63 protein-coding genes (2 of these 63 running past the window's edge) are annotated in these 56749 nt (G+C 44.3%); 39 read left to right on the top strand and 24 right to left on the bottom strand.

Annotated elements, in window-relative coordinates; translation table 11 throughout:
• The 6 genes from ACZ5R2_RS24280 to traN form a co-directional block, all read left to right on the top strand.
• Positions 1-3810 carry the 3' portion of a hypothetical protein gene (locus ACZ5R2_RS24280; RefSeq protein ID WP_464900779.1) on the top strand. The gene continues 525 nt to the left of window position 1, outside the view, so 3810 of the gene's 4335 nt are visible here — the last part of the coding sequence; its start codon lies off the left edge, out of view; the stop codon is at positions 3808-3810.
• Between the two features lie 65 nt (positions 3811-3875).
• Positions 3876-4388, top strand: a complete 513-nt coding sequence (locus ACZ5R2_RS24275) for a S26 family signal peptidase (protein WP_464900778.1) — start codon at positions 3876-3878, stop codon at positions 4386-4388.
• Positions 4375-5796, top strand: a complete 1422-nt coding sequence (locus ACZ5R2_RS24270; protein WP_464900777.1) for a TrbC family F-type conjugative pilus assembly protein — start codon at positions 4375-4377, stop codon at positions 5794-5796. The genes ACZ5R2_RS24275 and ACZ5R2_RS24270 overlap by 14 nt, the downstream gene beginning before the upstream one ends.
• A gap of 4 nt (positions 5797-5800) precedes the next feature.
• On the top strand, positions 5801-5935 hold the full coding sequence (locus ACZ5R2_RS24265) for a hypothetical protein (protein WP_464900776.1): 135 nt from the start codon (positions 5801-5803) through the stop codon (positions 5933-5935).
• Positions 5932-6981 carry a TraU family protein gene (locus tag ACZ5R2_RS24260; protein WP_464900775.1) on the top strand — a complete coding sequence of 350 codons (1050 nt, stop codon included), beginning with the start codon at positions 5932-5934 and terminating at the stop codon, positions 6979-6981. The genes ACZ5R2_RS24265 and ACZ5R2_RS24260 overlap by 4 nt, the downstream gene beginning before the upstream one ends.
• Before the next feature lie 25 nt (positions 6982-7006).
• Positions 7007-11767, top strand: a complete 4761-nt coding sequence (traN, locus tag ACZ5R2_RS24255) for a conjugal transfer protein TraN (protein WP_464900774.1) — start codon at positions 7007-7009, stop codon at positions 11765-11767.
• A 63-nt stretch (positions 11768-11830) separates the two neighbouring features.
• Here the strand turns inward: traN and ACZ5R2_RS24250 are convergent, their stop codons facing one another.
• Positions 11831-12799: a hypothetical protein gene (locus ACZ5R2_RS24250; protein ID WP_464900773.1), complete on the bottom strand. Its 969-nt coding sequence runs from the start codon at positions 12797-12799 to the stop codon at positions 11831-11833.
• A gap of 275 nt (positions 12800-13074) precedes the next feature.
• On the opposite strand from ACZ5R2_RS24250, the gene ACZ5R2_RS24245 reads away from it, so the two are divergent.
• From ACZ5R2_RS24245 to ACZ5R2_RS24160, 18 genes are all read left to right on the top strand, one after another.
• Entirely contained in the window at positions 13075-14928 is a 1854-nt protein-coding gene (locus ACZ5R2_RS24245) for an ATP-dependent helicase (protein WP_464900772.1), read from the top strand.
• A 461-nt stretch (positions 14929-15389) separates the two neighbouring features.
• A complete protein-coding gene (locus ACZ5R2_RS24240; RefSeq protein ID WP_464900771.1) occupies positions 15390-15776 on the top strand; it encodes a hypothetical protein in 387 nt (128 codons plus the stop codon).
• Between the two features lie 78 nt (positions 15777-15854).
• Positions 15855-16295, top strand: coding sequence for a hypothetical protein (locus tag ACZ5R2_RS24235; RefSeq protein ID WP_464900770.1), 441 nt, complete (start codon positions 15855-15857; stop codon positions 16293-16295).
• Positions 16296-16385: 90 nt separating this feature from the next.
• Positions 16386-16727, top strand: coding sequence for a hypothetical protein (locus ACZ5R2_RS24230; protein WP_464900769.1), 342 nt, complete (start codon positions 16386-16388; stop codon positions 16725-16727).
• Between the two features lie 338 nt (positions 16728-17065).
• Positions 17066-17401, top strand: a complete 336-nt coding sequence (locus ACZ5R2_RS24225) for a hypothetical protein (protein ID WP_464900768.1) — start codon at positions 17066-17068, stop codon at positions 17399-17401.
• Positions 17402-17575: 174 nt separating this feature from the next.
• On the top strand, positions 17576-18004 hold the full coding sequence (locus tag ACZ5R2_RS24220; RefSeq protein WP_464900767.1) for a hypothetical protein: 429 nt from the start codon (positions 17576-17578) through the stop codon (positions 18002-18004).
• Positions 18005-18096: 92 nt separating this feature from the next.
• Positions 18097-18270 carry a hypothetical protein gene (locus ACZ5R2_RS24215; RefSeq protein WP_464900766.1) on the top strand — a complete coding sequence of 58 codons (174 nt, stop codon included), beginning with the start codon at positions 18097-18099 and terminating at the stop codon, positions 18268-18270.
• 302 nt (positions 18271-18572) lie between these two features.
• Positions 18573-20579, top strand: coding sequence for an adenine nucleotide alpha hydrolase family protein (locus ACZ5R2_RS24210; protein ID WP_464900765.1), 2007 nt, complete (start codon positions 18573-18575; stop codon positions 20577-20579).
• A 232-nt stretch (positions 20580-20811) separates the two neighbouring features.
• Positions 20812-21150 carry a hypothetical protein gene (locus tag ACZ5R2_RS24205; protein ID WP_464900764.1) on the top strand — a complete coding sequence of 113 codons (339 nt, stop codon included), beginning with the start codon at positions 20812-20814 and terminating at the stop codon, positions 21148-21150.
• Between the two features lie 76 nt (positions 21151-21226).
• Entirely contained in the window at positions 21227-21748 is a 522-nt protein-coding gene (locus ACZ5R2_RS24200) for a hypothetical protein (RefSeq protein ID WP_464900763.1), read from the top strand.
• A 419-nt stretch (positions 21749-22167) separates the two neighbouring features.
• Positions 22168-22593, top strand: a complete 426-nt coding sequence (locus tag ACZ5R2_RS24195; protein ID WP_464900762.1) for a hypothetical protein — start codon at positions 22168-22170, stop codon at positions 22591-22593.
• Between the two features lie 30 nt (positions 22594-22623).
• Positions 22624-23226, top strand: a complete 603-nt coding sequence (locus ACZ5R2_RS24190; RefSeq protein WP_464900761.1) for a hypothetical protein — start codon at positions 22624-22626, stop codon at positions 23224-23226.
• 70 nt (positions 23227-23296) lie between these two features.
• A complete protein-coding gene (locus tag ACZ5R2_RS24185; protein ID WP_464900760.1) occupies positions 23297-23764 on the top strand; it encodes a hypothetical protein in 468 nt (155 codons plus the stop codon).
• A 353-nt stretch (positions 23765-24117) separates the two neighbouring features.
• Positions 24118-24522: a hypothetical protein gene (locus ACZ5R2_RS24180; protein WP_464900759.1), complete on the top strand. Its 405-nt coding sequence runs from the start codon at positions 24118-24120 to the stop codon at positions 24520-24522.
• Between the two features lie 439 nt (positions 24523-24961).
• Entirely contained in the window at positions 24962-25273 is a 312-nt protein-coding gene (locus tag ACZ5R2_RS24175; RefSeq protein WP_464900758.1) for a hypothetical protein, read from the top strand.
• Positions 25264-25887 carry a hypothetical protein gene (locus ACZ5R2_RS24170; protein WP_464900757.1) on the top strand — a complete coding sequence of 208 codons (624 nt, stop codon included), beginning with the start codon at positions 25264-25266 and terminating at the stop codon, positions 25885-25887. Before ACZ5R2_RS24175 ends, ACZ5R2_RS24170 begins: the two co-directional genes overlap by 10 nt.
• A gap of 400 nt (positions 25888-26287) precedes the next feature.
• On the top strand, positions 26288-26650 hold the full coding sequence (locus tag ACZ5R2_RS24165; RefSeq protein WP_464900756.1) for a hypothetical protein: 363 nt from the start codon (positions 26288-26290) through the stop codon (positions 26648-26650).
• Between the two features lie 96 nt (positions 26651-26746).
• On the top strand, positions 26747-27079 hold the full coding sequence (locus ACZ5R2_RS24160; RefSeq protein ID WP_464900755.1) for a hypothetical protein: 333 nt from the start codon (positions 26747-26749) through the stop codon (positions 27077-27079).
• Between the two features lie 747 nt (positions 27080-27826).
• Here ACZ5R2_RS24160 and ACZ5R2_RS24155 read toward each other — a convergent pair.
• Entirely contained in the window at positions 27827-28285 is a 459-nt protein-coding gene (locus ACZ5R2_RS24155) for a hypothetical protein (RefSeq protein ID WP_464919482.1), read from the bottom strand.
• 282 nt (positions 28286-28567) lie between these two features.
• Here ACZ5R2_RS24155 and ACZ5R2_RS24150 point away from each other — a divergent pair, with 282 nt between their 5' ends.
• The 7 genes from ACZ5R2_RS24150 to ACZ5R2_RS24120 all read left to right on the top strand — a co-directional run bounded on the left by ACZ5R2_RS24150 (position 28568) and on the right by ACZ5R2_RS24120 (position 36896).
• Entirely contained in the window at positions 28568-28804 is a 237-nt protein-coding gene (locus ACZ5R2_RS24150) for a hypothetical protein (protein WP_464900753.1), read from the top strand.
• A 251-nt stretch (positions 28805-29055) separates the two neighbouring features.
• A complete protein-coding gene (locus tag ACZ5R2_RS24145; RefSeq protein WP_464900752.1) occupies positions 29056-29631 on the top strand; it encodes a hypothetical protein in 576 nt (191 codons plus the stop codon).
• Between the two features lie 77 nt (positions 29632-29708).
• The gene (locus ACZ5R2_RS24140; protein ID WP_464900751.1) at positions 29709-31220 is read left to right on the top strand and encodes an AAA family ATPase; all 1512 of its coding nucleotides are present in this window, start codon (positions 29709-29711) and stop codon (positions 31218-31220) included.
• 75 nt (positions 31221-31295) lie between these two features.
• The gene (locus ACZ5R2_RS24135; protein WP_464900750.1) at positions 31296-32852 is read left to right on the top strand and encodes a DUF3150 domain-containing protein; all 1557 of its coding nucleotides are present in this window, start codon (positions 31296-31298) and stop codon (positions 32850-32852) included.
• 103 nt (positions 32853-32955) lie between these two features.
• Positions 32956-33474, top strand: coding sequence for a RadC family protein (gene radC / locus ACZ5R2_RS24130; protein ID WP_464900749.1), 519 nt, complete (start codon positions 32956-32958; stop codon positions 33472-33474).
• Positions 33475-33533: 59 nt separating this feature from the next.
• Positions 33534-35597 (top strand): vWA domain-containing protein, encoded by a 2064-nt coding sequence (locus tag ACZ5R2_RS24125; protein ID WP_464900748.1) that lies wholly within the window; start codon positions 33534-33536, stop codon positions 35595-35597.
• A 99-nt stretch (positions 35598-35696) separates the two neighbouring features.
• The gene (locus ACZ5R2_RS24120; protein WP_464900747.1) at positions 35697-36896 is read left to right on the top strand and encodes a DUF7146 domain-containing protein; all 1200 of its coding nucleotides are present in this window, start codon (positions 35697-35699) and stop codon (positions 36894-36896) included.
• A 199-nt stretch (positions 36897-37095) separates the two neighbouring features.
• On the opposite strand, the gene ACZ5R2_RS24115 is transcribed toward ACZ5R2_RS24120, so the two are convergent.
• From ACZ5R2_RS24115 to ACZ5R2_RS24105, 3 genes are all read right to left on the bottom strand, one after another.
• A complete protein-coding gene (locus ACZ5R2_RS24115) occupies positions 37096-38394 on the bottom strand; it encodes a recombinase RecT (RefSeq protein WP_464900746.1) in 1299 nt (432 codons plus the stop codon).
• A gap of 64 nt (positions 38395-38458) precedes the next feature.
• A complete protein-coding gene (locus tag ACZ5R2_RS24110; protein ID WP_464900745.1) occupies positions 38459-39070 on the bottom strand; it encodes a hypothetical protein in 612 nt (203 codons plus the stop codon).
• Between the two features lie 87 nt (positions 39071-39157).
• Positions 39158-39664, bottom strand: coding sequence for a metal-dependent hydrolase (locus tag ACZ5R2_RS24105; RefSeq protein ID WP_464900744.1), 507 nt, complete (start codon positions 39662-39664; stop codon positions 39158-39160).
• Positions 39665-39841: 177 nt separating this feature from the next.
• Between ACZ5R2_RS24105 and ACZ5R2_RS24100 the strand changes: the two genes are divergently transcribed.
• Entirely contained in the window at positions 39842-40318 is a 477-nt protein-coding gene (locus tag ACZ5R2_RS24100) for a hypothetical protein (RefSeq protein ID WP_464900743.1), read from the top strand.
• A gap of 143 nt (positions 40319-40461) precedes the next feature.
• Here the strand turns inward: ACZ5R2_RS24100 and ACZ5R2_RS24095 are convergent, their stop codons facing one another.
• The 19 genes from ACZ5R2_RS24095 to ACZ5R2_RS24005 form a co-directional block, all read right to left on the bottom strand.
• Positions 40462-40971, bottom strand: a complete 510-nt coding sequence (locus tag ACZ5R2_RS24095) for a hypothetical protein (RefSeq protein WP_464900742.1) — start codon at positions 40969-40971, stop codon at positions 40462-40464.
• Positions 40972-42183: 1212 nt separating this feature from the next.
• Positions 42184-42519: a hypothetical protein gene (locus tag ACZ5R2_RS24090; protein ID WP_464900741.1), complete on the bottom strand. Its 336-nt coding sequence runs from the start codon at positions 42517-42519 to the stop codon at positions 42184-42186.
• Positions 42516-43019 carry a hypothetical protein gene (locus ACZ5R2_RS24085; RefSeq protein WP_464900740.1) on the bottom strand — a complete coding sequence of 168 codons (504 nt, stop codon included), beginning with the start codon at positions 43017-43019 and terminating at the stop codon, positions 42516-42518. The genes ACZ5R2_RS24090 and ACZ5R2_RS24085 overlap by 4 nt, the downstream gene beginning before the upstream one ends.
• Before the next feature lie 83 nt (positions 43020-43102).
• Positions 43103-43813, bottom strand: coding sequence for a transposase family protein (locus ACZ5R2_RS24080; protein ID WP_464900739.1), 711 nt, complete (start codon positions 43811-43813; stop codon positions 43103-43105).
• Positions 43814-43893: 80 nt separating this feature from the next.
• Complete coding sequence (locus tag ACZ5R2_RS24075) at positions 43894-44340, bottom strand: hypothetical protein (protein WP_464900738.1); 447 nt, start codon at positions 44338-44340, stop codon at positions 43894-43896.
• A gap of 295 nt (positions 44341-44635) precedes the next feature.
• Positions 44636-45034 carry a hypothetical protein gene (locus tag ACZ5R2_RS24070; protein ID WP_464900737.1) on the bottom strand — a complete coding sequence of 133 codons (399 nt, stop codon included), beginning with the start codon at positions 45032-45034 and terminating at the stop codon, positions 44636-44638.
• A 214-nt stretch (positions 45035-45248) separates the two neighbouring features.
• The gene (locus tag ACZ5R2_RS24065; RefSeq protein ID WP_464919486.1) at positions 45249-45650 is read right to left on the bottom strand and encodes a type II toxin-antitoxin system VapC family toxin; all 402 of its coding nucleotides are present in this window, start codon (positions 45648-45650) and stop codon (positions 45249-45251) included.
• Positions 45651-45663: 13 nt separating this feature from the next.
• On the bottom strand, positions 45664-45897 hold the full coding sequence (vapB, locus tag ACZ5R2_RS24060; RefSeq protein ID WP_464900735.1) for a type II toxin-antitoxin system VapB family antitoxin: 234 nt from the start codon (positions 45895-45897) through the stop codon (positions 45664-45666).
• 220 nt (positions 45898-46117) lie between these two features.
• Positions 46118-46303 (bottom strand): hypothetical protein, encoded by a 186-nt coding sequence (locus tag ACZ5R2_RS24055; protein WP_464900734.1) that lies wholly within the window; start codon positions 46301-46303, stop codon positions 46118-46120.
• A 16-nt stretch (positions 46304-46319) separates the two neighbouring features.
• Positions 46320-46598 (bottom strand): hypothetical protein, encoded by a 279-nt coding sequence (locus ACZ5R2_RS24050; protein ID WP_464900733.1) that lies wholly within the window; start codon positions 46596-46598, stop codon positions 46320-46322.
• Positions 46599-46816: 218 nt separating this feature from the next.
• The gene (locus ACZ5R2_RS24045) at positions 46817-47089 is read right to left on the bottom strand and encodes a hypothetical protein (protein WP_464900731.1); all 273 of its coding nucleotides are present in this window, start codon (positions 47087-47089) and stop codon (positions 46817-46819) included.
• 207 nt (positions 47090-47296) lie between these two features.
• On the bottom strand, positions 47297-47527 hold the full coding sequence (locus ACZ5R2_RS24040; protein ID WP_464900730.1) for a hypothetical protein: 231 nt from the start codon (positions 47525-47527) through the stop codon (positions 47297-47299).
• Positions 47528-48123: 596 nt separating this feature from the next.
• Entirely contained in the window at positions 48124-48459 is a 336-nt protein-coding gene (locus ACZ5R2_RS24035) for a hypothetical protein (RefSeq protein ID WP_464900729.1), read from the bottom strand.
• 45 nt (positions 48460-48504) lie between these two features.
• Positions 48505-48744, bottom strand: coding sequence for a hypothetical protein (locus tag ACZ5R2_RS24030; RefSeq protein WP_464900728.1), 240 nt, complete (start codon positions 48742-48744; stop codon positions 48505-48507).
• A gap of 44 nt (positions 48745-48788) precedes the next feature.
• Positions 48789-49082: a hypothetical protein gene (locus ACZ5R2_RS24025; RefSeq protein WP_464900727.1), complete on the bottom strand. Its 294-nt coding sequence runs from the start codon at positions 49080-49082 to the stop codon at positions 48789-48791.
• Positions 49083-49318: 236 nt separating this feature from the next.
• Positions 49319-49648 carry a hypothetical protein gene (locus ACZ5R2_RS24020; RefSeq protein ID WP_464900726.1) on the bottom strand — a complete coding sequence of 110 codons (330 nt, stop codon included), beginning with the start codon at positions 49646-49648 and terminating at the stop codon, positions 49319-49321.
• 70 nt (positions 49649-49718) lie between these two features.
• Positions 49719-49928: a hypothetical protein gene (locus tag ACZ5R2_RS24015; protein ID WP_464900725.1), complete on the bottom strand. Its 210-nt coding sequence runs from the start codon at positions 49926-49928 to the stop codon at positions 49719-49721.
• On the bottom strand, positions 49925-50503 hold the full coding sequence (locus tag ACZ5R2_RS24010) for a site-specific integrase (RefSeq protein WP_464900724.1): 579 nt from the start codon (positions 50501-50503) through the stop codon (positions 49925-49927). The genes ACZ5R2_RS24015 and ACZ5R2_RS24010 overlap by 4 nt, the downstream gene beginning before the upstream one ends.
• A gap of 815 nt (positions 50504-51318) precedes the next feature.
• A complete protein-coding gene (locus ACZ5R2_RS24005; RefSeq protein WP_464900723.1) occupies positions 51319-51474 on the bottom strand; it encodes a hypothetical protein in 156 nt (51 codons plus the stop codon).
• 434 nt (positions 51475-51908) lie between these two features.
• Here ACZ5R2_RS24005 and ACZ5R2_RS24000 point away from each other — a divergent pair, with 434 nt between their 5' ends.
• The 7 genes from ACZ5R2_RS24000 to ACZ5R2_RS23970 form a co-directional block, all read left to right on the top strand.
• A complete protein-coding gene (locus tag ACZ5R2_RS24000) occupies positions 51909-52121 on the top strand; it encodes a hypothetical protein (protein ID WP_464900722.1) in 213 nt (70 codons plus the stop codon).
• Positions 52114-52362, top strand: a complete 249-nt coding sequence (locus ACZ5R2_RS23995) for a hypothetical protein (RefSeq protein ID WP_464900721.1) — start codon at positions 52114-52116, stop codon at positions 52360-52362. The genes ACZ5R2_RS24000 and ACZ5R2_RS23995 overlap by 8 nt, the downstream gene beginning before the upstream one ends.
• 190 nt (positions 52363-52552) lie before the next feature.
• A complete protein-coding gene (locus ACZ5R2_RS23990) occupies positions 52553-53320 on the top strand; it encodes a hypothetical protein (RefSeq protein WP_464900720.1) in 768 nt (255 codons plus the stop codon).
• 72 nt (positions 53321-53392) lie between these two features.
• Positions 53393-53839, top strand: a complete 447-nt coding sequence (locus tag ACZ5R2_RS23985) for a hypothetical protein (protein WP_464900719.1) — start codon at positions 53393-53395, stop codon at positions 53837-53839.
• Positions 53840-53849: 10 nt separating this feature from the next.
• A complete protein-coding gene (locus ACZ5R2_RS23980; protein ID WP_464919481.1) occupies positions 53850-54662 on the top strand; it encodes a hypothetical protein in 813 nt (270 codons plus the stop codon).
• 14 nt (positions 54663-54676) lie between these two features.
• Positions 54677-55900, top strand: coding sequence for a hypothetical protein (locus tag ACZ5R2_RS23975; RefSeq protein ID WP_464900717.1), 1224 nt, complete (start codon positions 54677-54679; stop codon positions 55898-55900).
• A gap of 264 nt (positions 55901-56164) precedes the next feature.
• Positions 56165-56749, top strand: the 5' end (the start) of a protein-coding gene (locus ACZ5R2_RS23970; protein WP_464900716.1) for a recombinase RecT. It continues 738 nt past the right edge of the window; the window shows 585 of its 1323 coding nt (coding positions 1-585); the start codon lies at positions 56165-56167; the stop codon falls past the right edge of the window.

Below are 56749 nucleotides of genomic sequence, written 5' to 3'. Positions count from 1 at the left end.
GGAGATGTATACGAAATAAATACCCCTCTCGATGCCAGTCTTATCAAAGTTAAAGTTTCAACGGAAGATAAGTCATACAGCCGCTTTATTTCTCTCGATGAGTATGATCGCTGTGATATCGAGGGCGAAAGTAGCACAAGTTGCTCAATTGCATTGAATCAGTTTGAATTTGGTTCAGCTGATGATCGCTACGGAGAAGTGGAAATTGCTGTTCGTGCCGATGCGACAAATGAATACTTTACTTTCTTTGATTTGGTTCCAGAACATAACGTCACTATCAAATGGGACTCTCGGCTAGCAGAGCACGTCACCTTCCTCAAGGGAGGGAATAGAGATGAAAACTCATTTACCTTACCAGATGGCCAGGTACTTACGGCTGAACCTGGGGAATGGATTCAGGTCCTGAAGACACCACACTGGTCAAGAACAGATGACTGGTGGCATCCAAGCACCAATATTTTGATGACGCCACTGATGGACAATCATGAGACTCCACCATCTGTTATCATCAAAGGTATGGACTATAGCTATCTGTGGCAAGCGCGAAACAACCCTCGCGAACTCACCCTTAGAAGCCGCAATACTAGCTTTCACGGCGAGTATGTAGCACTCAAGTTCGACACAAGTCCATTAGTTGGTGCTGAGTACACATATGATTCAGGCACAGAAGACCAGTATGGCAACGGCTTTAATACGGTCGGTGAATCCGTCGTTGACAACCTCCCTATAGAGTTTCTAACCTTTGTTTCTAGCCGTCCTATCGCCGATGGCACACTTCAAGCTGCGTATTTCCCTAAAGACATTGAGTTTGCGATGTACTCGCGCTTTAGAGACCTGTCTGTTAAATCAGCTGAAATCAACGGTGAATCAGTCACCCTTGAAGATGTGACTGGGGATGGCCATCACTGGCGTCTAGCCAGCTTTCCTACCAATATGGTTTCAGGTGAAGATACTGAATTAGACATTGTCATTGAAGACTCAAATGGAGATGAGCACGAGTATACGATTGAGTTTATAGCACAGCCGTTCGAAGCCAATGTGCGATATGATGAAGCGTACACGAACGTCCAAAGATACTCAGTCGATCTTCGTCAAGCCTCAACCAGACGGATGCGAGAGTGTAAATTCTATACAAGTCTTGAAGATGCTAAACGCTATATTTTCCAAACAGCATCGGAGTTACATTGCTACATCGAGTGGCTAGATCTAGATCCATCAATGGAAACAGAGGCCAGCACGTTTAGATACAACATTTATGGTATTCCAGATACGCCAAACCCAACCTATCAGTACCGAGTCCACTTTGTCGACATCGAGCATGATGTTGCTATCTCTGAAGTCAAAGAGTTGACTCTGACAGGCCTAGAAGTACCACCGATAGGAATGGAAATATCAAATGCAGATATTATCGAAGAAGATAATGGTTTGCAGGCATTTGCTGTTCCTGTCGAGGGCGGTATTGTAGCAACTGTTCGAGCAACTGCGGTTAATGCTGACGCGTTTGTCATCGGCGCCAACCCATTCGGTGAAGACGTACTTGTGGAAGTACGACAAAGTGGCCCTTCAACCACCTTAACGCCAAGATCCTTCATTCGCGTTACAACGGAGCCAGGAAAACTCTGGCAACAAGATTTCTTGAACATGAGCTCTGGCTATGTCCATGATAGCTCACACAATGTCCAAGAAAATATCAAGATGGTCTACGTGCCAAATGAGAAAGTCGAAGTCTACGCAAGTGTTGAAGATTCGGAGGTGATTAACACGATACCGCACGAAATTTCAGTTGGCATAGGTGAATACATTCGTGCCACAAAAACATACACTTATGATCCATCGATTCACGGTGAATGGATAGCTCGACTTGAACTATACGATAGCGACACTAGAGAGTGGTTGCCGACTGATTACGAGGCAAAAGTTGACCAAGAAGGGAACCACACCTTCACGGTGGATATGTCGCACCTGCAGGGTGACAAAACGTATCGCTACAGAGCAGTCGCGGAGATCATTTCGGAGTATGAGGCATACAGCCGGACGATAGAGTCGCGTAATGTAAGTGTACGTGTTCACAAAGGTGGCCCGGTTATCGCTTCGATTGACTCATCTCGGTGGGTAAACCAAGCACCATTCCGTTTCCGTAGTAAGTTGGTATTCCCAGATAACGAGAACCAACGCGCCTTTGGATCAGCACGCTGGTACTATAAAGATGTCAAGGCGACCAATTGGACGTTCCTATACGAAGAGGAGCGCGGGCAAATGGACAATATCTTTGATGTTCCTGCTAACTACGAAGTGAAGGCCGTTGTTAAGAACCGTTACACCGGTGTAGAGGCCGAAGCTATCAGTGAAAACATCCTGTCATACGCTAAGACAGAGTTCGATATAAATTTCAACCAAAATGAATACCTTGGCCAAGATGTGATCATGACCATCGATTCTGAAGAAAACATTGCTAACTTTGATATTGAGTGGAGCATGGACAAGTGTACGGATTGGACAGCTGGTGGAGAAAGACTGGTATACACACCAACAGTAGCTGGCCGATATTATGTCTGCGCTAGATTGGCTTATAAGGATACTCAGCAAGCACTAGATCGCCGTTGGACTTCCCTGAAAAAACGCGTCAATGTTATCGAGGCCGACCCTGTGAGGATCAGGCTTTATACCAACAAGACGTCAGAGGTAGGTTTCAATACTCGCTTGGAAGCCAACATCGATACGCCGCAGGACATCCGACATAAGCTAAAAGCTACTTGGCTCTCTCCATCGGGCGTTGAAATTCCATCGGAAATGGAAGCGGTGAGCGATAAGCGTATTAGGCTTTTTGCAGACTATGTTGTGACAGCAGCTGATCTAGAAGCTAATCGTCTAACCAAGCCATTTATGGTTAAAGCTGAAATTGAAGGCATCAACAACACCTTTGCTCAGGTTGAGAGTAAGATGGATGTTTTGTTCTATGAGTTCCCTAATTTTGAACTTACGGCAAAACAGGACTATCTCTACTTCCCAACTCAAACGACGGTCCTAGCCTCAATGGAACGCCAACCAGAAGTACCGATGAACTTTACCTATGAGTGGCTTGAGCGAACCGGTAACCGATTTGAGTCGGCATCGGACAGTTCGCGCGGCTCCCGTGCTAAGTACGATGTCACTGACGCTGGTTATATAAAGTATGCAGTTTTGGTCACCGACGAACGTGGTAACGAAAAAGTATACGAAACGTTTACAAATGCTGAAGCACCAGGTGACGCGGATATAAAAATTGATGTATCATACAACAACCGCTATATGCGCTATCCACTAGATATCTCAGCGCGAGCTACCGTAAAATACGAGCATCGACGTGACCGAATTGAGTCATTCGACTGGTATGTTAACGGTGAAAAGATGACTGACGACTCAGAGAATCCATCAATCAGACTGTATTACACAGCTGAAACCTCAGGGAACTTTGAGATTCGCTACATCGCTCGTTCAGAGTTTGGTGCGGAAGATGAACAAACTTACACATTTACGGTAGTCGATAATATTCGACCTGTCTGTACGCTCGATCAGCGCGAGGATACGTCATCGTACCTATTCCGAGCTAACTGTCGTGATGAAGATGGTAAGATTGTTCGAACATTGATTGAAATTCCGGAGCTTGACGTTATGTCGACATCGCGTGAGCACCGTGTACTCAAGAGCCGACTGCTTGGAGTTCCTACCATTAACGTTACTGTTACTGCGTGGGATGACTCAAACGAGACGGGTGAGGATACGATGCGATTTGACGTGCCGGGAGATATTCACTCACCTCCAGCCAAATAAAGCTGAAATTTAGACGAAAGGGATACCGCTTGCGGTGTCCCTTTTTTTTAGTTTGAGTATTTGCTATGACATTTGTGGGATTTAAGCCCGAAACTACAAAAAGCCTAGCTGTAAAGTTTGGTGTGGCACTCGTTCTCATCGTTAGCGCCTATTACGGCTTCTTTAGTCGTTACAAGATCTTCGTGGACTATTACGGCAACCGCTGTTTGGATGCACGAGTGTTTTTAATCGACTTGAAGGACAAAGAGCTCCGTGAGGGGAAGCTGGTCGCTTTGACCGGTGACGGCATTCCACTGCTAGATGACAGCATGAATTACATAAAGTTTATTGGTGGCCTTGAAGGCACAACTGTCAATTTCGAGGGGATAACAGTTGAAAACAGTAACGGTTTTCAAAGGTATGCACCGACGAACGATCAATATAGAGAACTAAAAAGACGCCACAACTTGCCTACCGAGTGGATAGTAGGTGAGGGGGAAGTTTTCCTATTCGGTGATACCCACCACTCATTAGACAGCCGCGTTGTCGGCCTTGCAGATGCATCTACAATATTTGGAACCGCCTATGTCATTTTATAAAGTGAGCAGCCTATGCCTGGGCTTGTTAGTCTCCTATGCGGTACCCGCAAGTCAATTCAGTGAGCCAACACAAGCAGAGATTGAGCTGTTGAGGGGAACGCACAGCCAATTTGATGGACTCATGCTTGATGGGGATAGTGCTCATAAAGCGACTCAACACCACTTGCAAGGCTTGAGTTTGACGCCTTCAGAGGTGAGACACCCTGGAGTGGTATTCAGTCGAGAAGACGCGAAGATTTTCCGAGAAAGCAATAAAGTAGCAGATAAAGTTGCGGAGCAGGAAAAGTCGGCCCCGGAATGGATTCGTGACGTTGAGCCTTTTCTTACCGAAGCCCAAACAATAAAGGACAATTCTGCGAATGCAGTCGAAGCAAGAATCAAAGCCGCCTTTCCGGGAACTCAAAATGGTAATCTCGATGTCACGAGAGGTAATGGCGCGAGCACGAATACAGGCTTGCTGATGGACAATGAAGACCTTTATTACTTCATTTCGACATCGCTTAAAGATACTGAAATTATCGACATTATGGTTGCGGCTAAGAGAACCGGAGCAACGGTAGTACTGCGAGGAATGCTACCAAATACCTCAAGTTTGTCGGCGACGTCGTACTTTCTCATGGACATGCTCAAAGAGGCTAAGCTACATACTGACCCACCGAAAGTCATCATGGATCCAAGGCTATTCACAATTTATTCGATCGAGATGGCTCCAGCGATGGTCTACGTAAGAGAAAGAACCGAGGTGGTAGCGCACGGAGTGACTTCACCTGAGTGGTTCATTAATGAGGGGCGAATGAAGTCTGGTTATAACGACTTAGGTACGGTGGCCGCGGTAACAGACATTGTGGAGATCGATATTCTAGAGCTATTACAAAAGCGCTATGAGGAAATTGATTGGGACAAGCAGAGAAAAAATGCGATCAACAAATTCTTCGCAAAGCAGACATTTGAGCCAATGCCGGTCCCAGAAGAAGACAAGCACTATGAAATAGATCCACGGATTGTCTTCACATCTGACGTTTATTCCGGTGGCCGACTATTGGCACAAAAGGGCGATGTAGTGAACCCACTTGCAAACTTTGAGGGACATAACCGATCTCTTTTCATCGTTGACCCGCGCGACCCAAGGCAGAGATCTCTAGTCAAAGAGCGGCTTTATAGCGATGCTGTCGGTATGCCAACAGTAGTTGTGAGTCACCTTGATGCCGAAAAAAAGTTTGATGGTATTGCAGAGCTTCAGAACGAATTCAAACACCAAATTTTCATGCTTCAGCACTCATATATCGACCGTTTCAAAATAGACAAGCTACCAGTCAGAGTCGACATCATTGGCGGCAAGGGGATTTGGATGCGCGAGTACGGCACAGAAACACTTAACGAGATCCACGACAGGCACTTAAAGGAGTAAGGCAATGGGGATATTCAAATTTATGTTGGGCGTAGTTGCAGGTATATTTTTAGCATCTCACAACCCCGATCTTGCTGAGTCAATAAGAGAAGGCTCGATAGCTTTGTATCATGCGGTATTTAGTGTGGTGGCGAAATGAGTTGGAAACAGTGTTTCGTTGGAATTTTTGCCAGTCTTGTTTTTGCAGGGCAAGCCAATGCGAGTATGAGTAGTCAATGTCCTGATTCCAAATACTTTAGCGGCTTAGTTTCAGATGTATGTTGGTCATGCGCATTGCCCATAAGTATGTTCGGTCTGTTTGATCCACCAGATGGTGCAAATGACAAGTTCATGTGCTTTTGTGATGATGACCTTGGATTGCCAATTCCTGGGTTCTCAGTAGGTTTCTTTCAGCCTGACCAAATACTTGAAGCTTCAACAATACCTTACTGCAGTCCAACTTTAGGTGGTGTGCAGTTGAGCTCAGATTATACGCATATTGGAACGGCAACTGATGTACGACCTGATGGGGATACTGAGGACCCTGCAGATATAGATGGCGAACAGCTGGCGGTGTACCACTATAACTATCTAGCTTCGCCTGTAATGAAAATGTTGGGCCTTTTAGCTGTTCCTGAATGCGACAAATCGCCCGGCCTTGTTGACCTTGATATCATGTTTATGAGTCCTCTAACAGTTGAGTGGTATGACGATTTGATGTCATTCATCATCAACCCAGATGCTGTAGCGTTTGCAAATCCTGTGGGCCAGGCACTTTGTATCGCTGACTGTGCTGGAACAATGGCGACAGGTCGTTCTTCAGAAAAAATATGGAACTGCTCTGGGTGCTCTGGATCATTATACCCCCTCACTGGCAACGTCACCGGTGCTGCAAATAATCCAGTTCAGGCGACGTCACTCATAGCAGCTCGAGCAATAGCCAAAAGTCATCGTCTTGGATTAAGCCCTCGGACAATTGGCGAGGATGCGATGTGTGAGTATGTCTATTCTCCCACCATCCCTAAATCACAGTACAAAATTCAGATGGCTTTCCCGTTTCCGGAAGGTGGAAGTAAGTGCTGTCAGCCTCTTGGTCAAAACTATCTGAAATGGGGCCTAGGTAGAACCGCGCCAGGCAGAGGAAAAGACACAACATTTGTTTACAACATATTCCGCTATTCAGACTGTTGCATCCCATATTTTTAACGCCTAAGGATAATAGAGTTAATCCATGAAAAAATCTCTGTCTCAGATACTTATCACCTATTTAACAACGATAGTATTGATTATCCAGTCAAGCTGGCAGATATCAGTACCTTACCGTGCAATGGGATTGGTGACGCAAGCTAGTAGAGTGGTGGCAAACCCAGCGCTCATACCTGGTCTTGCAGGACTTGGTGCTTGGGTGACCTCAAGCACAACCGAAGCTATGACAATAGGAGCACCGGAGCATAAGTGTGAGCCCGGGTACACTAACGTCTACGGCAAGTGCATGAAGCAAGAAGTGACCAATATGAATATCTTCTGTGAAGATCCTTCATATACGCCGAGAACAGTCTACGATGTAAATTATGGGTTTCCTGCCAACTCTTGTGTAAAAAACACAAATGTAAACGCTCTCGTCATATGCCCATCAGGTGAAGAAAGTGGTGGCGCGAATGGCCAACAGTGCAGAAGGTCCGAACCCATCATAGGGGATGATCGTTGCCCTTCAGGTACATACATAGATAACGGTAGGTGCGTCGGCCCATGGTACTTGCCTCAAGATGAAGATAGCTTTATCTGTCCTCCAGCTTGCGATCCGAGTTATGTTTTTCCATATCCGGGTGCACCTTGTCCTGCTGAATACGATCCAATTAAACTCAGTGAACCTTATCGAAAAGCTTACTGTAGTGAGGGTGCAGTTGAAGCGGGGTACAACTGTAAAGAAGGTGATGAGCTTGAATTGATGTATCCAGACATGCAACCAACCATGCCTGAGATTTTTGTTCCGCCCACCACAACATCGCCGTTGCGTTGTATTTCGAAAGATTATGAGCCACAGATCCGAAACTGTCCGACGCCAAACATTTACAAACCTTCTCGGCCTCAGGGTACGCCGATGTGGGACACACCGAGCGGCGTAGATGCGGAAAACCCTGCCTATTATGACGAAGAAACTGGTTTGCCAACACACTGCACGCGTATGTGGGTGCACGAGATTATTATTGAGTGCCCAGAAGGTGAAGAGTACGATGAGTCAGTTGGCGGCTGCCTAAACTTAGATGATGTTACGTGCCCAGAGGGCACGACATTCGAAGATGGGCAGTGTCGAGGTGGTGACGGACGACAATGTCCGATTTCAAAGGAATGGAATGAGTTAAGCGGTACTTGTGTACCCAAGATCACAGATCCTGATAGCTTTGATCAAGTATATAACTCTGGCTCGGATATGGGCTGGGCCATAGGAGGCATGCAGTCGCGCTTGAAGCAGGATGCAAACAATAGTGGCGACATTACATTAAATATGCAGCTTCTGAATGCTGAAGCCAATCAGGAACTTCAAGATACAGCTGATTCGTTCCGAAGTGTAGTAGCAATAGGTGAGAATGACAGAACCAATAACACATACTTTGACAATTTAGGATCGACATATGGGAGTGAGGTCCAACAGCGAAAGGCAATCCAGACGAACCATGCGAGCTATATTGCCTATGACCGTGACGAAGACAAAGAGCATCCCAATCTAGCGGCTGAAGCCTATCTAACGGTTCAAGGCAATATAGATGGCAATAGGCCGCCCCCTATAAACCCCAATGATGACTGGTTGCAAGGTAGCCAAGACCTTATCAGGGACATTGCTGACGGCAGTGACCCGTATTTTGGTGATTGTGATGAAGAAGGCACCAAGTGGGTACTAAACCCTGACAAGCAAGTTGTAACTCAAGAAAAATGCACAAGTCCTGTTACTGTCAATTATGACTCATGCCAGGTCACGCGCTATGTAGAGCAACCAACCATCAGTGTCATAAGTGGTTTAGATAGCGCAGAGATTCAGTTCACGGCACCTGATTCAATACGTTTAACAGTCGGCGAACTATGTGATGGATGCTTAGAGAAGCGCGAGAGTGAGACGTGCTCAACACACTACGGCAAAGTCATCTTCAAGGTCGATGCCGATATCAAAGTTGAAAGCGCGGTATTCACTGAGTCTTACTATGAAGACATGCTTTCGATCACCCTCGATGGCAATGAGATTTTTCGAAAAGCTCCTGACCCATGGGATATTACAGGGTGGCCAGACAAAGAGGATGACTGTGCTCAGGGGGCAATGAATCACTGGGTAGGCTCAGAAGACATAACCGAAGAGTTTCAACAGTCCCTCTCTGAAGATACCGTCGTAGAACTAGAGTACATGATTGCTGTCGGAAGCACTGGTGATGCTAATGCGACCATAGACATTAAGTTCGATCAAGAGGTATCAACAGAATGGTATGACGAAGATCGCTATCAGCCTGAGGGCTGTATGGAGAAGATCGAGTCAGGCCAGTGTGAAGTCGAAGAGTGGCAGTGTACCGTCCGCCGCCCTCCACAAACACTTGGAATGGAGTTGTGGGATGAGTGGGATGACGTAAATAACTGGCGCATTACAAATGATGGTTATGATGCAAACTCAATCTTGAACCTTTCGAGCGCTACCGTCTATGGTGCTATGCACGACGTTGGCTCTATTTGGTTTGAGGGTAAGGTGCAAGTAAGAGAAAGTAGCGATGATGATACTTTCGGTTTTGTCTTTGGTTATCCTGAGTATCCAGAGTTTAATAAAGACCCAAAGGAGGATAGCTACGATCCTTCTGCTGAGGACTCTGAACGAAATCACTTTTATATGCTGCTTTGGACAAGCCGTCACAGTTCGTCGAGCGACAACAAACATGGTATGAAGCTCTACAAAAGCTATCGTGATTATCTTACTTTGAATTTGACTTGGGGCGACTGGCTTCACGGTTTAGAAGAAGATGATGATTTTGATAATACTGTCCTAGTTATTGAAAATCTATTCTACTCAAACGAAATATGGCGCAACTGGCAAGAGTATAACATTGAATTCAAACACGACCACTTAGGTGGCATTCGTTACATCATAGATGGCGTTACTAAAATTGCTATTGAAGGTGATGAGCATCATTTCAAAACAGGTCGATTTGGCTTCATCACGCACAGTCAGAAAGACGTGTACTTCACTGGCATGCAAAAAGTGTTGCCTTACATTTGGGGCCCGCTGTATCCGGGCGATAGCGATCCTAGTGAATGCATGAAGGCATCCACTATAAACATGCAGTGTAGCGCTGATCGGCCAAGCAGTATTCTGACACCAGATGGAATAAGGTCAGTTGATAGCATTCGAGAGCAACAAAATGAATGCAGTGCACTTGATCAAGCAACCGACTGTACGTGGGTGTCCCGTGAGTGTGCTGAAGGTTATGGGCTCCCTGACGGAACTTGTACCCTTGAGGAGATGACGTACGAATGTATCGACAACACAGAAGCGTGGGAAGAGGTACCCTTTGCGAACAGTTGTGACGTTCTTCCATGCCAAGAAGGAGACGACAGTTGTAACACGAGGTCAGATCAAGAAAAGAACTCAGATTTTAACCAAGTAGTTGTTGAGTCATCGGTCCTTACTGAAATGCGTCATGACATGACGTGTGATGATCCAAAAGATGTAAGTACTTGTGAAACCTTCAGAGGTACGAAGCGAACCTGTTCGTATGACCAATTCGGCATGATTGACTGCTGTGACGAGTTCCAGGGCAAAACCATCGATCTATTTAAATTGGCGACAAACGCCATGAAAGTCGCAGGTTTTGCCGATGAGCAGCTTGGCATCAGTGAATCAATGTCAAACATGATGTGGGGTACCGGTAACGGTGACGGTTGGCTTCCAAATGATATGTTTGACACGATCAATCCATTTACATCTGGTACAAATGATATTGGTGATGTGGGTGATGCGATTTCATCTGGTAACTCTAGCTCTTGGGAGGGTGTCGGCTCGGGGACGGCGAACCGTTATTCGACGCAGAATGAAGTTACAGCTGGTAACGATGCTGATAGCCCAACGGACGATAAAGGCTTTGATGCAGAGAGTTTCTTTCTTGATTACTTTAAAGAGATGGCTCTGGATAAGATAAAAGAGACCATGGTCAACTACGCAACGAACGTTGTTGTTTCGTTGATGGGGGACGAACTTAAAAAAGCGCTTGTAGGTGCAGTAATGGGCGCGGCCCAAGATGCAATTACCGATGAGCTTGCCGCGCAAGCACTTCAGCAAGCTCTGGGTAACATGATGGTCTACATGAATATGATTGGTGTGGCTTATGCTGTAGTACAGATAGCAATCATGCTCTACAAAATGCTTAATGGTTGTGATGAAAGCGAAGAGGACATGGCCCAGCTAATCAAAACTAAGAGTTGTTTCTACTCCCATACTACCAAATGCAGTAAAACTCTCGGCGTCTGCAAGAATAAACACCGGAAACGATGGTGCTGCTTCAGCTCGGTTATGTCGAAAATCATCATGGAGCAATCAATCAAACAGTCTGAGGCCTTTGGTCGGAGCTACTCTAATCGTGAATGGTATGAACTAAAGAAACTAGAAAACGGCGTAGAAGTTGATGCTGGTTGCCGCGGCCTAACGGTTGATGAGATTTCTGAAGTGGACTTTGATCAGGTTGATTTTACTGAGTGGTATAACTTGATGGTCCAATCAGGCTCTTTACCAGACTCTAGTTCAACACTTGAGGAGTGGACGAGAGATAAGCATTACTCAAATCCTTATGGGCGCTCAGACGCTTTGACGCGTCAAACTGAGGACCGCGATGTTGGTGATCTGAATGAAAACTATCGCAATGTCATGGACGCGAGTGATGTTCTCGGTGATGTAGACTGTAACCTGACACCGGACATTGAAGGTTGTAAGGTAGGGATCTTTGCAACACCGGCTGCTCCTTAGTCACGAGGAACAGTTGAACAGTAAAAGGGGCCTCGGCCCCTTTTTACATATTTTGTTTGGCAATTACTTAATCAATGACTGAGGGTCAGACTGGTACTGCTTAGCTAATCCCTTGTTGAAGTAATGGATCTCGCCAGACGATAAGTCCTTCAAATAAGGGATTACCGAGAATCGACCTGTACGGTACATCTCTAGCCACTGTTCTTCAGAGAAGTCGTAGCGGCGAGTATAGAACTCCGGCGTCTGGGCCCAAGGGTTAACGTAGACGAGGTTGGTGTTATCTGAGTTAAACTTAAGCTTCTCCACTGGGAATCCAACAGATAAATAGGCTCGTAACACCAAAAAGTCTGAACCAGGCGCATAAGCGACACTACCTGCGTCACTACGATGTAAGTCAAAATGAGGGGTCATTGCCGAATAACATCCATCGCGATTAAAGTCGCCATCGATATGAGTTGGCCTTGCACATCCCTCTCCGTTAGCATCATAAACGTAATGCCACATGCCGTCAGGACTTTCAAAGACAGCGCCAGAGTCACCCAAAGCTTCTACAAGCCCTTGACGTAAATCTACACGAGCTTTCTGGTAGCGCTCATTGGCTTCTTCGTCTGACAGTCCGTCAATAGGAACTAGTTTGAGCACTTGTGTACGGGCAAACGTTGGTTGCATATCTACGCGTGAAAGGCTGTTTGAAATACCAAACACACCGAGTTGGGTCCAGCTCATGCCTCCCATCAGCTTCAACCCAATACCGCCACCGAGCATCGCATCGCTAAATGCGTGCGGGTTATAATCTGTTGCATATCGATCTAAGTTGTTAGCATTAATCGGCTTAACTTTGCGGTCTCCGACAAAGTACATGAGCTTGAGTTCATCACTGATATATTTACTATCTAGGTAGCTGTAATTTTTAACAGACTCGCTGCGAGAGTCTTTTATCATCTCTACATCATTAGCATAATCCTTTGTGGAGGCACAGCCAGTTAGCAACGAAATAGATACTGCAGTAGCGATAGCGACTATTCTCTTCATTAAATTTGTCCTTAAATAGTGGTAATTGGCATTTGTAGAGCCATCATATCTACTTCCGCATCACGACAATTGATCGGTATGTGCGGGTAGATAACCGACCAACTTTAAAATGAAGCATGCTTTATCACCAGTACAAATTTGCTGGTTAGGAAAAGTTATTGGTCACTTCACATTAAGCGCAAATTTAGTGGGTAATTTCCGTATATCCCTGTTCACAAGTCTGGTAGTTAGATCGTAAAATCACGCTGAAACTTCATACAACAGACAGCTATAAAATGGGATTAACACTGCGTCAGCAAGCGGTGGTCGACATTGATGGCCACGGTGAATGCATTGCGTTGCCCGGGTCCGGTAAAAGCCACACCGTAGTGCACTGCGTAAAAAAGCGTATTCAAGAGAACTCGAGTAATTACATTGTGGCCATCTCGTTTACGCGCAAAGCGGCGCAAGAGCTTCGAGAGCGCTTGCTCAAAGAAATCGGTAGCCAAAAGCTCGAAATGCACGTGAGGGTAACGACCTTTGATGCGTTGTTTATCGCGCAACTTAAGCAGGCAATGGGAACAAGCAAGTTCAATATTATGAGCAATGCTGAGCGTTACAACCTTACTCAGCGCTCGCTGGGCGCTTTGGGTTTAAAAATGAAGCTCGATGAAGCCATGGCAGTGATAGATAAATTTGGTGGCTTTACAGAGGTACCTGAGTCCTTGGCAGCGGCTCAACCCGATCACTTTGAGTTGTTCCAAAAGTACAATGAACTGCGTGTGGCCAAGAGGCAGTGGGACTTCCCATCAATCGCTCGCACCGTCGTCGTTGCTCAGGAGGAGGGTAGGATACCACTAGTTCCTCTCACTCACTTGATAGTTGATGAATTTCAGGACACTAGCGACATCCAGTTTCGGTGGATCGCTGCGTATGCCGATCGAAGTAAAATTGACGCGAATGTGCTGGTGGTGGGCGACGACGATCAGGCGATTTACGCCTTTCGCCATTCACGCGGATATCAGAATTTTGTCAATTTTAAAAAGGTGTTTGAGCCAACAACGCATGTCCTTGATACCTGCTTTCGTTGCAAACCTAATATCCTGAACTGTGCGAAGGTACTGATTGAGCACAATAACGATAGGGTACCAAAGAGCATGAGCAGTTTTCACGATGAAGGGGGCAAGATCCAAGTCTGGCGAACGGAGGAGGCCGACGAGGAAGTTGAAATTATTCTGGAGCGCCTATCATCATGTCTGCTGCCAGGTGACCCAGACTTCGATATCGATGCTCCGAAGCATTGGGCTGTGTTGTCTCGAACTAACAGGCAACTCTGGCAGCTTGCAGCCATGCTTGAGGTGGCCGGCATCAACTACAGAACTAAGCCATCAGAATCGATCTTGTGCTCTCCTAATGCAGATATGGTCAATAAACTGCTTAACATGGTGGTCAGAGAGACAAAGCATAACGCTGCGGACATACTCTCCTGGCTAGGCGCCACCGAAGATGAAATAGTGAGATCAAGACAAAGCGGCGGGTTATCAAGGCGATACTCGGTACTGAACTATCGATTGCCTGAAGGCAAGAGTGTACCAACTAACCCCGACGAATGGCTCTTCTTCACGGTGCAACAGTTAATTTGTCAACAGTCAAATCTGTCGAGTGGCGTTGACGCCATCAAGGAGCTAATGGATGCGCGATTCGACATTAAGAGAGTGCCTGCAAAAAGTCGTGAGAATCAACGACGGTCCTTTGAAGCTCTACTGCAGATCTTCACCACAGCAGGCAACGAGTTCTCTTTCCGCGACTCTGCGATGACGTTCAATAAGATGGTACTAAAGGCAAATCAGCCGCCGAACAAAACAACGGAAGAGTTTACCGAGGGCGTCGACCTTTTGACTCTGCACAGCAGCAAAGGGCTGCAATGGGATGCAGTTTGGCTCATGGGGCTAACACAAAATGAATTGCCAGAAGAGGCGGCGCCGCTTGCAGAAATGGAAGAGGAACGGCGGCTTGTGTACGTGGGTATGACCAGAGCCATGACTGAGCTACAAATGTCGTACATCGGCGAGCCATCAAGATTCATCGATGAAATGAGGGGCTATCTTGATTCACTCGAAGATCAAGGGACTGAGGTTTGGGCAAGCTAAATTCAGTAGGGCAGGGCTGTCTGTGCGGCTTCGCGCCGACAGCGTCAACACAAACCGTAAAGCACCAGGTTAAGTAAATGGATTATTTACCAAAAAGGAACACCATTGCATTGACAAGCTTTGTGCACCTTGTTAACTTCTGGTTAAGTATTACCAATAGGTTCTATGTGTAAGAGTCTATTAGTAATCCCTCCCCGTATCTAACGCCCAAGCGCTTACTCTCATTTTTTGAGTAATCTGCTGTTAGATCAGTAACTATGTCGTCGAGTACTGTGAAAGTATTTTGACAATTAGTTAGCAGACATCCACTGTGGCCACGGAAATCCTTGCTTAGCATCAGTAAGTAAAACAACGGATTGCGACTAACTCTACTCATTTCGAGTATTTATACCCCTCAGGGCTCATGAAAACGCCCTCAGGTGGTTATCTGAGTCTCTTTTCTTAGAAAAGGATGAACGATTATGTTTACTCAGAAAATCACTGAAATCAAAGAACTGCTTAACAAGAAATCTGCTGCATCAACTTCCTCTAATGATAGCTTTGAAAGTGACAAAGTTAGCGTTGACGAATGTCCTTGCTCTTGGAGTGAAGAAGATATAGTGAATCGAACCGATGAAGAAGACTTTCTCATGCTTCGTAATTATACGCTTGGCCGTATTTGTTGCGACAACTGCTACCGGGATGAATCTTCATTATTAGATGATGACATCACTTTGGCATCGATGAATCTTGTTGATGAGTTTAAGACGAAAGTTACCAACATGAGTCTCAATGAGATGAATATGCATATGGCGACAATCAGAGAGCTCCTAGAGCTTGCTGAATGCGACTTTTTGCTAGACATCTAGTTGTTACTCACCCCTATGGGACTCCTGCGCCCATAGGCTCATGTGAGTCCCTTTTTTTATACCTAAAGAGGACTACACATGTTTAATACAAACAAATTCAATATCTATACAATTGCCGAAATCACGCTTACTTTAGTCAGTGTTGGTTTGATTTTTACTTACGCTTTTGAGCTACTGCTTAATGGCGAATTTAACCAATCACCAACATTGATACTCGGTACAGCAACCATTATCGCCAAACTGTTGGAACGTCGAGGTGCTTTTCGGAGTATTCACGTACCAGAGCCGACGCGCGATATAAAAGCACGAATAGTTAAACTATTCGTAACTCCGGTTGCGCTTTTGGTAATACACGCTAGTTCGTCGGGCTGCTCAACTCTATGTGCGATTGCATTGACCATTCTTGGTGTTTTGCTCAGTCTCGAATTGCTTAGCAGCGATTTCGATACTCACATGGATTTTACGGACGCACTACTTGCACTTATTGGTGTAGGTTCTGGCGTGTCATATTTGTTTTGATCAACCCTGAAGGGAGCACTTTCCTTTTGGGGGATTGGTTCCTTCTCGCGTTGTGAAAAGTTCATAAAAACAACAATAAAGGAACTAATTATGAAGAAAAATAAATCTAGGAAAAAAGCAAAAAGCAGAAACAAGTCTACTCGTTCAACACCAAAGACCCACGCTCACCGAGCATCCGTGAGGCCGTCTAGCATTAGCTTGACGATTGTGCACACGTTCTTGTGGTCTTTGGCTTGGCTCTTTTTGTCTGGTTCACTAAACTCAGGTTTAGCACCAGCTAAAGCAGCAGATGATGCACGATTAATCTTCCAATTTAATTGGCAATTTATCGTCTTCACGGTTGACTGGGGGCTTTTGATGGTAGGTATGGTACTAGTAACCATTTCGGTGATGTTAATGGTACTTGACCACTATCGTAAAACTGATGCATAAATCATCAGATTCTCGCTTAACAGCTTACAAAATGCTAAACTCTAGATAAGAGAAGCAAATATAAGGAAACGGTTATGGTTATTACAGGCCCTCTAGCAGTAGTGCTTTTTCTGGCAACAATTTCTATCGTCCCTATTGCGGGATTTGGATTGAATTGGTACATGAAAAAGAAGGGATAAGCACAATCAGAACGACAGTCAAAACGACTAGTCATTCATTGTGCTCAAAATCAAATAACTTCAATCAACACCAATCCACTCTTAGAGGGTACAACTTACCCTCTAGGGCAGGCTGTATCCTCTTTGAGTTTCACAAAACTTAAAAATGAGGTTACACCTATGGATAAATACAACACTTACAAGTCTGTCGAACTCAATTACAAAGGCTGTTCAGTCGAAGAAATTGATAAGGTAATGACGGCTCTTCATAACAGCAAAGCTGCAAAAGACAGCCGCGCTCATATTCTAAAAAAACTTGCTCTTGCAACTTCTAACAAAGTCATGGATACCATTTATGGGATCGCAGTGACTCTCATGACTTCTGGCTATATTGGCGTCTTAACCACTACTCACTATGAAATCAGTGTATCGTTGTTTGTTGCTGGTTTTATCGTAATGATTATCACCGGCTCTATTTCAATACTTGCTGAAGTGTTCTTCAAAGATTCTGGTTAATCCTCAACCTTCGTTGAGGCCAGTTTTTTTGGAGGAATATATGGAAATAGTGATTTATGACGTTATTAGTTTCAGCTCGAAACAGGAGTTGTTACTTTCAATGGCTGTTGGGAGTTTGTCTATGACAATCGGCTTGGCCATCATCGGTTATAACGCTGCAAAGTGTTTAATTAGATGAGTCGCCTAGAAGTGAGTTTTGAGCGTATCTTGGTTGATAAAGACAGCAACACGTCTCGATCGCTAGTGCGCTTCAATAACATGTTCATAGATAAGAGAAAAAAGTGCTCTAAGCGATTTTATCGCCGGGAGCCTGTGAAGATTATCAATAAAACTAATGGTCAATGGTCGATTGCCTTTGCTTCTGGCTCTGCTGGTATCAAAGGATTAAACCGTTCATCCATCCAGATCGATTATGACACTGCTGACATGCTAGGACTCTCTATGAGTAATGAGTCTTGTAGCCTTTGTGTGATGCGCGCGAACCCACTTGACATGCTTATATGGTACTTACACCATCCTGAGCACCACGTGATGTTCAACACGCGTATCACCGTCGTCGCTTTCGCTCTGGGCTTGATAAGCTTTGCTATCACCTTCGCGTGATAATATGACTGATGCCTCTTCTCTGAAAAGTGCATCTTTTAATGACACACCCAAGTCATTAATAGATGCACTTTTCACCATAGGAGAACGGAATGTCAGTTATCTATAATCACCAACGCAGATTGTTGACCATCGGCGAGAAGACCTACGTTTTCGATGCCGCTGCGGTCAGTGCTTTGACTCCAAAGCACACATCACATGTATTACGAAAGTGGCTGGTGGGCCGAGGTCTAGCGACTACGGATGTGAGCATTGTGATCGTCTAGGCTCCCGCCTCCAGGGAGCCTTTACCCAAGGGCTTTTGTACGACCGATAGAGTTCTTGCGTAAATTCCCCCCCGTATTTAGCCAAAAAGCGATTTTTTTCTTAACAGAGATCTATCGCTGCTAAATCAGTAGCTAACAACCGGCCACGTCGATGTGTTTGGTTAATAGCTAGCAGATATCACCTGCGGAAAGAGAGAACCTCGATTAGCATCATCGAGCAAAATAAAGGATTGCATTCGCAAACTTAACGGGCACTTACTTTTCCCGTTAGGGGGGTAGTGTCTTCAACAAGGAGTCTACCCATGAAAAATACACAAGATGCTATTAAGCAAAATTTTCACAACGCAATAATGCAAATAGATCCTTTCGAGCTTCTTGAGGCATCCATACCAGTTTCAAGCGAAGAAAGACCCAATGACAACCCGGTTACATTAACTATTAAAGAGTTGAGCAATAGGGTTATATCACGACTAAAAAGTATAATTTTATCTGGTAAATCAGCAAGTTGTGGCTTTAGTGGAGGTAAAGATAGCACTGCTGTGGTCATCCTTATGCTCGAATCACTTAGACAACTCGTTGAAGAGGGCCACGACCATTTACCAAAATGTTACATACTAAACTCCAACACTCGGCGAGAAAACCCACTCATCGACTCTTATGCTGAGCATACATTGAGTATGATAAGTGTCTTTTCTGCGAAACATAGTTTGCCAGTCAGTGTACACCAGGTTCAGCCTTCACTGACTGGACGGTTTACTTACTACTGTTTGGGTCGAGGTAAATTACCGCGCTTTGCTGGCCAGACTTCTGACTGTGCAGTAAACGAGAAAATTACACCTCAACAAAAGCTGGTCAAACAACTTGAGCGGGAAAATACTCATGAGATTATTACCTTGCTCGGGACTCGATTTGAAGAAAGCGAATCTCGCCGCCGCAGTATGCAAAAGTACAGCATGGACGAGCTTTCGATCGTTGAAATAGAGGGAAAGCGCACCTATTCACCAATTGCGGACTGGTTCGTAGATGATGTATGGGAGCTGATCAGTGCTTGTTCGTCTATCGATGGCCAACCACCAAAGCTCTACAGCACCTTTCTGCCAGAGTTCAGTGAGATGATCCGCTTGTATCGTGATGCAAACGATGGAGTATGTGGTGTAGTAGTAGGTGATTCAGGTAATCGTTCTTCTTGCGGGTCAAGATTTGGGTGTTCATATTGCACAAAGACAGGTAAGCAGGATAAATCACTAGAGTCTTTGCTGGAGTCAGATCAATCCTACGGTTTCATGGAACCATTCGTTCGCTTTAGACAATATCTACTCTCAATTAGATTCGATATGTCAAAGCGAGACTGGCGAGGTAAGCGCGTTAATTATGGCTTCATGAAAATAGTGCCTGATTATTTCTCTCCGGAGACAAAGAGAGAGCTATTAAGGTTCTTAATAACGATGGATGCCATGGAAAAAGAGCGTGCTCGCAAGCACGAAATTAAGTACTACGCCGGGGATATCGAGAAAAATGAGTTGAACCATCAGCTCTGCTGGCCCATGTTCGAAAATGTAACCGTCGATGACGTTTTAGCTATCGATTTTGTATGGGCGCTACAACGAGATTTTGAAGAAGCCAGTCCGGCAGCATCGGACTACCTTGCTATTCATGAGCTCGGTAAACGCTATCATATTCCTATACTTCCAGAGTCGCCGCGGATAACCATTCCACAAGCACGTTGGTTTGATGTTTCCGGCTCGCTTCCCAACCGTGAAGAGGCTCAAGGCTTATTACCTCATGGTATGAGTATCGAAGACCTTCCCATTGAATTTACCAATGAAATGGAAGTTCAACCAGGGGCGGGATTTAGTTATCTTAACGCTGCTCGTGAGCACTACTACGAGCTTAAAAGGGTCGAGATATCTGAAGTATGCAGAGCGGCATTGTCCAATGATTGGATTAGGATTCGCCGCGCTGATCTGCTTCGTTATGATTGTATTGCTCGCCGCCACGATTACATCGACAAACTTTTTAGACAAACGCGTCCAAAAAAGGAGGATGAGTGGGGGGATTTACGCTTGATGACGGTTCACGAATATCTTATTGAGAACTCGATTACTCAGGCAGAATATCGCGAAGCAATCAAGGTCATACAGCATAATGAGCTGAAAGATAAGTACGCTGAGGACTTGTTTGGCGTTGAAAGCGTTGTTGAAGCAATTGCCGAGACGCAGGACAACATCAAACAAAGCCGAGTACTGAACAAGCAAATAACTGACATTAACAGCTACGAGTTAGCTGCCAGTCAGATAAAAATGTTTTAACCCAATCTATCGGGCACTCAATTCCGATAGGGATTAGTGCCTCATTTCAACTAAGAGGATTAATCAATGGGATTCAGCAGTTTTCTAACTTGTGATCAAGAACTATCGGTTTTAAATAAACACTCAAGTGAATATGTGCCAAAGTCTGTGTTTGCCCTTACACCTAATGGCAACGTAGAGCTCACGCAATGATGGGTACCACACCTTTGAACACGTCGTAACAGGCGATTCTATGTGTATCTACCAATGGCTGTTTGAGCAAAATTTTGGTGATGTGGATTTAGAGTATGGCGCGCGCTTTTCGGTGGGTATTGCTCTATTTAACGGCTTGTATTACGAGAACCCCAAAACTGGGAAACTCTACCACACAAGCAAGGCTACATCGCGAGCACTTGAGTATCTTGGTTACGAATCAGTTCACATCGACAAGTTCAAAGGCAAGCAACCACTGTGCAAGAAACATGTACGTGATATTGCTCGTCTCCAATTGAAGTTGTCATATTTAGCCGATGCTAAATATGATGATCATCCTGCAAGCGAACCATGTCCAAACCAAGGATTTTTCGCTTAGTTTTAAACTTACCCTTATCGGGAGCCGCTCCTGATAAGGCCGTGGCTCTCATTATTTCTAATTATGGAGCTACACTATGTATCAATTAAGTATTTCGGAAGGCTGTAAACCTGGGATCATCGAGAACCAATCTTCTAACTTCACCTCGTTTGCCCGTCTTTGTGATGGTCAAATGGTCGATGTGCAGATATTTGGTAATTTAATCGGTGAGACAGTTGTCAAGATTGGTCCAAAGCTGTTTACAGCATCTGGCGCCGGGCAAACTTATCGTACTCTTGCACAAGCCGTGATCGAGCATGTTGAGAGAACGTGCCTTCGCTGGTTTTGGTCGACGGCAGTTAACCAGATCCACAAGCTGGATGATACGAGTGTCGAGAGCTTTCATGGCACGAGAGACTTGTTTGATCGGCAGTTCGGCAACTCAAATTTCGAGCGCATTCCTGGAGGAAGTGAGCTTGGATTTGTAGTCGCTGATTTCAGTACCCTTACCATTGCATGCTTTACCGAGGGCGACATCAAAGTTGAGCGTTGTAAGACGAAACGCGCATTTGATGCCTCAGTGAGCCATGTAAGAGCGTTCTACGACTACTACGCATAAGGTCACACATGAAGATTGATCGAACTCGCTTCGAGTGGTTGCGAATGTGGGCATACAGAGCTTCAGCCTATTGCAGAAAGCCACTGCATCCTACGATCCGCCGGCTCTTTGCAAAGTCACTGTTACATCGAGCCTATCTACAGGGACGCACTGGTAGTTTCTTGCTACCTGTCCTTGAATGAAATTAAATCATTTATCCTTAACGACTGGTACGCAACCCAGCCTTCGCGTAAGTCTACTGAGATCTTAAAAAGCGTTCTTGAGGACTGTAACGAACAGCTAGCTGTATGCTTGAATACCGCTAGATATGCCAAAGACACAGTACGAAAAATGACGGCACATTTTTAATTTTCTACCCACTCGGGGTCACTATTCCCGAGAGGGATGTGGCTCCACTTTATTTTATTTGGAGACCTACTATGAACAAAAAATACAATATATTGATCCCAGGAACAGTATTCCTAATGCCTAAGAGCTTCGTCACTCTCCTTGATAAATATTTGTCTAAGGAAAGCGATGGAACGTATGAGTTGTACTTCAACAATAGTGAATATTGTCCAGTCAACGGCGGAGTACGACCTCACCGAGTTATTGTCAAAAAGTCAGAACCTACGTACGAGCTACACACGTTAAGTTCTTACGATAACCACGAGCATCGTGCAATTACTCAGTTTGATTGCATCAGCAAACAGGGTTGGATTGAACGTCTGTTTTCTTTTACATTTGCTGAAGATCCGTGCATTCATGAAGCGATTGAGATGAATCTCAATGAACTTACCCAATACGCGATGTCTGATTTTTTTGATGATGTCAGCGTAAAGCCTGTAACCAATGTAAACCTTTAACAACCTGCGTGCGCTGGTATTGGAGAAGCAATGAACTTTGTCGATTTCAAACAAGAAAGCTGCCTGCAGGTCGAAGACTGTTGGTTTGAGGTGTTTGGCTACGATCATATGGGCGCTACAGAGAATGACTTTTTTGATTGGGTCGGCTCTCAAGCGCGTATACGTCGCAAATACGAGTATCCCCGAGACTCTGGCGAACTTGATTTACCATCGAGTGAGTGGCAATTCATGCTTGAGCAGTACACTCGGCAGGCTCGGGCTAAATACTTAGTAGCAAAATTTCCTGATGGGTTCTTTGAAGCGATGCAACCAGACGATCCAACCGATGTTGTTTGCTTCCTACCTGAGCCAGGTCCTAGAGGAAGGCCATACAGACTTTCATACTACCGAGCAAATGGTCCAATTCATCATGCTGTCTATCGCTCACGCGAAGAAGCGTTGGAGAAGATCGCCCGGCAAGGTTATGTCGCTACTGAGGGGGCTTTAGATGCACTAGAGGGCACCGATGACTGGTATCGCGGTCTCTTTATTGCACGATGGGCTCAACTTTCAAACGATCCAAGATCTGAACTGGAAAAGCATAAGTCCGATCCAGAGGTCAGACGGTTGTTTAACTTAGACGAAGCTGTTTAAAGCTTTACTTTATTACCCTTGGGGGCCTATATCCCCTAGGGGATGTAGCCTCCGTAAACGGAGACTATATATGAATCGATTAGAAACAATTCCATCGTTGATCAAGGCGTTTTATGGTGTTGACGAACAACTTCTAAAAGAGGTTGTAGTTACAGCCATTCCAGACTCATTGAAACAACATATGGGCAAGCCCAAACCTAAGCCTTGTTACGACAATTGCTTTCATTTAGCTAATAAGCTGGATTGCCATTATGTGGTCGGCTTTGGTGTGTCTGATGGTTTTCCTTTTCAGCACGCCTGGCTGAGGGATGATCATAAATATTACGATCCAACGCTTGAACTGGCAGGCGATCGTTGTGTCGATGGTATCACATACTATGCTGTGCACGAGATTAGCGCTGAGCGTTTGATCAATACGGCCATTGAGATAGATGAGCTGTCAGGCATTGGTGTTTTTCCACCGATGATTGAAACCATAGCTCACTTGCCTAAGTTCGACGGACAACTGATGAAGGTGGCAAAATGCTTTATCAATTGATTCGACAATACGCACAAGCTCATGGTGGATGGCTATTGAATAAATACCATATGAACCTTGGAAAAGCACAAAGTAGCCTAAGATCGTCAATTTGGGTTTTCGTGATCGGAACTCAAACGATTTTTGCTGCTATTGAAGTTTTCCTCGTTGGCGAGACCTTCTCGCATTTATTCGACTGGTTGTTGATATTGGCAACGGTGTCATACTATTTACTGGTGAAGCATCACATGTCACAGCACTTTCGTTATCTGCAGGGAAACTCTTACTTGCCAATGTAACACTAAAACCTACTTGCTAGGGCAATCGCGGCCTTAGCCAGATAGCCCTAATAATCATTCATGGAGCTATCTACAATGACAACACTTATCAACGAAAATGAACTGACTGATTGCTTTACTCGTGTCCTCGATTCCATTGAGGCCGATTTATATCTACGCGTTAAGGAGAACGACTATGCAAACGCAGCACGATTTGAAAATCAAGCGATTGGTTCTCGTAGTCAGCTTTCGCATATGAATCGATCACCTGAGGCCAGTGAAAATATCGATATTGATATTGAAGAGCTAGCATGTCGAGTAGACCAGGAGATAGCATCAAAAGCTGAAACACTACGATCAATGCATGAGCAACGCTCGTGGGCAAAGTGTGCAGAACTTGATGCCAGGCTTTCAGGAATTAAGAAATTTCGCAGTTGTATTAGCGTTACGGCACTTACCTTGCGCGTTAATATCAAGAAAAGTGATACTAAAACACGTTAAACGTGTGATAATTAATAAAATCTACCTATGAAACTGTTGCTCTTTAGCATGCAGTTTGATAGGTTTACATGAGGTCAATTATTGACCTCATGATTTTTCTAAGCGCATTTAAGAGTGCTTTTAGAAAAATCCACCCCGTTTCTAACACACGCAAACCTCTCAATCTTTATTGAGTAACCTGCTGTTAGACAGTAACTATTTCGTAGAGAGCTTGCTTTAGTAAACTTTACAACTAGTTAGTAGACATCCACTACGGCCACGGAAATCCTTGATTAGCATCATCAAGTCAAACATAGGATTGCGACTACCTCTTCACACCCACACCGACTGTTTTTGCACGACGTGTACACCCCGCTAGCATCACTAGCATTATACCCATTAGGGCGACCCAATAACGCCCTCAAGCATTATTAGTTGCTCTCTATACAAGGAACTACCTATGCTTACTCTCACCACAGCATCAATCATTGTATTTTTTGTAACATTTGTTATTTGGTTTCGTCTTGGTCGACCAATTAGGTCTGCTCGAGAATACACTGCTTTTATTGCGCACTGCCAAAAGCAAGCTCAAAAAGCTGTACCACTAGTCACCTATGTATCCACTGAGACTCACGCTATCTTACCAGAAACAAATAATAATTTTAAACCCAAGCACTGCACTTTGTTACAGACTGACGTTAAAGATTTTAATGAAGGTTTTATTAATGAATTGCGCTCAAACATCAAATGGGAGAACAAGAAATGCAAGTGATAGAACTAAAATCAATTGTATATCCTGAACTTGATTTGTTTATTCAAATTGTATGTTTTTCACTATCAGTACTTCTTTTAATGTCTTCCATCTATCGAATCTTTGCATATCGTTCCAATAAGGAAATTGCTCTTTCTTTAGAAAGTCAGTATCACCTTGTGAAAGGATATACAGACGTTCAAATAGAACGACATAATAAACAACAAAGCACAAATAATGACAAATACAAATCCATCTTAGTCGCAGACTTTGATAACGATGTAACTGTCTTAACTTTCTCTCAGGAAACAGTTAATCAAACTTGGTACGACATCCATATTGACCAAGATATTGATGAAGCCTGTAGAGTTGAAATAAACAAAGAATATATTGAGCAATTTGATATGATGATTGTTGAAGGTATATCTGCTTTATATGCTGCTAATTCTGACGTTGAGAAAGTCCTTCGTAAGAAGAAACATCAAGACATTAGAAAGCAAGCAAAAAGAAACAAGGCTTCTTCTACTTCTGAAATTGAACAACCAGCTCCTTTAGCTAGTTCAAGCTCGACAGTAGCCGAAGATTACGACTCAGAATTGCGTAGTATTATAGCAATGTCTGAAGAAGAATATTAAAAACTTGAGAAGCCTCGGCTTCTCCAGTTTTTTAATTACCAATTGGCTTTTTATAGAGAGTCATTTAGTAATTCCCACCCGTTTCTAACGAACATACCTTACTCTCAATTTTATTTTGAGTAAACTGCTGTTAGAACAGTAACTATTTCGTAGAGAGCTTGCTTTAGTAAACTTTACAATCAGTTAGTAGACATCCACTACGGCCATGGAAATCCTTGATTAGCATCATCAAGTAAAATATAGGATTGCACATTAAAATTCCATTCCGGAATCTAATCTTAGTAGTAACTTTCTGCTTCTATCAGAATGTTAAACTTAAATTTAAGGTTATTATTCAATTTATTGTTCTATAGGATAATATAATTGGCCTTGCCTTCATTACACTTAAAGGATATTTATTATGTTAAAACAGCTTTCCATTCTTCTTGTTCTCTTGGTTTGTTCAACTAGTGCATTTGCAGAGAATGTTAATGCCAAGTCGTTTGATTCTACGTTTGATGTTATTTGGCATCATGATAGTGAATATGAACCAGTGGTTTTTTGGAATAACAATGCTGTTACCTATCGTGTCAAAAAAGTCAGTTCATCACACAAGCATTTGAGTGAGGTATTTGACAAGGATTGGGTTTATGAAGGTATTACAGTTGTTGCTATGCAGAGATTTGTTAAACATGAAGCAAACTTAAATCTTGTATATATGTCTGACTCATTGTGGGTATTTTCAAATGATAAAGACGAAGAAATACACATTTGGTTAGGTTAATGCCTAATTATCTTTAAACTTCCCTATAGCGCTGCTTTTATCTGTCCTTTAGGATGATAATTGTGGCCCTCCATTTACTTGCAGAGGATCATGATTATGGAAAATTCTATTGAAATAACACCAAGCAATTTCTGGGGAATAGTTCAGCAAAACATATTAGATGGGTTATTACCAGGGCAGGTTCGAGATAAACTATTGAAGGATCTTGACTGGCTCAAGGAGGTGCTTGATTATGTTTCAAGGTATTTAACTGATTTTATACCGTGCAATTTCTCACTAGGACGCTACCCAACTATATACGTTTGTGAGCCATATTTTAGCAGATATAACCTTTTCGACCCAGAGCAAAAATACAATGATGAAAAGCTGCTCTGCTGCGATTTTCCCGAATACAAAGACATCTTTACAAGTGTTCGTGTTTGTAGTTAATGTGATATCAACCATTAGGTTTGCTCCATTTTTGGAGTTCCTTTTGGTTGGTCTCTTTTTCATAAGCGCATTTACTAAGTGCTTTTATGAAAACCACCCCCGTATTCAACATACAAGCAAATTTATTCCTTACAAGGAGCATCTTTGCTGTTGAATCAGTAACTTCAATGACTTTGGCTATTATTAGTTATTGTCCTTTTGTTGTTAACAGATATCTACTGTGGAAATTGAGAACCTTAATTAGCATCATTAAGTAAAACATTGGATTGCAAATTAACTCTAATTTTAATACTTGCCCTCTTGGGAGCTACTTCCCTTGCAGGGGATAGCTCTATGGGCATCAAGTCAAGGAGCTATTTATGTTTCATAATCAAAATCTATTTATTGTTGGCGGAAACGTCGCACGTCCTCAACTGTCACAAAGCGGTTGCCTAAAGTTTGGTTTATGCCAAACGGCTTCAGTTTTGGAAGGAGATAAGTACATCGACCACGATAACTGGTTCAATGTAGTTCTTACCAAAAAACAGTCTGAGGTTTGGAGTACTCGAATTGCGCAAGGTGATGAGGTAGAGATACAAGGTGAAGTACGCATTGGTGATTATAACGGATCGAAAACGGTGACTATTTTCTGCAAGAAAATAAACGACCATAAACCATCCGTTCTAAGACATTTGTGCTCTCTCTTTTATAAAGCAGCGAAAGAGCATAACGAACCGCTTCTCGCTCTCATGAGAGATAAGCAATCGCTTACTGCATTATTTGCTCAGATTTACCCACCGCAAACCCAACCGGCCCAACAGACAGTTGTTGCCCAACCGGCCCAACAGACAGTTGTTGCCCAACCGGCCCAACAGACAGTTGTTGCCCAACCGGCCCAACAGACAGTTGTTGCCCAACCGGCCCAACAGACAGTTGTTGCCCAACCGGCTCAACAGACAGTTGCAGCCCAACCGGCCCAACAGACAGTTGTTGCCCAACCGGCTCAACAGACAGTTGTTGTCCAACCGGCCCAACAGACAGTTGTTGCCCAACCGGCTCAACAGACAGTTGTTGCTCAACCGGCCCAACAGACAGTTGTTGCCCAACCGGCTCAACAGACAGTTGCAGCCCAACCGGCCCAACAGCCTGTTGCTTCAACAGCTGATCAGCTAACACCTGAGGTGTTAGCCGCGGCAGTAGCACTTTTGCAAAATCAACCAGCTGCAACAGCACAACCCGTAGCAGCTCAACCCGAAACAGCTCAACCCGCTGAGATTACTAACCCAGCTCAATCGGCACCAAGTGGTACCGCTGAAGAGCAAATACAGGCAATTGCAGCGAGCTTAAAACCTGGAGAGTTTTCGAACGCGAGTTCGTACTTCTCTGAGTCAACTCAATAAGGAAATACTATGAAAAATCTGAAATGTTTAAGTTCTAACGATCCAATTCGTGCTCAACGTCTGCGTAAAATCGCTGTTCGTATGAGCTTGACTCGGTGTAGAGGCATTTATGACGAATAGTATTTTTTTCAAGCTAGTCAAGGATGGTGACTTTAAAGGTGTAACTGCTCATGGTTCAAGACATCATGGTAATCGCTCTGTGAGCATCTTCCTTGAAAGAGGTTTCTTCCCAAAGCGAGGTTTTCTGATCACTAAAGATGACAGTAACTTTGATGGTGAACTAATTGACAAGCCTATTTCGGCGAGTGATATAGATGCCATTTTGGATGAAGCTTTACACAAGTAACAATTATTTTATTTATTAACCCTGTGGGGCTCCTTACCCCACAGGGAAGTAGCCCCCATATTGCCTTGGAGGCTACACATGAACTATCACACATCTTCACGAACACTTCGCGATACTGATGGAAATTTGGTTAAAAGTTTTGCGGACTCAAGAGTCCTCAAGCGATTAACCAAGTCGGAACAAATTGCGGCAGTACGCAAGTATTGTACTTTCCACTTTTCGACTATGCCATCGATCATGGAGGGCTAATTATGCAGTTAGTGTATAAAATCCCGCCTTTGAAACTTATTGATGAGTACAGTAAAGATCACACTCTTCAATCAGTGAAAGATGGCAGTTATGATCCAGAAAATCAGGAACTAAGGATTGAGTTTAGTGATGCTGAAATTCTTAGCATAGCGACAAAGCAACTGGACCTCATAGCTCGTGATCTGGCAGGAAGTCAGGACAATGAAGACTATTTGTCTGCGCTAGCCTTTATCAAAACGGACGCTTTCCTATCTATCTGTCATCTAGTAACTGGCATCGATAGTGATTCCGCTCGAGAATATGCCGACTATCTCTATAGAAGGTATAAACCTAGCTCTAAGCAAGCGATCTCTCTTGCAGCATTTGGTGACTTCGTTGATTCGAGTTATCTAAAATCAATTGAGTTTGCTTTTGAACTTGCAGTAGAGCTTTTTGAACAGCGCAACGACCCTCAGCCGATGTATCTCGAAAATATCTATTGGAAAAATGCCTCTAAGGCCGGCATCACCGTGTCAGCAGTTAGACGTCATCTTAACCATTTGCTCTACGAAAATGACGAGCACGCTCGTTTAGCATAAATATATTTCCTTTTAAAACCCTTTGGGGCTACTTACCCCTCAGGGAAGTAGCCCCCACAACAGCCTGGAGGCTACTTATGAACGCAAAAACTAACGCACAACAAGTCGAAACTACCGAGGTTTCAATCGTTGAACTCCCTACCCAAACCCAAAACACCGTTGATGTGTCTAAGCTTACTTACGAGCAGCTTTTTAACATGTACCATAACGCCGAGCGAGAGGTTCAAAAACAAATTAATGCGCTTGAGCTGTGGGCCGAGGTTCAGTGGAAATCACCAGTTGATATTTTTGGTGAGTTTTGGAAAGGCCCTGGTGACAACCTACCAGTACGCAAGCACCGTCACCCTGATTGCCGCAAGGCACCAGAGTCGTACATGCCTGACTCAGAGCTCCTTCTAGACGGCGCTCTATTTCTCACTGGAGAGAGAAATCTCTCAATGGGGATCTATGGTCATACTGGTACCGGCAAGTCGGAAATGGCTCGCTATTTAAGCGATAAGCTATGTATTCCGATGCTTCAGGTGAGTATCACAGAGTCAACCCGAGAGGATAAACTCAACGGTACCTACTTGTTGAAAGATGGTGAAACAATCTTCGATCTTGGTGTGGTCGGGCGCGCTTACGATTCTTCTTCAGTTGGCTATATGCTAGTTGTTGAAGAAGTTGATAAGGGCAATGATGCCGTAATTGCAAAACTTCACGATGTCGCCGACTACAAACCGTTTACGGTAGAAGACACCGGAGATACTTACTATCCCCATGATTCATTTCGTCTCATGCTGACAGGCCAAACCTGTGGCATGGGCGACCCGTTGGGGATCTACAACGTCAACAAGCTCGATAGAGCATTCGTTGCTCGTTGTTCGTGGTCTCGTTCAAAGTACCCTAATCGCAAAATTATGAAAGACATCATCAACCATGAGTTTCCTCGCCTTGAGGAAGCTACAGTGGAGCCATTGATGACGTTTTACGAATTTTGTACTGAAGCGCTAGAAAATGTTTGGCGTGAACAGGAGGGTATTGACGAGGTCCAAGTAGGTGATGGAACTGTTGGTCAACTAACAACCCCAACATCGATTCGCATAATCAAAGGTCTTGCAGACCAGATGGTGAAATTTGGTAACTTCCGCACAGTAGAAGAGTCGTTCTCTCGGACGATCCTGATGTCTGCTGAGGAAGATGACAAAGAAAGCTTAAAGCTGCTTTTACGAGTTGCTTTTGGTGAAGATGTCAATCAACCACCTAAAGTTACACCACTTAAGCCAGTATACCTAAGCTCAGAGATGCAAGATCTTTCATCTGTTGAGTTTGGAGCATACGTTCACCAAGGTGAAAATGGCGTAGGTCGGAAAATGTGGTTTATCGGTGCAGATGAGCGTGGCTCTCACACTCTCTACACTCACCCTGAGACCGGAGAGCTGACATACTATCATCGTCCACTGGTCGACTTCGATGAGGGACTAGCGGGCATCAAGGAGTATTGTCAGTCCAAGATTGCTGAAAAGATGGATAAGGGTTACCGCTTGTCTTGCGTTGTTAGATATAACCAAGACGCTGAGCAAGACCAGCAATTTACCAAACTGCGTTAATTTTTTTTAATAATCCCGTCGGGGCTAATCTTCCGACAGGAGTTAGCCCCGCTTTACTTTTAGTTGGAGCTAACTATGAATAATACATTAGACAGTAACCAAAAAAAGACTGTTGAATTGGCAGAATCGAATACAAACCGCTTAACACGCGGTAAGAAAGGTCGATATTTGATGCTGCCAGTCTCTTTGTCTGGCTTTACTTGTAAAGTATTGATGAAAGGGGTTGATGTCATCGACTCAACTTCTGGTGCCAAACTTGAGTCTAAAAGACTCATGGGTACCACCATTCAAATTATTAACGGTCAAGAGTTAAAATTTATTAATCGATGTAGAGATTCAATTTTCGCTATATTTAGAGAGCATGGCCACTCTTTGGGGGCAAGTCTCTATTTAGTACATGAGTCTCGCATCGAGACGGTTTACCGTGAGCTAGCGATATTGAAGGACCAGTTTTTTCATGATCTTAAACTATTTCTCAGTCGATATGATGATCTAGTTTTGGAGGAGAAACTTCTTAATCCTCAGATATCTCATCTCATTGATAGCTATGCACCAAAGAAAGAGAAGCTTGAGCGTTCTTGTAAGTTAAGAGTTGGTTCACCTCAGTTGGTATCGGTCGATATTGGCAACAACGAATTTGTGCAGATGAAGCACGACATTGTTGGTGACGAGGGTGAGGACAACTTCCTTACAGAGACTATCGAGTCATTCAGTCGCGACTGTACGCATTTTTGGCGTTACAGTCTCCAGACGGCTAGAAAAGCTCTAGATAGCGAGGGTGAAGCAAGAACTTCATTCATAGACCCTCTGAACAAGCGTAGTGGCTTAAGAGGTACGTGCATTGCAATACTCAAAGGATTACGCGATAAAGCGCAATTACTTGAGGATCTGCACCCTGGCTTCGAAAATGTAGTTAACTACATTGACACTGCCATGCGGTCGATTGGTGGATATGATCAGCCGACCTTTATCAAGCACCTCGACACTGCGAAAGTCATCGTTGATTGTGCCACCAACTTAACTTCGGTGGAGTTTATTCATTCCTTGACTACATCAACGGCAGACACTGAGTTGCTAAAAGAGTTAGAGGCTGAGCAACAAGCAGCAACCGACTCACTAGTGCCAGATTCACCTGCCATAGACAGTACAGAGCAACCATTATCGATGGATGATCTCTACAGCAGCAACGAGTCTACCCCAATCGACATCCAAGCGGATTCTGGAGAGACAGAAACACACTCCCTAGAAGCCGCGGTCGAACCTGAGGTTCAGCCCAAACAAACAAAAAAATCATTCTCAATGGATGATTTGTTTAACTTCGGTGAAACCTCAACAACAGCAACCGCTGAAACGGGAGAGCTTGACAACATGTCAACACAACCTGTTGAAGCGGATTCTGCTCAAACCGACTCTTTCTCAATGGATGAGTTCTTTGAAGCGGATGCAATATCAGTTAAGGCCAAAACAGATAGTAGTTTTGATCCAGCTGGTATTGAAGTTCTACCCGAAGAAAACCCTTCGAACTTAGAGCGCAAAGAGCAACTGGATACCTCATCTTCCACGGAAGAGGAAGTGCCGGTACAGGCTCTAAAAGAGGAGTTGGTATCGTTCGACGATATCTTTAACTTCTAATCATCATCTACCTCGTCCAATCACGAGGTAGACCTTTTCTTTAAAACCCTGTGGGGCTACTTTACCCGCAGGGATAGTAGCCTCATTTGCCTGGAGGCTACTTATGTTATACGTAAAAAATTCAACTGAACTACGCGGCGCTTTTGAGCTTAAAGAGGCTAGTTTCGAGGACTATCGCCAGCTAATTCCGGAGGAAGTTAGATTGGAGTTAGCGCGAGAGATCTTAAGTAGAGAACTAGAATCTCGAGATGCATATACATCACCAGATTTGGTGAAGATATTTGTATCAACAAGGCTAAAGCATGAGCAACGCGAGTGTTTTGACGTGATTTTTTTGGATAATCAGCATCGGCTGATCAGCCATGAAACCATGTTTAAAGGCACCGTTGACGCGGCTTCGGTATACCCGAGAGAGGTTGTAAAAAGAGCTTTAGAGCTCAATAGTTGTGCGGTAATTTTTGCCCATAACCACCCCTCGGGGGTCACTACTCCTAGTCAAGCAGACCGACGAATCACGAGACGACTGGTAGATGCCTTAAACCTCGTTGATATTCGAGTGCTTGATCATCTTATAGTAGGAGAAGGTCAGCCATTGTCGTTCGCTGAACGCGGATTTCTTTAACCCTATCGGGCTACTTACCCGATAGGGAAGTAGCCTCTTTTTAATATCGAGGACTACCTATGAAAGATGCAAAACAAATCGAATCGACACTGAGTGTCTTGGCTGGCGCGATGGAAGGTGCAAACATTCCTATTGTAATTGGCCATAACTGCCGATCATTCGAGAACAACTACAACCGTGACTCTATTGAAATACCAGCGGTTGATTTCACTAACAGAATGAACAGACAGTTAGCTGAATACCTCGTTGTTCACGAAGGTTGTCATAATTCTTTTACAGATAAATGGGTCGTTAAACATGAAGTTGAGCATATAAAGTTAGATATTTTGTGCAAGCTCTTTTGGGCGATTGAAAACCCACGAGTTGAAGAGTCTGGGCAACAGAAATGGAAAGGTGTACGAAGCATCCTTGATAAAGGCACTGAAATTGCGATCCGAAAAGGGCTTATTCCTACGGAACCCAATCCCGGTGATCCTCTTGAGGAGCTGGAGATGTTTGTAACCTCTTTCATCTTTGTAAACCTATGCAAGCGAAAGTCGATGCTTCCAATCCTTGTGTCTTCAAGGAATGCTCTATCGGCAACGCTTGGCAAAGAGCTCAGTAAGCTGGAAAAGATGCTCACAAGTCGGTTGGTATCATCTAGAAGCAGTTTGTGTTTAGCTAACAAAATACTGAACTGGATAAAGAACTTGGACAGCAGTCTAATCCAGCAATCAAAACCGCGCCAAGAGAGCTGCGACTCAGGTCAAAGCGGCGCTCAACAGGGCAGCAGTGGCGACTCAGGTCAAAGTGGCGCTCAACAGGGCAGCAGTGGCGACTCAGGTCAAAGCGGCACTCAACAGGGCAGCAGTGGCGACTCAGGTCAAAGCGGCGCTCAACAGGGCAGCAGTGGCGACTCAGGTCAAATTGGCGCTCAACAGGGCAGCAGTGGCGACTCAGGTCAAAGCGGCGCTCAACAGGGCAGCAGTGGTGACTCAGGTCAAAGCGGTGCTCAACAGGGCAGCAGTGGCGACTCAGGTCAAAGCGGCGCTCAACAGGGCAGCGGCACTGACTCAGGTCAAAGCAGTGCTCAACAGGGCAGCAGTGGTGACTCAGGTCAAAGCGTCGCTCAACAGGGCAGCAGTAGCGACTCAGGTCAAAGCGGCGGTCAGCTAGGCAGCATCGGCGACGTCGGCCAAAACGCAGGCTGCTCAGGTCAAGACATTGGTCAGAGCCTGCGCTCAATGCAGTCAGCGATCACTAACACTGAAAAAGGTCGATGGCAGCAAGATAAGAGCTTATCTAGTTCGGTCTATGAAGCCCTTAACAATGAAAGCGATAATAAATACGTGATGGATGTTGCCACTATGGGTACCACCGACACTCAAACGTTATCGCACAAACGGCTTCAATCTGAGCTCAATCAAGTTGGCAAACTATTGTCTGCTAAGGTGTTTAGACCGTTAGAAAAGCAGTTAAAAGCCAAAAACTGGGTAAAGAAATCGTTTTCTAATCGCGGTGGAGATATCGAGCCTAATCGCTTATATCGTGCCACTACAGACGGAAAATGCTTTAAACAGGAAACCATAGGCAAAGCACCAAATACAGTGGTTCTCTCTCTTATCGATGGTTCGCGATCGATGGCAGAGAAAGACTGCAATGGTTTTGTTGGTGAGCGTGGTGAACTGGCTCAAGCTACGGTGTTTGGGTTAAACACAGCACTAAAAAGGCTTGGTATAGTTTGCTCTAGTTACCTCTTTATTCGTCTTGATGAGCAAGATAGATGTAATACTTTGGTACCATTGCTTAGATTTGGAGAGAAACCAATATCGATGTTGAATCGCATGGGAGTGCGTATGTCTGGTGGAACACCTACCGGCGAAGCATTGATGGGGGCAATAGCCAAAATCAAACACCGGTCGGAAGAACGAAAAGTTATCTACGTCCTGACCGATGGTGAAGCGCAGTGCCAAGGTACGCTTGAGAAAGTGGATACTCTAGCTGAAAATTTTGGCATTGAGGTATACTACATCTGCATTGCTATGCGTTGGAAATACGACTTTGCTTTAGAGCGTGTAGTCGAAATTGAAAACCCAGGCGACATGCCTAAAGCCATCAGAAAGCTCGCGCTTTCAACTCTTTAACCCTCAAGGGGCATACTTCCCTTGCGGGGAGTAGTCCCTTCCATTTATCTACGAAGGAGCTACAAATGATAAAAACACTTAACTCATCTGGAGGTGTCTGTGAGCAATTCTACTGATCGGAAATCAGTCTTTGATCTTGTACATGAGATCAGTGACTACGGGCCTGTCTACTCAGCGCTCGGGTTATCCGATATCGTGAATAGCTCAAAGCCAGATAAAATGGTGCCATGTCCCAAAAGTCCAGACTCCAACAAATCTACTAAGTTTCGCATGGAAAAAGACTTTACTTGGACAGGAAAATGTATCCACAACGACGTGAACAATGGCCATTACATGGACATTATTGAGTTCACTCGATGGTATCGGGACATCTCTAATCCTGTAGATGCGGCTATGGAAGTCCTTGACGCTGCCGGTATTGAGTACGTTGACTACCGCCAAGGCGGTGCAGTGCGCAATGCTGGCTCTACAGTGCCAACAATTTCGCCAGAGGAAATTGCTCGGCGAAACAAAATCCGTGTAGATGAAGGTTTACAAGCTATCGATAACATCGGTAAAGCTTGGAATCAAAGTCTACCAATCACCAATCCCCAAGCCCGCGATTTGCTTAATAAATATTTAGTATCGCGCGGTTTACCAGATGGACATGTAGACTTGATGCCAAGGCATCTACGAGTAAACATGAATGCGTATTACCCCGCATCTCTTCGTAAAGAGGATAAGGGGGCGTGGTACGCGGCGTGGATTTTACCGGTACTGGATGCCAATGGAAAGCGATGCACATTGCACCGCCACTATTTTCAGAAGGAAACTGGTCAAAAAATCGAGGAAGACAAGCGAAAGCTGATGATGTCTCCACCATGGAGCCTTAAACCCGGAAGCCAAATCGAATACGACAAGCCACTCATCTTCGAAGGAGGTGATGGGCAGCGGTACGCGACGATTGCTATCGGTGAAGGTGCAGAAACCATGGAGGCAGTACGAGCTGTGATGGAAATATCTGTTCAGCCTATGTACTCTTCGTCTTTGCTCCAAGGCTATATGCCACCTGAAATACCTGGCATACCGCCAGAAAGAGTCCTGCTCGACTTTTACGTCGATAAGGACAAACCAAAGCCAAGTGACCCGCAAGGTCGTGGCGCTGGTGAAATAAGCGTCGATTTAGCTATTGAGCGTTTAAGTGCACTTGGCTACAACTGCGAAAAATACCTTCCTCCAATGGATATTCCTGACGGAGAGAAAGGTGTGGATTGGCTTGATGTTCTACTTACTCTAGGGCCACCAGCTTTTCCAAGCTAAACACAAAGGCGACCATTTTTGGTCGCTTTTTTTTTGCCTAAATTAACCTCAGACAATGGGGATGGGTGGTATGACTGTGATTGGTATATGGCATTTGGCCCCATACGCGAGATGTCAGGCACTCAGATAGCAATAGTAATGGCCATTAGAGCACTAGTGAAAAAATACATCAGAGATAGCCGCGCCAAATACTGACATACTATTGCAAATATCGTGTTAGATTGTTGGGATATTTCACTGACCAATCACATCTATCGATAGCTTGTCCTATCGCTGTTTTAATCGCCATGCGTGCAAAGTAACGTTGCCAGGCAGAGCTTGTGGATGCCGTCGCTGCTTCAAGTAGATCCTCTCTATGTATGACTACTTTTGATGATGTACCGTCGATAAAGCTAAGAACGGCAAAGGCACCGGTGACTTTGTCAGCAGTACGAGTCATTGAGTTGATTGATTTGGTCGTTATGACTACGTCGTTATCTCGTTCATAAAACTCGTCATCCTCATAGATACACTCAGCGAAAATACTTTCTAGACCTGCTTTAGCAAAGCATCGAGCAACTTTACCTTGAACGGTCTCTCTCAGTCCGATAGCAAAACCACCAGCATCTTGCTCGAAGCAAGTTACATAAATCCCACCATTGATTGGGCTCAAAGAGTGTTGACTGATCGCTGCCTCTTCCGCAAGTTGATAAGCTTCCATTTTTAGCCTGTCGAGGGAGAGTCCATGTTCAATTCCATAGCGCGTCAGAGCGTAGGCAAGATAGGTGCTCTCAGAAGCTGAATTCTCTTTCCACAATACACTCAGCGATAATAGATAGTCTTCGCGCGATTTAACCACAGATAAGATCTCAGAGAAGATGTTCTCGTCGAACGCGTGGTTATTAAAAGTGAGGAAATTACGAAGTTCGTGCAAGGAAATCAAAGCTTGCATCTCTTGGCTCAAGAGATCGACATCAAGCCTCTGAAGTGCACGGTATATCGCAGTTTCGTACATCACTGAATCTACGAGTGCATGTTTAGACCACATACTATCAGGTAGCAGTCCTTTAACCTCGTCGATAGACACATACCCAAACACAGGCTTATCACGCAAAGTGCCCTTGAATGCGACGCAAGAGATATCGGCCATGGCCCCGGCTGATGGGACAAGACAATTGTCTTTGAGCTTGAAGCTAGTGCTAGCAGTTGATTTGGTGAGAAATTCGATGTGGAAAGTACTATCACTACTGATAACGCGCTGCAAGCCGCGAGTTGTGAAACTCGGCACCACATCAACATCATTAAGCTGCTTCGCACAAACCTTATGAGCACCGTTTTTTAGGGATACCTTGCTACTTTTTTTTGCTGCTGTTATCAACTCGTAATCATGGTCGAGGGTCAAAATAGAGGCGTTAGAAAATTCGCAAAGTGATTGAATAATCGCATCGTTAAAGCTATCGACAGAGATTGACCGCGATAGGTTGCTTTTAGCTGTAATTGAGTAGCGGTTTGCGAACATCTAAACCTCTGATGAAGTGAAATTTTGCGCACCACTCGTTTGAGTGATGCGCGTGACAGGTTGATTAGGCGTTGGCATTTGCCTGCGCCTCGAGCTCTTTAATGTGAGCTTCAAGAACTTCAAGCTGCTTGAGTTGTTCGTCCTTTTCAGCGGCAGCTTTCAGGATATCAGCGCGCGCAGCTGGCGATAGGTAGACTTGGACGAACGCTCTGTATTCACCAGTAGCAGGGTCAACGAGTACTTCTTTCTTTGATACTGTATGACCGAATAGGCCCGCTTGATTTACCCGAGCCTCGATGATTTGCTCAGCAGATTGGTTAAACGATCCACCATTGCTCTCAGAGATTTCATTCAGCTCTAGAGAGGTTACCTCAGTAGCCAATTTTTTTACGACCTGCTGCTCAGCAAGCAGAATCGCTTGGTTAAGTGCAAACTGTAAGTCCTTGCTCGTAGCAGTTGCGTTCTCGTAGATGGCACCACGCGAATTTTGTTGGGTGCTAAAGTACCAATCTGGTACAGCAGCAAGAACAGATTGATTTTCCTCGCGCTGCATTTCCTTAGCAATTTCGAGAGGAGTCATAGGTTTTTGCTCTACGGTAACAGGCTCTTTCGAAGCGCAAGCGCCGAGTAGTACGGTAGCAGAAATTGCCAACATGACCTTACTTTTATTAAACATTGCTTTTCCTTTTTGCAATTTGTAGACATTGACAGTATATCAATAAGCGATTGAATTTGTTTCATCTGTCATTTGGTAGAGCAGAGCTCAGAAAGCAAAATAGTACCAAACAGATAAGCTCAATATGCTTACGTAGACTAAGAGTTGAGATAACGCTCCGTCATATAGAGCGAGTCCATAACGCTTTTGGCTGGGATACATCAGTCGGACACGGGCCGGTGAAAATGCATCGATGATCACATGACTTAGGTACCCGAGGAGCACAGGGGCGGCTAGGTAAACGTAGAATGACTGACTTTGAATGTAAAGCAGCTCATACAGCCCCCAAACAATCAAAGCGATAGCCAATAGAGAGTGGGTTATTCCGCGATGGCCGAACACGAGTGATAGGGGATAGGAGATAAATTTAACCTTGCTGCCAACTGAACTCTGAGGATGGTCGATATCGGGCAGTAACGAGCCAAATAGACACAAGACAAGGCCTAAGAACCAAGTGGCCGGATTAGCGTCAGCAAAGACGGGATAATTCGGTAGTGTTTTAGCCGCAAACAAATAGCTAGCGGCGCCGATAGCGAGGTGGCCGGTTACATTCATAAGAGTCAAATTTGAAGGAGAATTCAATAAAAGGATAGCAGAAAGTTCAGCTACTTAGAAGGCGTGAGGCTAGTTGCTATCTAGTGCAGTCCGTGCCAACATCGGATTAAACAGCTGAATACGGACTAACTAAAAATGATCAAGCTATGTAAGCACCTAGGCTTTCCGCAAAGCACAATGAACGCGGTAGAAATACACGATACTGAACACTCTATCACTTACTGCCAATGTGATCGTCATACTATGCCGCTCGACGACTTCGTATACGTAGTACTAGATGTAGCAAAGTGGGATAAAGCTTGGAGTAACGATAAGGTAAAATACTTGCCAGCAGATTTATCAGAGTTACTTAATGACGACCTTGGTGGACATGCTTTTAACAGGTCTGTGAGCAGAATAAATGCCTTAGGTAGTTATCTTGAAAAAGATAGTGAAATTTGGGGATCGGTGCTTGGTTCAGGGTTTGAAATCCCGGTAACTATGGATGATGGTCGCCATAGATACTGGCTTGCAAGAGAAATGAATTTACCGTTTTTTGTGGCAGCAGTAGCAGTGAAATACTTAGATCTGCTGAATAAGATGGATGTGCAGTACCACACAACATACTCAAAAGTGTTTGATCCATCAAAATGGACTGAGTGGAGTTGCCGATAGTGTAATCGGCATCAACACGTTCAATTTAAGGGGGCTGAGCATCGCGGTGACGGTCAGTTGCAGAAAACAGAGACGAAACCCCGCAGCGCAACACTCGGTGCGCCTCCAGTGCACCTCCCCCTAAACCCAACACTCAAAGTTAACTAGCTCTTTCCAATGATCTTGTCTTTGAACCGTGATTTAACAATTTCATACTCATTTTTACGCAGCTTTGGGATTGACCAGAAAGTGTCGTAAAAGAATAGATTTGCTGCGTCATGGATGGTTAACTTTTGGTGCCTGCTGATGATTTCAGACATTTTTTCAAGGGTTGGTGCAGAGAAGCCGTTCAAAACCTCTTGATACTCTGTGCCCGTAAGCTCGGCGCTAGAGTTTGGTACCATCCATGCTTTAAGTGGGACAAACTCGTGATCATCAAAATCAGTTCGAAATAACGAGACTGTCCACCCGGTATACGGCTTGCAAATATAGTGGGAATAACAGGCAAGCACAAGCATGCACATACCCAGCAAGTAAAGGGTTTGCACTGTGAGCCACACAGCAGAAACGAACAAACAATACCTTAATAACGCTATACCCAGAAGCGTCTTTTGAGGAGTCTCTGCTGCTATTTTAAATCGAGCACTTGCACTTTCAACACTGACATACTTCATATTTTTATCCTAGCCTACCTATAAAAATTCGATATGCAGCTTTCTGAGCGATTTTATCAGAGCCTATTGAATAAGATTGTTCTTGTTTCTTATCCGGTATAGATTTACGCAGGCTTCTCTAATTGGTCAAAAAACTACCAAAATACTTCACATGAATAGGCCGATATAATATGAAGAAAAGAAAGACTGCAATTAGTCCGTCGAACCCGAAACTGACTTCTTCGATTGGAGCATCTGTAACGATAGCTTTTAACTGCAGAACAGATAACAGCACTATTACGTTGACGGCCCCAAACACAAAGAGTGACTTACCAAATTTTAACTTTCTCATAAATCTCCGTTTAAGAATTTCAATATAGAACGGTTATTCCGTGAAATAGGCGTAAGTTGTACTCTACTTATTCTCTAGCAGGTAGGATGGCGTATCAGTCCCTTCTTTTAGAGACTTGATCTTCAACCACGTCACAGTGGCTTCTACTCCTGTACCCACCCTCATAGGCTGATGATCAAATAGTTTTAGTTCGCAAATTACGCTCTGGCCTTGAGTCTCCAATAGACTGACATACTCGATAAGCCCTGGTTGGGCTTCACACTTAGCCAATAGCGAATGGATCTCTTTTTTAGTTGCTGTTTGAGACCATCCTCCTTTTGGTCGTACGACCCATAGGATTATGCCAAGTGAGATAAGCAGTAAAAAAATTGAATTCCTGTCACAACGATTCCTTGTCCTCTTTATAAGTACGACTTCTTTTGCACCACATATATAATTTTGGTGCAATGCCAAACCATATAGATGCGACGACCAATCCTGCACCAAACCAACCATTAAAGAACACTAGTTTCTGTCCAAGATCCCGGGTTAGTCACGATCAATCATCCCATGATGAATTGTGTCTGGGCCGGTGATTTGAATAGATAGCTTAACAAAGTCTTCAAGATTATTCCCATCTCATCGTCTACTAGCTAACGAAAAAAGATATCAGTACTACGGACACACAAATGATGGATAGAGTGTTAATCGTACTCCTAACATCATAGTGAAACCTGTATTTAGCCTTAAGACGTTTAATAGCGCTATCGGCATCGAGATAAGTGGACACCATTATATCAAACTGCTCTAAGTTTAGACCCCATACATCTCAAGTCTGTGCTGCACTCATTTCGTAAGATTCTGATATTTGTGATAGTTTCTGGCCACCTAATAATTTAACTCTACTGGCTACTGACATCAACGAACCCTGAGGTATTTTTGCGTGGTATTGCGTTGGCGTGCATAAACATATCAACATGATTTACGAGAGTTACAGCCGTAGGTTCGCCCTCTAAAGTAGAGCGCAAGTTGTTCACCCTTGAAACACATTCTTCGTTGACATCGAGAGATACCTCACCGCGCTCATTGACACTCGAACTACAAGCTGTTTCAAGCTGCATTTCGACTAGCGCGCGAATTAGAGGTTGACTAGTCTTGATCGCGTGTTCTTCTTTGGACGCTGCAATAGTGTTCATTGATACAGTTGCAAGTACTGCAGCCAATAATAGCTGATTCATATTTCGCTCCTTGCCTGATTCTTACGGAAATCATCAGCGGCTCTAAATCCCTTAGACCAATAATAAGCTTTTTTTTCCCAATGGCATTCAACCTCGTCTTGGTGGTGATATTTACTAGCAACCACTTTCCAATATGGATTGGATTCTTCATCTTGACCATCCAAGTACGCTAAGTAACCATTCCGATAAGTTTGTCGGTACTCCCGCACCGTAATTAACGTCCCGATTACATCAAAGAGCATCATAATAAAACCGAATCCGCCTAGAAAAGCAAAATGGTAATAGCTCAGAGTATCATCCTTTCTGCTATGGAATTTGGACATTAGCTGAAAAACAAACTTCGAGAATATCCCGACTATAACCCAGACACAAAGGAACACAAGACCATGGTAGACAGGATGTACTTGTTGGTAGTCAATCGGGGCCAAATCCACTACAAAACCAACGATATGAGCAGCGGTCACTCCGAATAGCAATGCTATCAACAGAACATATTTCATACAAATCCTTATTTGGTTAAGAGGCGACCCGCGGTTGCTAGTGCTTGCTCAGATAGAGCTTTAGTGTGCCCATCTAACAACTTTTAATCAATGCCTGCCTTAAATTTAGCCTGCGCATTCAGGAAATTGATAAAATCCGTATCATATTGTATTACCGGAGCTTTTGGGTCAAGTAATGCTCTCGACGTTTCGATTCGACCTATTGAGTTTAACAAGTGGGCTCTAGCGATATTTTCTACTAACGATCTGGAAACACCATACTGCCTAGCAACATCTGAAATACTGCTACTTAGCGCTAACTCCCAATCATCTCCAATTCTCATGTACGTAAGAAGGTCTTCGGCTACTACGTCGGCTAGTACTCTATGCGGAGCATCTGACCATCTATGGTAGTAATACTCTTTCCCAGATTGGCTGCTGTCTGCAAGGTATTGACCACGAAAGTGAATCAATTGGTTGATATCATCTGACTGATAGCCCACATGTACATAGAATGATTGCCATCTACGATCTGTATAAAAAGCTAACGTAGTATGCTCATTTGCAAGCTCACCACTTAGATATTCACTGAACTGCTCTAGATGTAAGTTAGTTAGAGAATCTGACATTACCTTTTCAGCATCAATGATAGGATTTGACTCTAGAGCTAGTGAGGTCTCGGTACTATTTCTAGCGTTGAGATTTGACATTGATTGAACTGGCTTTGTTTTTGGTCCTGACTTTGTGACTGAAGGGGAAGTCACTTGGCCGGGGGCAAAACAATTGTTTGGTTGCTTATCATCAGGTGAGTCCATGGGTGACCATACAAGTTGCCCAACTAGACAGCCAGCACCAATAATGAGCAAACAGAACCTAGTCATCGTCACATTTCCTTTTAGCGGATAATTGGTTGATTTGATACCAACCGACGACATAAAGAGAACAACATCGATCTCTCGGCATTTGCGTAAACCTCATGCTGAAATGGTATCCATTCTGTACCGATTGGATGATCAGAATTAGCACTGGGCCAGTGATTACCTGCTTGCTTGAACTCTTGGACGATTTTCTTACCATCAGAGTAGATAAGCCCCCAACCAAGAGGCAACACCTCTTCAGGTTTAATTAGACCGACAAGGCATACATAGAAACGATAAGTACCAAGTGCTTTAGCCCCTGGTTGACGCTTTGGTTTCTTTTTGTCAGCGAAGAAATCACTTCTTGACACTTTCGATTCGATAACGATTGAACATGAACTACGAATGCCAATAGCGTCGACAACCTCACGGGAGCCGGTTGCCTTGATATTCGTAGCTACAACGGAAAAACCATTTTTTTTCATCCACCTAGCAGCCTGTTTTGCTTTTCATGCAAATCTGACGGCATGACCAATTTCCCCTTAGATTAATTACCTGGTGGTAAGACTCTTCCTTCCGCTACCAACTCTTCACATACCTCAATTGCTCTAGACCTTCGACGTGTACGGTCTTCGATACCAGTAAACTCTCGAAAGTAACTATCTACACACCCATCAAATGTTTTTAGATAATTGCCGCTCCAGAACCAGAGACACAGTAGGAGTAAGATGCCAATAACAACATTCTTTAGCATGATAGTTCCCCTTATTCATCTTTCGTCTATTTTTTGGATAGATCGGTAAGGTTATCGTTTCCCCATCCCGATGAGGTGTCATCACGCTCACCTGCAAAACCGAGTAGAATAAATCCGAATATCACGCCCAATATGACTAACTCATTCCCATATTCGTACTGCAGAAACTCAGCCCTTGTATGAGTGGAAATGATTGTCATTGGATAGCCAACTATTACACCAAACACTGATGCAGAGAATATAAATGGGCGTTTTATTGTGTAGCCGTTTCTATATCTAATAACCTGAATTACCGACATAACAAACATACTAAACCCTACAGTTAGCCAGTAATATTTCAACTCTAAGCTCTCTACTAAATTCAAGAATGAATCTGTAAACATAAGCAAACCTAAAACTAAAAGAACGCCATATACGTAAATCATTTCTAATAGATCCCCTTAGTTGCGATTGATAATGTCATTTGCGGATTTCTGATCTAGCTCATGTGCCGTATCGAATACACAACCTTTTTCATAGGATTTAGATTCACTATTGAAAGTAGCTAAGCACTTGCCACCCTGGTCGTGATCAATCACAGCTGTATTTGTGGTCCGCTCACAGTGTTCGCAAATAGTCATCGGCATTGGTTAATTCCCCTTAATGAACCCAGTCTTCGAGGTTTAAACCAGTAACTCGTTTAAACTCTCGTGTGTTGTTAGTGACAAGAACACAATCTGTTGCGATTGCGTGCCCCGCGATAGAAGTGTCGTTATTGCCGATAGGCGTACCTTTCGCCATTAGGTCGCGCTTAACCTCTGTGGTGGCGTCTACTGCTGCTTTATCCCAAGGTAAGATCTCATCAACTCGCTTGAGAAATTCTTGTACAAGTACCGCATGTCTAGGAGACGCTTTTTTACCAAGTAAACCATATTGCATTTCTTGGTAGGTGATAGCCGAAATCACAATTCTATGCTGCTTACCAACGACCGCTTGCAGCTTTTTTAAGACCTCAATTGGTTGCTCTCTCATAATGAATGAGCAGATGCAAGTATCGAGCATGTAGTTGATCTTTTTAGTCAAAGTTAAATCGCCCTTCGTCTGTCACTACATCCTCACGGTTAGCCATGAAGTCCTTATCAGCTTTCTCTTGCTCCCCGAACGACAACCAATCAGGGCGAGCTGGGCGCAAAGTGATAACATCACCTTCTTTGTGAATTTCCAGTTCGTTCACACCATCGAACTCAAACTCTTTAGGCAAACGAACCGCTTGATTCTTGCCATTTTTAAATATTGATACCGTTCTCATAACGCCCTCACTTTCAGCATATGCTCAACATATGTTCAGTATATAATTTGACCTGCATATGTCAAACATATGTTAGCTTTATTGGCAATTAAAATGCTAGTTCCGCGAGCGCTCTCATGTCTATTGGGTCGGTGTATAACAACTTCTTAGTGGTAACAAATGTCCTTATTTCCCAGAGCCTTATGAATACTAGGAACGTCAACTATCCCCCCGTACGTTCTTACCAGCCTTGTTGGGCTAGAAACTCACCAACCGCATAGCCGCCAAGATGATATGAGCCAAAACCTAATGCTATTGCGAGCAACATCAAAAACAATCGAGCTATGTTGCGGTCGCGGTTTGAGATGGTATAAAAATCGTTTTCCGACTCTCGCAACACACTGCACAAAACTGCACTGAATTTCATGAATATTTCCCCATAGCTAACAGATGTCGTCATAAACGTCATCAAGAAAGGACTCTATAAACTCTCTTGCACCCCTGATAGTCTCGGCTCCTGACAACCAGTTCGAATGCATGCTCTGAGAATACGCTTCCCAAAGATTCGTTGCATCTGACAACGAAGGGTCGAAGCCCAGTTCACTGAGTGCCTGCTGAATGTTTGCAGACAGCTCTTTGTACTCTTCATTGAGTTCACGCTCAGCGCTACTCTTTGTAATAGCCATCAACTCGGATAACTTTTCACGTTGTCGGTCGTCCACCAATTTCCCCTACGTTATTGTTTTCGTTCAAGTGAAAGATAAGAAACCATCCACACTACCGCTGCTAAACCACCGAAGAATAGGCAATGAGGAATGTACATCGGTCTGCTAAGGATGCTCACCGTTAATGGTATTCCCCAAATAGCTAAGGTTATTAATATCGCCATGCCTAAAGGCAGATTTTTGATACGATCCAGCATGTATAATTTCCCCCTCGGTTAGCTAAATCGCGGCTTTAAAGATGCTATTTCTTCTGGGTTTTCAACTTCCAGACCCAAACCCCAACGAGCCTTATCAAGCACATCTTGGTTAAGCAAGATGCCACTTTCGTAGATGTATTCAAGCGCATTAGCTAAACGTTCATTTTCAGCATCAAGCTTCTTGATACGCTCTGATGCACGTTCAGCAGCATCTTTGAGCTGAGTTACTGCCATGACATCATTTGGTTTACACGGTGCATTGAGCACCCCGTGCAACATTAATTCACTCACGATATCCCCCTACTTAGTTTTCTTTGAGCTGTAAAGCTTGTCTACAGTGCTCACAAGTTAATGGCTTATCGGTCATACAATGGATATTTTTTGCAAAAGTGCGACCACACGGAACTCGACCGTTCACTAGCAAATGAACTGAATCTTCGTGGTCATCTTGATGTCCGCTCGCTGGCATTAATATTCGCTTCATTGCCTCGTTACTCCTTATCCTACTAAAAATCCAGTACCACCAACCAACACATAGACTGCGCCACACATACTGAAGAAGTTGGAATAATTGCGTTTACGTCCGTAAAAGGTAATGGCCAAAACCAAGAAACTAATTCCGATTGTTACTATCGTCTCGTGAGTTATAGGCTCAATAAAAACATCCCAAATCAGCAAAGTGATAGTGAAACAAAACATCCCTACAAACTCTTTACTTCTAAGGTTCATCCTGTCATTCCTTTAAATATCGTACTGGTAAACTTTTTAATCTAAGTGGTAAGTGTGTATTGCAATGTTTACCACTCAGATTGCCAATGTAACCATTCCAATCACTTGAACTGGTAAGGTCGCTTTAGGGTTAATTTACCCCTTAGTTTCTTCAGTCCAACTAGGTTTGTAACCTAGCCATTTGGTTACTACCGATTTTGCCCCCACAAGAGACTTGCAAGGTCTTGGGAAGCGGCCTGAATACCTTTGGCACCCATTACGGTTATAATTAGGCTCAAGCGTAACCATAAACCCCGAACCATCCTGCTTTATTCGGTACGTTTCACCATGATCAGTTTCCGTTTTCAGGGTTTTGAAGTACACGGCCAATTTCCCCTCAGTGCGTTGTTATGGCGTGTGCTGCGCTTGGAACGGTGTCAGCTATCCAACCACTGCATTTACGGCAACGTAAACGATTAGAGCGTTCTGACATTTCTGAGTCTGGATAGAACGGACGTTTGCCGTCTGCTCTAGATGAAAACTTAGAGTCGATTTCAATGCTAATCGGCTCTCCACATTGGGTGCATTTATCTTCGATAACCATGAACCAACTTCCCCTAATAAGACTCATAACGGCGACGGTTCCAGGCCACCATTAAGCCGACGACAACCGACATGAAGAGAGCAAAGTTTCGAATATAAAGTAGATAAGCGTTCGCCCTATCTTCCGGTGCAAGTGCATCGATTTCTGACCAAGTCATATCAGGCAGCGATTCTCTCAATGCTTCCAGCTCCTCGGCCTTGGCTTTCTCTGCCAACACTTGCTCTTGTAGTAACTCGTACTTGTGTTGTTTCACGCTATCAGGCTCACCGTAAAGGCGGATGGCATCCGCTACGACTAACGCAGCACAGATAATCACAATTGGTATCAGAATCCATTTTAACTTGTTCATATCGCTTCCTGAATTAATGAGTAACAAACTTTACCCCTTGGGTATTTAATGAATAGGTAAGGTGGCGTACACTTCATCGTCCGAGCAAGATTCATCAACCTCAATCGAACCTTGCGCCAAAGAGAAGGTAACTTGCTCATCACCATCAAAATCAGTTACTTCTTGGTCAAATATTTTCTTGTTCTTTGGGCTCATGACGACCGTAATAGGTGGCTCACCACCTTCACGAAGTCCATCATTGATAGACTCTAATACAGCTCCGATAACTAAGTAATGACTTTTCACCGCTATTCCTTTTGTTTTAGTGCTCATCACAGCGTAGGCCGTTATCAGTCGGCAACCGATTGACGCATGGCGATCATCGCAGTGAAATTGAGAGTGCTAATGTGGTCGTCCTCAGCTAACGCTTGCTCACGCAAGGCATAAAGATCGTCGATACTACAAACATCGGCATCCCACCATCCATGACGACCGTCACCTCGAGCTTGGTTTAGCTTTTTAGTCATAGAGTTTGAAGCAGCAATGACCAATTGCTTATCGGCGTCCTCTTCCCCCAGGTGAGTCGCCCCAGTGTCTGGATGAAGTAACATCGTCATGCTCTTTTTGAAAAAGTCAGTTTCCATGAGTCACACCTTTGTTGTGTCATTTGTTGATCAAGGCAATGGCGAAATGTGCGTACATTGCCGCCGTGTTAATGCATTGATCAGCATATTGTTTAGAGCCGAGCTGATATTGTCCAGCGCCGCAACGCTGACAATACCAACCATTTCGTTTCTCACCGATCCCGTAAAATCTGTGCTCCATCGAATGCTCAGAGCATTCAGGGCAAGGGGGCGGCGTCCAGTCTGGGATCTCCACGTCAATCCCTGCCAGGTTGTAGGTTGTGAGGTCGAGGTTGGTAAACCACCCCCATTGTCGGCTGGCAATGCCTAGTAACAGACTTTGTTGGCATCGGGACGGGGTTGGGGTAGTACCCCAGCAGCTTAAGGCAGTACTCAGAGCGATTTAGCGCGTTCGTCAGTACTCGCGCCGTACGAAACTTCATCTCGGTATCAGATTGAATGTAATGCGCGGTGCTGTTCGCGTGAGCGCGTATCGTCGCATCACGTAACACTTTCAACTCTTTGCGCATCGCTTTGATGCGCTGTGCTTGACGATTTCGTGCTTCTGTACCTTTATCTTGTGCCATGGTCTGCTCCCTCAAGTTACATCACCAACAATATACATCCAGTTTAATATCGTGCGAACGATATAGCAAGCTAATTTGCTGCTTTTTTGCACAACTCGGCATGGAGAGCAGCCACCGCCGCTAACAACATGGTTTTTTCGTCTTCGTAGCCGCCGAGCTTGGTGGTGTCGGTGAATAGTTTCTTTTCTTCCAGGGTCAAATAGCCCCCGTAGCGCGGTTTACCCTGACGCTTCTTTTCGTACTTGGCCTTCGCCATTTGTTGAGGTGTTTTGTTCGTCAAAATGCTAGCTCCGCAATTTGGTTCATGGTTAAAGGGTCAGTATCAAGTAGGCGCTTAGTTGTATTAAGGTCACGGTTGCCAAGCATTAAATGGATGGTAGGCACATCGACTTGCCCCTTGAGGCGCAAAGCAAGTGTACGACGGCCCGACTCAATAGACGGACTCTCTATACCAGCATTACTCAATAGCTGTTTAACGTGGTTATTTAAGCTAGGACAGTAATAAGAACGTTTGCCAGTACCACTTGTTTTACTAAGTATTTTGAATGCACCATGCTGCTTCCTTTTAAAGAACGGTTCAATAGGATCGAAGCCGCAATAGTAGTCTGGATGGTTACCATCCAAGATACGCACAAGCTTGTATTCGTTAATTAAAGCCTTGAGCTTTCGGTTAACAAGAAACACGTCTCTTTCAACATCACCACGAACGGAAAACTTCTTGGTCAACTCGCCTGATTTAGTGAATATGTCAGCGACCTGAATCCTGCTTATTTCGATGGTTTTTAGTCCAGTTCCAAGAAAGAACCCAAGTAAGCATTGGCTAAGTTCAGGCTCAACTGCCTGTTGCTTTGTCACCTTAAAAAGCCATCGTGTGTCAGACACAATAGGTGCTAAAGGCATGTCACAAAACCCCCGAATTATAGTTATTGTGACCATAGTAACATGGATGCATAAAAAACATACAGCTTTAGGCTAGGTTCGTGAACCCGTTAAGGGAACTCGGGCAGGAGGTAAGAGGGGGCTGAATCGGCCTAAGTAAAGAAACTGAATGAAAATAGCCATCGGTTGCATAAGCTGACGCGATGAATGCCACACTAATGAAAAGACGGTGCGATCTGGCGACCCATGTATTTCTGCCGCGTTAAAAACGCAATCCCTTGCCCCAGCAGGAGTCTGAAAAGATCAACGACTCTTTGATGTTTTTTTTTTAATTACATTGTTTCTACACATATGGAGAGTGGGTTAGAATTTTATTAACAAAACTAGGCACCTGTCGGTTTTTATTGATCTAGGTCAATACTTTTGGGTAGTGCATTTCGTTAAATACGCCCAGAATAGAAAGCAATCAATCACACCATATATTGTGTTTTGATTTATCCACAGGTCAATATATAGGGGTGAGTAGTATCGCCCAAAGCTCTGGCTAGGCGATTTGATACTTAGCTTGGTACAATACCGTCATCAACACACGAAAGGAGAATTTATAATTTATGAGTAGAGCAGATGCAAAGAAAGCTCTGAAGATCCGACCCTTCAGAGCTCTCAGCATCACTAACTAAACCAAAGCGGCTCGTTATAGTGACTCAACCCCGTAATGCTATTCCGAGCCTCCGTTTCTGTCAATCATCAGGAGGCAAATATTGAAGCCCTTAACTTGTTTTTTGGCGGCGCTAAGCCGCGAACTCATGCGCGATTGCGCCGACGCCGGTAAGACACTCATTGCGGTTGAACTCATGTGTCACACTGTTCGGTTCACCCTCGAGAACGCTCAAAAGCTCATTGATTGGTTTGAGATGTTTATAAGGAACATCAAAGGCTAAATCCATACCCAACCGTACCACGGGAAATACACTGCTAGTACCTGGTACGCATAATAGAAAACCCGTTACTGGAACAGTAACGGGTTCGCCGCGCCCTTTCGGGCTGTGGTTTCTAGCATTGACAAGTCAACTAGGCCATAAAACCACGCTCTGCCTGTTCGGCAGGGATCTTAACCACCACGCTAGGTCGAGGCATATGGTGTTTTTCGTTAAGCTAGGTCATCTACTTATTCAGCAGTGTACTCTTAGCTGCCTATGCGGCAGGTCCACCTCGACTCTTAGATCATAGCACATAACCTCAGTTAAGATATGCCAAACCCCGTTTCTCATGCGTTCTTTGTTGATCTCCGACCAAGGGTAATACAACACCAAGTTTAAAATACTATACTTAATAGCTGTGTAAGGTGAGTCACGACGATAGTAAAGCAGGAGCAGGAAGTATGCTGAATTACGAGTATCTTGATAGCGTAGTAGCCGAGGTTCAACGCGACCATTTTGCACAATATGACGTGCTCTCGGGAGGCCAGCGACTCTATGTGGCCCTAGCGAGTAATAGACCCGATTTACTTACTGAAGAGGGTGTTACTCTCGCAAAAGCGCTCAAACTCATTGACGCAGAATCCCTATCTGAGATTACGCAGCGATATGGCTGACGCCCTTAACATTGGCGAAGTGATGGATGAACTTATCCATTGGGCTCACCAAACAGAGCTGGCTATAGCTCAACGTGATGCTGCGCTGGCTGAGTGTGCATGGGGCCAACTTCAAGATCTGATCGCAACGATGGAAGCATTAGAGCCGCGCCCGCAAACCAACACGGAAACCGTTAAGCGGATGGCGGAAGAAATAGAACCAGCATATAGGTATTTTATGAATAGCCACGCGCTTAAGTGAGATGGTCTGACTATCCCAAAATCCGCTTTCCCCATCAATGACACTACACGTCTTATCTGGTCATCCCCAAGCATTCTCTCATTCTATGAGCATGAGTTGACGTTTGAATCTTGATCGTAATTTGGGTTGGTTTGTTTACTACCGACATTTTGTAGAATGGTTTGGTCACAAAAATGGAGATGTGGTGTATATGAGCCGAGCTAAAAAAAGAGAGTTTTTCAGAAACTGCGCAACAAAAAGAGGCAAAGGAACTAAGCTGGTCAGCGTTGACTTAATAGACAAGCGAGAGCTGAACGAGACAGGCGAGAAAGAGCTTAGCGATCTTAAGAGAGCTACGTACGCGGAGCTTTTGGTGCGCAAAGATGAGCATGCTCTGACTGAGTTGAAGCGCAGAGATGCCGATTTCCTAATCCAACACAAGTCAATCGAAATCTCAGAGCAGGCACTAGATCTTGCTAGCATATGCCTAATGCATCACTTTGTGCGATCACAACACTTTGGGAACGAAACGGGGTTCTTTAGTTGGATGATGTCAATAACTCACCAATTGTTACGCACTGTTGAACTTGTTCAACTTGAGAAGGACCTCTATTTTGCTCAGTACAATGAGGCGTATTTCTACTTTGAGCGCAGAAAATCGAATGCTAAACGCTATAATTTGGTATACGTGTCATCGGAATATATGACGCACTTTGAGTTGAGTGAGCCAGAAGGTGAGGTTCGTATACGGGCTCACTCTATCAACAGACTCACAACACGCTTTTTGACAATGTATCTCTCTAAGCCATTTATGGAGGGTGTCGGCTTAGTAACTTGGCTAAAAAATGTATGCTCATCACTGGTAACTCAATTTTACAGTAAGTTGCCCCACGGAGCTCTAGCTCGCTACGAGAACGCAACTTTTATTTTCCATCAGGATGAACGTGAGGGATTCTTCAAACTAGTAACTCTCTATTAACGTTGAGTTTTATCTCTAGTGTGTTTGATGTTAGTATGATTAAGAAACCACCATACATCGCAGAAAAAGCCAATGAAGAAAAATATTGTACTATTGGCTGCCAGTGCCATCAGTCTTGCCCTCATGAGCGGTTGTGACAGACCTACGGACAAACTCACTGGCAGTGCACCCGACGCCCAAGACCGAATAGTTCGCGAGCTTACCGATGACGAGCGTTCTGCCATTACCTCAATTGAAGAACGCGCAAAGGCCTTAAAGGAGCAATATCAAGTCAACTTAGCTCGCGTTCATGAGCGAGTCAAATGGGTCTCTATCATTCCAGCTGAGCTTTTGCCTAAGTCGCATAGCTTTGAGGTGGCTCAAGTCAATCAAACTAAAGAAGGACAACTGCTTTTGGTTGTCGATGAGCCATATGTAGCGATACCAATTGATAAGTTAAATGGTTTCGAGTCAGAAGGTTTCCACTATAGGGTCTATCAAGATGATTCACAGTTGTATTTGGTTAAAACGACTCTGTAAGACAGCAGTTGTGGCATCTATGCTGCTATCATCAATGGCAAACGCATGGTCACCCAGCACGTATAACGCCATCATTGGTACAGCGGAGAGGCTAGACAAATCGTCATACGATCGAGTTCAGGTGCACAATGTTCCGTCGAGTACAGGTGAGCTCGAGAATCTGCGCTTTATTGATGTCTATCAAGTTCCTCTTAGGAGCATTAGGGAATTGACTAGGCTATATCGAAAATACAACGAAAGTGTACCCCATCCAGTCAGACAAATAGCTAGTGGCCGTGACTGGGATAAGTCTGCGATCATTCTGCGTAGCAGAGGTTTCGCCAAGCCTTTGCATAACAATCTCAGCTATAGCTATAACAAACTGTGGGAACTAGCGAGCCGAGAGAGTAATCCGGAATTAAAGATCAACCTGGTCGCATATCTAGTGTACCTGAGGGTCAATGCGTATCAACCCAACAATACGGTGATATTCATGGATAATCGTTCATTTAGCCAAGGGGACTATTTTGGCTATGATTATTGCATTGATCTTCCGCGTAGAGATATTGGTCAGTGTGGTAATAGAAACTTGCACGAGTTTCTTGGTTCTATTGTTGGGTCGGGGCCACTTACAACTTCGACAGTTCCTCACGGTCTCGACAATATTGACGATGTGATCACCGCGTCAGCTGACCAAGCACGAGTTTTGTATACACTTCAACCGAATACTCGAGTCACTAACCAATACACGGCAGACGCTAGGACAATCATGTTACAGCAAGCGTCGAAAGCTGCTGCTGACGTCGTATTGATATGGCGACATTTCTACGGCCATGGGCATTAAGGAGCATCTAAGTCATGGACTGGGAGTTGTATCCAAAGCGCGGGAAAATCAAACTGGTTGAGAAGTGGGGTGATTGCTGGTGGTCTAAACCTGCTTACAGGTCACAACAAAAAGCACAATCAAAACTAGCAGAGCTCTATGAACGAGAGCTGCACGCATATTGCAGTTGCAATGGTACGGCGCGTATGTTCGTTAGGCGTTTAAATAACACACACGTCCTTGTTAATCATCCCATCGAGGGGCGGCACAGAACTGGTTGTCCGCTCCACACCGAAATTTCCGGGGAGATTTGCGCCATAACACATGGTGGGGATTGTGATTACAATGAGTTACTGACGTTTTGCCTGCATGACACAATTGGTGAGTCCACGCCAGGAAACACTGTTTCTTCGGTCAAAAGTCAGAAAACAGCTGGCAATCGTAACAAATTACATAACTTGCTTTTGCAGCTGATGGCGGATTCGTACTCAAACTCATTCTTTCCAAAGAAAAAGCTGTCAGAGCTCGGCGCTTTAGCCAAAATTCATGCTGAATCTAAGCACATTCAGTTTGGCACTGAGACGTTGGACAAAGCATTATTCTACGGTGCTAAAGGGGAGTATTTCGCGACTCAAAAACTCACAAGAAAAGGGCAGTGGAACGGAGCAGGTAGGCCACACGTATTCCTGCTAGAAACTATCAATGAAGTCACTGAGGAAGGCGGCACATTAACATTCGATGGTGTAGAACGCTACTATCAACGTGTGATACGTCCTGGCCGACCTAACACACGTGGCCCCTTTTTGGCAATCTCAAGCCTTGTGCTTGACGATGACGGTGATGTGTTTCGGCATTCTGTCTGCATAAAGCCTGTAGCATCGAGAACGTTACTTATGCCGGTGGATAGTCACTACGAGAGATTAATGGCTGAAGCTTTATTTAGAGTAATCAATGAGGCGGCAACAGAGACCTATTCATGCTCCTTAACAAAACCAGTGCGGCCGAAGCAAGGCCCACATGGAGAGCCTTTGTTGCCTGACTTTATACTTAAAGTGCGAGAGAAAAAGCGTGTGGTACAGACTCACCTCATCGAGGTCATGGGCGGGAACGACGATGGTTATGAAGAGCGAAAGGCAAGGCTCGTACCGCTCATGCTTGATTCATTCAAAGCGAATGGGTGCCATGAAGTAGATGGTAAGAGATTATCAACCGAAGCTCATATGATTGCTTTATTATGTATAAACACCGAATTTATCTGATCGGAAATGTCGTAGACTTGTCCGTAACCACAATTTGATACGATAGAGCTATCGACCATCATTAAGACCGGTAGCCAATTTATGTATCAACATTTCAAGCAATATCAACTCACAGACTCCACACTAGCAATTAATGGTGTCCGCGCGTCAGATACGCCAACTAAGCGTGTGCCTCCCCTAAAGCGAGCTACCAAGAAGAAGGTTAGCTCAAAAAGTGAACGATATACAGATAAGTTGACACGGCTCTGGAAGGGTCTTTTCCTCTTGTCAGATCAATTGATCGACACAGCGGTTGAATCAATAACCTTCTTTGATGACCAAGTACAGGGTGAAAGGGAGGTATTGTTTTTCCTAAATCATCTACTTGTCGAAAGTCATAATTGTGAGGGTGGACTAACATCTTGCTTTGCGCCAATTAATTCGGATCCAAACTCAATTCGTCAAGCCATCTACGACCTTGCAATTAGTGGCGGAACAGTGGATCCATTGTTCCCAACTGGTTATACCCAAGTTCGCTTTGACAAGATGTCAGGCAAGTACTTGCTGTCATTCCAATTGACTTATCGTGGTCGTTTACACGCTGCAAAACGTTCGGGTCTCTTGAAAGACTATATTGCTAAACTTGTTTATAGAAAAGATAAGTTTGAATGGCGCGGCAATAAGCAGCAGCCCATGCATCACTACAGTCCGTTTGACAGTGCCCGAGGAGCAATTTTAGGCGGTTATTGCGTGACGGTAAGGCCAAACGGTGATGTTGATTCACGCTACTATGAACTATCTGAGCTAAAGCAGATCCTTGAGCTTTCAGACCAAGACATAGTCAATCAATGGCACGAAAAAATGCTTTTA

Source organism: Vibrio sabulosilitoris (assembly GCF_055391395.1).
The sequence above is the reverse complement of the archived record's forward strand: the minus strand, read 5'-3'. Positions and strand labels throughout refer to the sequence as shown.

What these genes read in the sequence shown, in the direction of transcription:
- ACZ5R2_RS24035 (WP_464900729.1), bottom strand. Translation starts at nt 48,459, where the DNA reads ATGAACAAGTTAAAATGGATTCTGATACCAATTGTGATTATCTGTGCT.
- ACZ5R2_RS24105 (WP_464900744.1), bottom strand. Translation starts at nt 39,664, where the DNA reads ATGAATGTAACCGGCCACCTCGCTATCGGCGCCGCTAGCTATTTGTTT.
- ACZ5R2_RS24240 (WP_464900771.1), top strand. Translation starts at nt 15,390, where the DNA reads ATGTTTACTCAGAAAATCACTGAAATCAAAGAACTGCTTAACAAGAAA.
- ACZ5R2_RS24205 (WP_464900764.1), top strand. Translation starts at nt 20,812, where the DNA reads ATGTGTATCTACCAATGGCTGTTTGAGCAAAATTTTGGTGATGTGGAT.
- ACZ5R2_RS23995 (WP_464900721.1), top strand. Translation starts at nt 52,114, where the DNA reads ATGGCTGACGCCCTTAACATTGGCGAAGTGATGGATGAACTTATCCAT.
- ACZ5R2_RS24180 (WP_464900759.1), top strand. Translation starts at nt 24,118, where the DNA reads ATGACAACACTTATCAACGAAAATGAACTGACTGATTGCTTTACTCGT.
- radC (WP_464900749.1), top strand. Translation starts at nt 32,956, where the DNA reads ATGTTATACGTAAAAAATTCAACTGAACTACGCGGCGCTTTTGAGCTT.
- ACZ5R2_RS24095 (WP_464900742.1), bottom strand. Translation starts at nt 40,971, where the DNA reads ATGAAGTATGTCAGTGTTGAAAGTGCAAGTGCTCGATTTAAAATAGCA.
- ACZ5R2_RS24150 (WP_464900753.1), top strand. Translation starts at nt 28,568, where the DNA reads ATGACGAATAGTATTTTTTTCAAGCTAGTCAAGGATGGTGACTTTAAA.
- ACZ5R2_RS24070 (WP_464900737.1), bottom strand. Translation starts at nt 45,034, where the DNA reads ATGATTTACGTATATGGCGTTCTTTTAGTTTTAGGTTTGCTTATGTTT.
- ACZ5R2_RS24225 (WP_464900768.1), top strand. Translation starts at nt 17,066, where the DNA reads ATGGATAAATACAACACTTACAAGTCTGTCGAACTCAATTACAAAGGC.
- ACZ5R2_RS24055 (WP_464900734.1), bottom strand. Translation starts at nt 46,303, where the DNA reads ATGAAATTCAGTGCAGTTTTGTGCAGTGTGTTGCGAGAGTCGGAAAAC.
- vapB (WP_464900735.1), bottom strand. Translation starts at nt 45,897, where the DNA reads ATGAGAACGGTATCAATATTTAAAAATGGCAAGAATCAAGCGGTTCGT.
- ACZ5R2_RS24200 (WP_464900763.1), top strand. Translation starts at nt 21,227, where the DNA reads ATGTATCAATTAAGTATTTCGGAAGGCTGTAAACCTGGGATCATCGAG.
- ACZ5R2_RS23990 (WP_464900720.1), top strand. Translation starts at nt 52,553, where the DNA reads ATGAGCCGAGCTAAAAAAAGAGAGTTTTTCAGAAACTGCGCAACAAAA.
- ACZ5R2_RS24175 (WP_464900758.1), top strand. Translation starts at nt 24,962, where the DNA reads ATGCTTACTCTCACCACAGCATCAATCATTGTATTTTTTGTAACATTT.
- ACZ5R2_RS24245 (WP_464900772.1), top strand. Translation starts at nt 13,075, where the DNA reads ATGGGATTAACACTGCGTCAGCAAGCGGTGGTCGACATTGATGGCCAC.
- ACZ5R2_RS24210 (WP_464900765.1), top strand. Translation starts at nt 18,573, where the DNA reads ATGAAAAATACACAAGATGCTATTAAGCAAAATTTTCACAACGCAATA.
- ACZ5R2_RS24170 (WP_464900757.1), top strand. Translation starts at nt 25,264, where the DNA reads ATGCAAGTGATAGAACTAAAATCAATTGTATATCCTGAACTTGATTTG.
- ACZ5R2_RS24190 (WP_464900761.1), top strand. Translation starts at nt 22,624, where the DNA reads ATGAACTTTGTCGATTTCAAACAAGAAAGCTGCCTGCAGGTCGAAGAC.
- ACZ5R2_RS24265 (WP_464900776.1), top strand. Translation starts at nt 5,801, where the DNA reads ATGGGGATATTCAAATTTATGTTGGGCGTAGTTGCAGGTATATTTTTA.
- ACZ5R2_RS24020 (WP_464900726.1), bottom strand. Translation starts at nt 49,648, where the DNA reads ATGGCACAAGATAAAGGTACAGAAGCACGAAATCGTCAAGCACAGCGC.
- ACZ5R2_RS24125 (WP_464900748.1), top strand. Translation starts at nt 33,534, where the DNA reads ATGAAAGATGCAAAACAAATCGAATCGACACTGAGTGTCTTGGCTGGC.
- ACZ5R2_RS24080 (WP_464900739.1), bottom strand. Translation starts at nt 43,813, where the DNA reads ATGGACTCACCTGATGATAAGCAACCAAACAATTGTTTTGCCCCCGGC.
- ACZ5R2_RS24165 (WP_464900756.1), top strand. Translation starts at nt 26,288, where the DNA reads ATGTTAAAACAGCTTTCCATTCTTCTTGTTCTCTTGGTTTGTTCAACT.
- ACZ5R2_RS24110 (WP_464900745.1), bottom strand. Translation starts at nt 39,070, where the DNA reads ATGTTTAATAAAAGTAAGGTCATGTTGGCAATTTCTGCTACCGTACTA.
- ACZ5R2_RS23975 (WP_464900717.1), top strand. Translation starts at nt 54,677, where the DNA reads ATGGACTGGGAGTTGTATCCAAAGCGCGGGAAAATCAAACTGGTTGAG.
- ACZ5R2_RS24065 (WP_464919486.1), bottom strand. Translation starts at nt 45,650, where the DNA reads ATGCTCGATACTTGCATCTGCTCATTCATTATGAGAGAGCAACCAATT.
- ACZ5R2_RS24185 (WP_464900760.1), top strand. Translation starts at nt 23,297, where the DNA reads ATGAATCGATTAGAAACAATTCCATCGTTGATCAAGGCGTTTTATGGT.
- ACZ5R2_RS24195 (WP_464900762.1), top strand. Translation starts at nt 22,168, where the DNA reads ATGAACAAAAAATACAATATATTGATCCCAGGAACAGTATTCCTAATG.
- ACZ5R2_RS24275 (WP_464900778.1), top strand. Translation starts at nt 3,876, where the DNA reads ATGACATTTGTGGGATTTAAGCCCGAAACTACAAAAAGCCTAGCTGTA.
- ACZ5R2_RS24100 (WP_464900743.1), top strand. Translation starts at nt 39,842, where the DNA reads ATGAACGCGGTAGAAATACACGATACTGAACACTCTATCACTTACTGC.
- ACZ5R2_RS24220 (WP_464900767.1), top strand. Translation starts at nt 17,576, where the DNA reads ATGAGTCGCCTAGAAGTGAGTTTTGAGCGTATCTTGGTTGATAAAGAC.
- ACZ5R2_RS24235 (WP_464900770.1), top strand. Translation starts at nt 15,855, where the DNA reads ATGTTTAATACAAACAAATTCAATATCTATACAATTGCCGAAATCACG.
- ACZ5R2_RS24005 (WP_464900723.1), bottom strand. Translation starts at nt 51,474, where the DNA reads ATGGATTTAGCCTTTGATGTTCCTTATAAACATCTCAAACCAATCAAT.
- ACZ5R2_RS24090 (WP_464900741.1), bottom strand. Translation starts at nt 42,519, where the DNA reads ATGAATCAGCTATTATTGGCTGCAGTACTTGCAACTGTATCAATGAAC.
- ACZ5R2_RS24025 (WP_464900727.1), bottom strand. Translation starts at nt 49,082, where the DNA reads ATGGAAACTGACTTTTTCAAAAAGAGCATGACGATGTTACTTCATCCA.
- ACZ5R2_RS24260 (WP_464900775.1), top strand. Translation starts at nt 5,932, where the DNA reads ATGAGTTGGAAACAGTGTTTCGTTGGAATTTTTGCCAGTCTTGTTTTT.
- ACZ5R2_RS24075 (WP_464900738.1), bottom strand. Translation starts at nt 44,340, where the DNA reads ATGAAAAAAAATGGTTTTTCCGTTGTAGCTACGAATATCAAGGCAACC.
- ACZ5R2_RS24140 (WP_464900751.1), top strand. Translation starts at nt 29,709, where the DNA reads ATGAACGCAAAAACTAACGCACAACAAGTCGAAACTACCGAGGTTTCA.
- ACZ5R2_RS24215 (WP_464900766.1), top strand. Translation starts at nt 18,097, where the DNA reads ATGTCAGTTATCTATAATCACCAACGCAGATTGTTGACCATCGGCGAG.
- ACZ5R2_RS24230 (WP_464900769.1), top strand. Translation starts at nt 16,386, where the DNA reads ATGAAGAAAAATAAATCTAGGAAAAAAGCAAAAAGCAGAAACAAGTCT.
- ACZ5R2_RS24135 (WP_464900750.1), top strand. Translation starts at nt 31,296, where the DNA reads ATGAATAATACATTAGACAGTAACCAAAAAAAGACTGTTGAATTGGCA.
- traN (WP_464900774.1), top strand. Translation starts at nt 7,007, where the DNA reads ATGAAAAAATCTCTGTCTCAGATACTTATCACCTATTTAACAACGATA.
- ACZ5R2_RS24160 (WP_464900755.1), top strand. Translation starts at nt 26,747, where the DNA reads ATGGAAAATTCTATTGAAATAACACCAAGCAATTTCTGGGGAATAGTT.
- ACZ5R2_RS24145 (WP_464900752.1), top strand. Translation starts at nt 29,056, where the DNA reads ATGCAGTTAGTGTATAAAATCCCGCCTTTGAAACTTATTGATGAGTAC.
- ACZ5R2_RS24250 (WP_464900773.1), bottom strand. Translation starts at nt 12,799, where the DNA reads ATGAAGAGAATAGTCGCTATCGCTACTGCAGTATCTATTTCGTTGCTA.
- ACZ5R2_RS24085 (WP_464900740.1), bottom strand. Translation starts at nt 43,019, where the DNA reads ATGAAATATGTTCTGTTGATAGCATTGCTATTCGGAGTGACCGCTGCT.
- ACZ5R2_RS24000 (WP_464900722.1), top strand. Translation starts at nt 51,909, where the DNA reads ATGCTGAATTACGAGTATCTTGATAGCGTAGTAGCCGAGGTTCAACGC.
- ACZ5R2_RS24115 (WP_464900746.1), bottom strand. Translation starts at nt 38,394, where the DNA reads ATGTTCGCAAACCGCTACTCAATTACAGCTAAAAGCAACCTATCGCGG.
- ACZ5R2_RS24040 (WP_464900730.1), bottom strand. Translation starts at nt 47,527, where the DNA reads ATGAACCTTAGAAGTAAAGAGTTTGTAGGGATGTTTTGTTTCACTATC.
- ACZ5R2_RS23985 (WP_464900719.1), top strand. Translation starts at nt 53,393, where the DNA reads ATGAAGAAAAATATTGTACTATTGGCTGCCAGTGCCATCAGTCTTGCC.
- ACZ5R2_RS24270 (WP_464900777.1), top strand. Translation starts at nt 4,375, where the DNA reads ATGTCATTTTATAAAGTGAGCAGCCTATGCCTGGGCTTGTTAGTCTCC.